This window comes from Antarctobacter sp. (assembly GCF_965277915.1).
Taxonomy (GTDB): Bacteria; Pseudomonadota; Alphaproteobacteria; order Rhodobacterales; family Rhodobacteraceae; genus Antarctobacter.
This window is the reverse complement of sequence record NZ_OZ255849.1, coordinates 3,375,545-3,430,423: the sequence shown is the minus strand read 5'-3', so window position 1 is coordinate 3,430,423 and position 54,879 is coordinate 3,375,545. Positions and strand designations below refer to the sequence as shown.

General features: G+C 65.8%; 53 protein-coding genes (2 of these 53 only partly in view). 18 read left to right on the top strand and 35 right to left on the bottom strand.

All coding sequences use genetic code 11. From position 1 onward, the window contains the following. The 4 genes from ACQY5B_RS17605 to ACQY5B_RS17590 form a co-directional block, all read right to left on the bottom strand. A protein-coding gene (locus tag ACQY5B_RS17605; RefSeq protein ID WP_305968881.1) for an ABC transporter substrate-binding protein crosses the window boundary here: on the bottom strand, positions 1-69 show its start. 918 nt of this gene lie to the left of the window's left edge; only the first 69 of its 987 coding nucleotides appear in the window; it begins with the start codon at positions 67-69; the stop codon falls past the left edge of the window. A 53-nt stretch (positions 70-122) separates the two neighbouring features. Continuing rightward, complete coding sequence (locus tag ACQY5B_RS17600) at positions 123-974, bottom strand: ABC transporter permease (RefSeq protein WP_420328218.1); 852 nt, start codon at positions 972-974, stop codon at positions 123-125. Beyond that, entirely contained in the window at positions 971-1,891 is a 921-nt protein-coding gene (locus ACQY5B_RS17595) for an ABC transporter permease (RefSeq protein ID WP_420328619.1), read from the bottom strand. The genes ACQY5B_RS17600 and ACQY5B_RS17595 overlap by 4 nt, the downstream gene beginning before the upstream one ends. Before the next feature lie 150 nt (positions 1,892-2,041). After that, positions 2,042-2,845, bottom strand: a complete 804-nt coding sequence (locus tag ACQY5B_RS17590) for an ABC transporter ATP-binding protein (RefSeq protein ID WP_420328621.1) — start codon at positions 2,843-2,845, stop codon at positions 2,042-2,044. 97 nt (positions 2,846-2,942) lie between these two features. Here ACQY5B_RS17590 and ACQY5B_RS17585 point away from each other — a divergent pair, with 97 nt between their 5' ends. Beyond that, entirely contained in the window at positions 2,943-3,341 is a 399-nt protein-coding gene (locus ACQY5B_RS17585) for a cupin domain-containing protein (protein ID WP_305968883.1), read from the top strand. A gap of 11 nt (positions 3,342-3,352) precedes the next feature. Here ACQY5B_RS17585 and ACQY5B_RS17580 read toward each other — a convergent pair whose 3' ends face one another. The 4 genes from ACQY5B_RS17580 to ACQY5B_RS17565 form a co-directional block, all read right to left on the bottom strand. After that, positions 3,353-3,775 (bottom strand): VOC family protein, encoded by a 423-nt coding sequence (locus ACQY5B_RS17580; protein WP_420328220.1) that lies wholly within the window; start codon positions 3,773-3,775, stop codon positions 3,353-3,355. Between the two features lie 107 nt (positions 3,776-3,882). Further along, positions 3,883-5,340 (bottom strand): dihydropyrimidinase, encoded by a 1,458-nt coding sequence (gene hydA / locus ACQY5B_RS17575; protein ID WP_420328221.1) that lies wholly within the window; start codon positions 5,338-5,340, stop codon positions 3,883-3,885. Between the two features lie 4 nt (positions 5,341-5,344). Further along, entirely contained in the window at positions 5,345-5,929 is a 585-nt protein-coding gene (locus ACQY5B_RS17570) for a hypothetical protein (RefSeq protein ID WP_420328222.1), read from the bottom strand. A 34-nt stretch (positions 5,930-5,963) separates the two neighbouring features. Then, the gene (locus ACQY5B_RS17565; RefSeq protein ID WP_305968887.1) at positions 5,964-7,214 is read right to left on the bottom strand and encodes a Zn-dependent hydrolase; all 1,251 of its coding nucleotides are present in this window, start codon (positions 7,212-7,214) and stop codon (positions 5,964-5,966) included. A 148-nt stretch (positions 7,215-7,362) separates the two neighbouring features. On the opposite strand from ACQY5B_RS17565, the gene ACQY5B_RS17560 reads away from it, so the two are divergent. Then, on the top strand, positions 7,363-7,998 hold the full coding sequence (locus ACQY5B_RS17560) for a TetR family transcriptional regulator C-terminal domain-containing protein (RefSeq protein ID WP_420328224.1): 636 nt from the start codon (positions 7,363-7,365) through the stop codon (positions 7,996-7,998). Here ACQY5B_RS17560 and ACQY5B_RS17555 read toward each other — a convergent pair. The 4 genes from ACQY5B_RS17555 to ACQY5B_RS17540 form a co-directional block, all read right to left on the bottom strand. After that, a complete protein-coding gene (locus ACQY5B_RS17555) occupies positions 7,995-8,297 on the bottom strand; it encodes a hypothetical protein (protein ID WP_420328225.1) in 303 nt (100 codons plus the stop codon). The genes ACQY5B_RS17560 and ACQY5B_RS17555 overlap by 4 nt on opposite strands. Positions 8,298-8,478: 181 nt before the next feature. Further along, the gene (preA, locus tag ACQY5B_RS17550; protein WP_305968890.1) at positions 8,479-9,783 is read right to left on the bottom strand and encodes an NAD-dependent dihydropyrimidine dehydrogenase subunit PreA; all 1,305 of its coding nucleotides are present in this window, start codon (positions 9,781-9,783) and stop codon (positions 8,479-8,481) included. Between the two features lie 38 nt (positions 9,784-9,821). Then, complete coding sequence (locus ACQY5B_RS17545) at positions 9,822-11,156, bottom strand: NAD(P)-dependent oxidoreductase (protein ID WP_420328227.1); 1,335 nt, start codon at positions 11,154-11,156, stop codon at positions 9,822-9,824. A 174-nt stretch (positions 11,157-11,330) separates the two neighbouring features. Beyond that, positions 11,331-11,999, bottom strand: a complete 669-nt coding sequence (locus tag ACQY5B_RS17540; protein WP_305968892.1) for an OmpA family protein — start codon at positions 11,997-11,999, stop codon at positions 11,331-11,333. A 316-nt stretch (positions 12,000-12,315) separates the two neighbouring features. Here ACQY5B_RS17540 and ACQY5B_RS17535 point away from each other — a divergent pair, with 316 nt between their 5' ends. Next, complete coding sequence (locus tag ACQY5B_RS17535; protein WP_420328229.1) at positions 12,316-13,524, top strand: trypsin-like serine peptidase; 1,209 nt, start codon at positions 12,316-12,318, stop codon at positions 13,522-13,524. Further along, positions 13,524-15,035, top strand: a complete 1,512-nt coding sequence (locus ACQY5B_RS17530) for an SH3 domain-containing protein (protein ID WP_420328230.1) — start codon at positions 13,524-13,526, stop codon at positions 15,033-15,035. Before ACQY5B_RS17535 ends, ACQY5B_RS17530 begins: the two co-directional genes overlap by 1 nt. 93 nt (positions 15,036-15,128) lie before the next feature. Here ACQY5B_RS17530 and ACQY5B_RS17525 read toward each other — a convergent pair whose 3' ends face one another. The 6 genes from ACQY5B_RS17525 to ACQY5B_RS17500 are packed head-to-tail and all read right to left on the bottom strand — an operon-like array spanning position 15,129 to position 19,907. Next, on the bottom strand, positions 15,129-15,818 hold the full coding sequence (locus tag ACQY5B_RS17525) for an ABC transporter ATP-binding protein (RefSeq protein WP_420328231.1): 690 nt from the start codon (positions 15,816-15,818) through the stop codon (positions 15,129-15,131). Further along, entirely contained in the window at positions 15,815-16,564 is a 750-nt protein-coding gene (locus ACQY5B_RS17520) for an ABC transporter ATP-binding protein (protein ID WP_420328232.1), read from the bottom strand. The genes ACQY5B_RS17525 and ACQY5B_RS17520 overlap by 4 nt, the downstream gene beginning before the upstream one ends. Beyond that, a complete protein-coding gene (locus ACQY5B_RS17515) occupies positions 16,557-17,540 on the bottom strand; it encodes a branched-chain amino acid ABC transporter permease (protein WP_420328233.1) in 984 nt (327 codons plus the stop codon). Before ACQY5B_RS17515 ends, ACQY5B_RS17520 begins: the two co-directional genes overlap by 8 nt. Beyond that, entirely contained in the window at positions 17,537-18,457 is a 921-nt protein-coding gene (locus ACQY5B_RS17510) for a branched-chain amino acid ABC transporter permease (protein WP_420328235.1), read from the bottom strand. The genes ACQY5B_RS17515 and ACQY5B_RS17510 overlap by 4 nt, the downstream gene beginning before the upstream one ends. Positions 18,458-18,510: 53 nt before the next feature. After that, the gene (locus ACQY5B_RS17505; protein ID WP_420328236.1) at positions 18,511-19,647 is read right to left on the bottom strand and encodes an ABC transporter substrate-binding protein; all 1,137 of its coding nucleotides are present in this window, start codon (positions 19,645-19,647) and stop codon (positions 18,511-18,513) included. A gap of 23 nt (positions 19,648-19,670) precedes the next feature. After that, positions 19,671-19,907 (bottom strand): Lrp/AsnC ligand binding domain-containing protein, encoded by a 237-nt coding sequence (locus tag ACQY5B_RS17500; protein ID WP_043136551.1) that lies wholly within the window; start codon positions 19,905-19,907, stop codon positions 19,671-19,673. A gap of 130 nt (positions 19,908-20,037) precedes the next feature. Between ACQY5B_RS17500 and ACQY5B_RS17495 the strand changes: the two genes are divergently transcribed. The 3 genes from ACQY5B_RS17495 to tsaA all read left to right on the top strand — a co-directional run bounded on the left by ACQY5B_RS17495 (position 20,038) and on the right by tsaA (position 23,130). Further along, positions 20,038-20,823, top strand: coding sequence for an SDR family NAD(P)-dependent oxidoreductase (locus ACQY5B_RS17495; RefSeq protein WP_305968900.1), 786 nt, complete (start codon positions 20,038-20,040; stop codon positions 20,821-20,823). A 10-nt stretch (positions 20,824-20,833) separates the two neighbouring features. Continuing rightward, a complete protein-coding gene (locus ACQY5B_RS17490; RefSeq protein WP_420328238.1) occupies positions 20,834-21,688 on the top strand; it encodes an SMP-30/gluconolactonase/LRE family protein in 855 nt (284 codons plus the stop codon). A gap of 944 nt (positions 21,689-22,632) precedes the next feature. Then, positions 22,633-23,130 carry a tRNA (N6-threonylcarbamoyladenosine(37)-N6)-methyltransferase TrmO gene (tsaA, locus tag ACQY5B_RS17485; RefSeq protein ID WP_305968902.1) on the top strand — a complete coding sequence of 166 codons (498 nt, stop codon included), beginning with the start codon at positions 22,633-22,635 and terminating at the stop codon, positions 23,128-23,130. Here tsaA and ACQY5B_RS17480 read toward each other — a convergent pair. Beyond that, complete coding sequence (locus ACQY5B_RS17480) at positions 23,122-24,633, bottom strand: malonate--CoA ligase (RefSeq protein ID WP_420328240.1); 1,512 nt, start codon at positions 24,631-24,633, stop codon at positions 23,122-23,124. The genes tsaA and ACQY5B_RS17480 overlap by 9 nt on opposite strands. A gap of 64 nt (positions 24,634-24,697) precedes the next feature. Beyond that, entirely contained in the window at positions 24,698-27,307 is a 2,610-nt protein-coding gene (locus ACQY5B_RS17475; protein WP_420328242.1) for an ATP-binding protein, read from the bottom strand. Here ACQY5B_RS17475 and ACQY5B_RS17470 point away from each other — a divergent pair, their 5' ends adjacent. After that, the gene (locus ACQY5B_RS17470; RefSeq protein WP_420328244.1) at positions 27,308-27,472 is read left to right on the top strand and encodes a hypothetical protein; all 165 of its coding nucleotides are present in this window, start codon (positions 27,308-27,310) and stop codon (positions 27,470-27,472) included. A gap of 123 nt (positions 27,473-27,595) precedes the next feature. Then, positions 27,596-28,198 (top strand): response regulator, encoded by a 603-nt coding sequence (locus ACQY5B_RS17465; RefSeq protein WP_305968905.1) that lies wholly within the window; start codon positions 27,596-27,598, stop codon positions 28,196-28,198. 20 nt (positions 28,199-28,218) lie between these two features. Here ACQY5B_RS17465 and ACQY5B_RS17460 read toward each other — a convergent pair whose 3' ends face one another. The 3 genes from ACQY5B_RS17460 to ileS all read right to left on the bottom strand — a co-directional run bounded on the left by ACQY5B_RS17460 (position 28,219) and on the right by ileS (position 32,066). After that, complete coding sequence (locus ACQY5B_RS17460; protein WP_420328245.1) at positions 28,219-28,458, bottom strand: DUF3253 domain-containing protein; 240 nt, start codon at positions 28,456-28,458, stop codon at positions 28,219-28,221. Further along, on the bottom strand, positions 28,445-28,936 hold the full coding sequence (locus ACQY5B_RS17455) for a histidine phosphatase family protein (RefSeq protein WP_420328247.1): 492 nt from the start codon (positions 28,934-28,936) through the stop codon (positions 28,445-28,447). The genes ACQY5B_RS17460 and ACQY5B_RS17455 overlap by 14 nt, the downstream gene beginning before the upstream one ends. Before the next feature lie 145 nt (positions 28,937-29,081). Continuing rightward, positions 29,082-32,066, bottom strand: coding sequence for an isoleucine--tRNA ligase (ileS, locus tag ACQY5B_RS17450; RefSeq protein ID WP_420328248.1), 2,985 nt, complete (start codon positions 32,064-32,066; stop codon positions 29,082-29,084). A gap of 199 nt (positions 32,067-32,265) precedes the next feature. Here ileS and ACQY5B_RS17445 point away from each other — a divergent pair, with 199 nt between their 5' ends. The 3 genes from ACQY5B_RS17445 to ACQY5B_RS17435 all read left to right on the top strand — a co-directional run bounded on the left by ACQY5B_RS17445 (position 32,266) and on the right by ACQY5B_RS17435 (position 34,179). Then, complete coding sequence (locus tag ACQY5B_RS17445; protein WP_420328250.1) at positions 32,266-32,427, top strand: hypothetical protein; 162 nt, start codon at positions 32,266-32,268, stop codon at positions 32,425-32,427. Between the two features lie 48 nt (positions 32,428-32,475). Further along, complete coding sequence (locus ACQY5B_RS17440; RefSeq protein WP_305968909.1) at positions 32,476-32,826, top strand: hypothetical protein; 351 nt, start codon at positions 32,476-32,478, stop codon at positions 32,824-32,826. Between the two features lie 159 nt (positions 32,827-32,985). Next, a complete protein-coding gene (locus ACQY5B_RS17435) occupies positions 32,986-34,179 on the top strand; it encodes an FAD-dependent oxidoreductase (protein WP_420328251.1) in 1,194 nt (397 codons plus the stop codon). Here ACQY5B_RS17435 and ACQY5B_RS17430 read toward each other — a convergent pair. From ACQY5B_RS17430 to ACQY5B_RS17405, 6 genes are all read right to left on the bottom strand, one after another. Next, a complete protein-coding gene (locus ACQY5B_RS17430) occupies positions 34,088-34,486 on the bottom strand; it encodes a CBU_0592 family membrane protein (RefSeq protein ID WP_420328252.1) in 399 nt (132 codons plus the stop codon). The two genes, ACQY5B_RS17435 and ACQY5B_RS17430, sit on opposite strands and share 92 nt — an antisense overlap. Before the next feature lie 102 nt (positions 34,487-34,588). After that, on the bottom strand, positions 34,589-35,296 hold the full coding sequence (locus tag ACQY5B_RS17425; protein ID WP_420328622.1) for a VIT1/CCC1 transporter family protein: 708 nt from the start codon (positions 35,294-35,296) through the stop codon (positions 34,589-34,591). Positions 35,297-35,379: 83 nt separating this feature from the next. After that, a complete protein-coding gene (locus ACQY5B_RS17420) occupies positions 35,380-38,148 on the bottom strand; it encodes a DUF2339 domain-containing protein (protein ID WP_420328253.1) in 2,769 nt (922 codons plus the stop codon). 96 nt (positions 38,149-38,244) lie between these two features. Then, on the bottom strand, positions 38,245-39,255 hold the full coding sequence (locus ACQY5B_RS17415) for a YcjF family protein (protein WP_420328254.1): 1,011 nt from the start codon (positions 39,253-39,255) through the stop codon (positions 38,245-38,247). Further along, the gene (locus ACQY5B_RS17410; RefSeq protein WP_420328256.1) at positions 39,252-39,725 is read right to left on the bottom strand and encodes a GNAT family N-acetyltransferase; all 474 of its coding nucleotides are present in this window, start codon (positions 39,723-39,725) and stop codon (positions 39,252-39,254) included. The genes ACQY5B_RS17415 and ACQY5B_RS17410 overlap by 4 nt, the downstream gene beginning before the upstream one ends. After that, positions 39,722-41,137, bottom strand: coding sequence for a YcjX family GTP-binding protein (locus ACQY5B_RS17405; protein WP_420328257.1), 1,416 nt, complete (start codon positions 41,135-41,137; stop codon positions 39,722-39,724). The genes ACQY5B_RS17410 and ACQY5B_RS17405 overlap by 4 nt, the downstream gene beginning before the upstream one ends. A 198-nt stretch (positions 41,138-41,335) precedes the next feature. Here ACQY5B_RS17405 and truA point away from each other — a divergent pair, with 198 nt between their 5' ends. Next, positions 41,336-42,103 (top strand): tRNA pseudouridine(38-40) synthase TruA, encoded by a 768-nt coding sequence (truA, locus tag ACQY5B_RS17400; protein WP_420328259.1) that lies wholly within the window; start codon positions 41,336-41,338, stop codon positions 42,101-42,103. A 54-nt stretch (positions 42,104-42,157) separates the two neighbouring features. On the opposite strand, the gene ACQY5B_RS17395 is transcribed toward truA, so the two are convergent. The 3 genes from ACQY5B_RS17395 to ACQY5B_RS17385 all read right to left on the bottom strand — a co-directional run bounded on the left by ACQY5B_RS17395 (position 42,158) and on the right by ACQY5B_RS17385 (position 45,187). Next, positions 42,158-42,955, bottom strand: coding sequence for a phytanoyl-CoA dioxygenase family protein (locus ACQY5B_RS17395; protein WP_420328260.1), 798 nt, complete (start codon positions 42,953-42,955; stop codon positions 42,158-42,160). Positions 42,956-43,019: 64 nt separating this feature from the next. Next, positions 43,020-43,541: a hypothetical protein gene (locus ACQY5B_RS17390; RefSeq protein WP_420328261.1), complete on the bottom strand. Its 522-nt coding sequence runs from the start codon at positions 43,539-43,541 to the stop codon at positions 43,020-43,022. Next, a complete protein-coding gene (locus ACQY5B_RS17385) occupies positions 43,538-45,187 on the bottom strand; it encodes a hypothetical protein (RefSeq protein WP_420328263.1) in 1,650 nt (549 codons plus the stop codon). The genes ACQY5B_RS17390 and ACQY5B_RS17385 overlap by 4 nt, the downstream gene beginning before the upstream one ends. A 101-nt stretch (positions 45,188-45,288) precedes the next feature. On the opposite strand from ACQY5B_RS17385, the gene ACQY5B_RS17380 reads away from it, so the two are divergent. Next, positions 45,289-46,431: an amidohydrolase gene (locus tag ACQY5B_RS17380; protein ID WP_420328265.1), complete on the top strand. Its 1,143-nt coding sequence runs from the start codon at positions 45,289-45,291 to the stop codon at positions 46,429-46,431. Between the two features lie 56 nt (positions 46,432-46,487). Then, positions 46,488-46,928 carry a riboflavin biosynthesis intermediates N-glycosidase gene (ybiA, locus tag ACQY5B_RS17375; protein WP_420328267.1) on the top strand — a complete coding sequence of 147 codons (441 nt, stop codon included), beginning with the start codon at positions 46,488-46,490 and terminating at the stop codon, positions 46,926-46,928. Between the two features lie 2 nt (positions 46,929-46,930). Here the strand turns inward: ybiA and ACQY5B_RS17370 are convergent, their stop codons facing one another. Together ACQY5B_RS17370 and ACQY5B_RS17365 are read right to left on the bottom strand one after the other, a co-directional pair. Further along, positions 46,931-47,968: a zinc-dependent alcohol dehydrogenase family protein gene (locus ACQY5B_RS17370; RefSeq protein ID WP_420328268.1), complete on the bottom strand. Its 1,038-nt coding sequence runs from the start codon at positions 47,966-47,968 to the stop codon at positions 46,931-46,933. Positions 47,969-47,989: 21 nt separating this feature from the next. Beyond that, entirely contained in the window at positions 47,990-48,970 is a 981-nt protein-coding gene (locus ACQY5B_RS17365) for a membrane dipeptidase (RefSeq protein WP_420328270.1), read from the bottom strand. Positions 48,971-49,139: 169 nt separating this feature from the next. Here ACQY5B_RS17365 and ACQY5B_RS17360 point away from each other — a divergent pair, with 169 nt between their 5' ends. The 3 genes from ACQY5B_RS17360 to argF all read left to right on the top strand — a co-directional run bounded on the left by ACQY5B_RS17360 (position 49,140) and on the right by argF (position 52,489). Then, the gene (locus tag ACQY5B_RS17360) at positions 49,140-50,090 is read left to right on the top strand and encodes an acyl-CoA desaturase (protein WP_420328271.1); all 951 of its coding nucleotides are present in this window, start codon (positions 49,140-49,142) and stop codon (positions 50,088-50,090) included. A 217-nt stretch (positions 50,091-50,307) separates the two neighbouring features. Further along, on the top strand, positions 50,308-51,489 hold the full coding sequence (locus ACQY5B_RS17355; protein ID WP_420328273.1) for an aspartate aminotransferase family protein: 1,182 nt from the start codon (positions 50,308-50,310) through the stop codon (positions 51,487-51,489). 73 nt (positions 51,490-51,562) lie between these two features. Next, on the top strand, positions 51,563-52,489 hold the full coding sequence (argF, locus tag ACQY5B_RS17350) for an ornithine carbamoyltransferase (RefSeq protein WP_420328274.1): 927 nt from the start codon (positions 51,563-51,565) through the stop codon (positions 52,487-52,489). Between the two features lie 69 nt (positions 52,490-52,558). Here the strand turns inward: argF and hrpB are convergent, their stop codons facing one another. Then, on the bottom strand, positions 52,559-54,879 hold the 3' portion of the coding sequence (hrpB, locus tag ACQY5B_RS17345; RefSeq protein ID WP_420328276.1) for an ATP-dependent helicase HrpB. 139 nt of this gene lie beyond the right edge of the window; only the last 2,321 of its 2,460 coding nucleotides appear in the window; its start codon lies off the right edge, out of view; the stop codon is at positions 52,559-52,561.

Below are 54,879 nucleotides of genomic sequence, written 5' to 3'. Positions count from 1 at the left end.
CTCGTCCGCCGCCAGCGCGGGGCTGGCCAGCCCCAGGGCCGCAACGGCGGCGATCCATGTCTGTTTCATCTTCAGTACCTCCTTGGTGCCTAGTGTCGTGTGGCCGGTTTTGTCCGGTCCGGTTATCGGCCGCCCCGGTGCGAGGCGTGCCAGAATGTCATGCGGCGTTCGGCCAGGGCCACCAGCCCGTAGAACAGCGTCCCCGAGAGCGCCGACACGAGGATGGCCGACCAGACCATGCCAAGGTCAAGCTGGCCGATGCTGGTCGAGATGCGAAAGCCCAGCCCCAGCGTCGGGCTGCCGAAGAACTCGGCAACGATGGCCCCGATCAGCGCCAGCGTCGAGCAGATCTTGAGCCCGTTGAAGACAAAGGGCAGGGCAGCGGGCAGGCGCAGCGTCCACAGCGTCTGCCCCCAGGTCGCGGCATAGGTCCGCATCAGGTCGCGCTGCATCGAGGTGGTCTCGGACAGGCCGGCGACCGTGTTCACCAGCATCGGGAAATAGACCATCAGAACGACCACCGCCGCCTTGGACTGCCAGCCAAAGCCGAACCACATGACCAGGATCGGCGCCGTTCCGACGATGGGCAGGGCCGCCATGAAGTTGCCCAGCGGCAAGAGCCCCCGGCGCAGATAGTCCGAACGATCCACCAGCAGCGCGGTCAGAAAGGCCGCGCCGCAGCCGATGATGTATCCCGACAGGGCGCCCTTCAGGATCGTCTGCACGAAATCGCCCCAGAGAAGGCCGAGGTTCTCGGCAAAGCTGGCGGCGATTTGCGAGGGCGGCGGCAGGATCACGGTCGAGACCTGCATGCCCCGCACGATCAGTTCCCACATGCCCAGGATGGTCAGGCCAAAGATCAACGGCACCGCAAGGCGCACCGCGCCCGTGTCCCGTGCCGGCCCGTTCGCCAGCATCACGTTCAGCCCGAAACCCACGGCCCAGAGCACAAGTGCGAAAATCACCAAGGTCATGGCATCATCCCCATCCGGCGCAGCGTGCGCCGTTCGATCGCGCCGATGGCCCAGACCAGCAGGGCCGCCAGCGCCGCCGCCACCAAGAGCGCGGCCCAGATCTGCGACGTCTGTCCGTAGTAGCTGCCCGCCAGCATCCGCGCGCCAAGCCCGCCTTTCTGCACCGGCAGTTCCCCGACGATGGCGCCGACGAGGCTCGCCGCTATGGCGATCTTGAGCGAGGCAAAGAGATAGGGGATCGACGAGGGCAGGCGCAGTTTCGTCAGCACAGAAGAGGTCGGCGCGTTATAGGTGCGCATCAGGTCCATCTGCATGGCGTCGGGGCTGCGCAGCCCCTTAACCATGCCGACGACCACCGGGAAAAAGGACAGATAGGCCGAGATCACCGCCTTGGGGATCAGCCCCTGCACCCCGATGGAATAGAGCACCACGATGATCATCGGCGCCAGCGCCACGATCGGGATGGTCTGGCTGACGATGGCCCAGGGCATGACGCTCATGTCCATGACGCGGGAATGCACGATCCCCACCGCCAGGCCCACGCCCAGCAGGGCGCCGATCAGGAACCCCAGGAAAGTGGCGTTCAGCGTCACCAGCGCGTGGTAGATCAGGCTGCGGTTCGACAGCGTCCCCGACCGCATGATCCCGCGCCGCCCGTTCAGCTCTTCGTCGATGGTCGAGTCGTACAGTTCCACCAGCACCTGGTGCGGCGCAGGCAGTTTCGGCCGGTCCGAGCTCCAGCTTTGCCCGAGGGCATGGGTGTTGCGAAAGACCAGTGCCCAGTTGCCCATGTCGCGCCTGTCCACCGCGGAGGGTGGAGAGACCTCGACGCCGGCGCGCTCCGCCGCTGTCAGCACTTCCTTGACGTTCATCGGCACGACGGCGACATACCAGATCGCCAGCACGGCCAGCACCATCCCCAGCACAGGCGGCAAACGCAGCCAGCGGGGCCAGCCTCCTACACTGGTTGCGGTCTTCGGATCACTTGCCTCAGCCATGCGTTCCCTCCCTGCACGGGGCGTGGTGGTCCCGGCTCAGGTCCGGGGCGGGGATGCGCCGCGTGACACTCATTCCTCGTACCCCGCGCGCAGCCCCTCGCGCACGCGATGCGCGATCTCGATGAATTCCGGCGTGTCGCGGATGTCCAGCGGGCGTTCCTTGGGCAGGGGGCTTTCGATCACGTCGGTGATCCGGCCCGGGCGCGGGCTCATCACCACGATATGCGTCGAAAGGTAGACCGCCTCGGGGATCGAGTGGGTCACGAAGCCGATGGTCTTTTCGGTCTTGTCCCAGAGCTTCAGCAGTTCCTCGTTCAGCCGGTCACGCACGATTTCATCGAGGGCGCCAAAGGGTTCGTCCATCAAGAGGATGTCCGCGTCAAAGGCCAGCGCCCTTGCAATAGACGCACGTTGCTGCATCCCTCCGGACAGTTGCCAGGGGAATTTCTTTTCAAAACCCGACAACTCCACAAGCTCCAGCACCCGTGCCACGCGCTCGGCCTGTTCGGCCCTGGAATAGCCCATGATCTCCAGCGGCAGCGCCACGTTGCGCCCGATGGTGCGCCAGGGATACAGGCCCGCCGCCTGGAAGACATAACCATAGGCCCGTGCCCGGCGCGCCTCGTCCGGGGTCATGCCATTCACCGTCAGGCTGCCGCCGGTGGGATGTTCCAGCGCCGCGATGCAACGCAGGAAGGTCGTCTTGCCACAGCCCGAGGGGCCGATGAAGCTGACGAAACTGCCCTTTGCGATGTCCAGGCTGACGTCCTTCAGTGCATGCACCGGCCCGTCATTCGTCTGAAAGGTCAGGTCGAGGTGGTCGGCCCGGATGACGGGCGCGGCGGTGGCGGTTCCCGCCTCCGGCCAGTTCATGATTTCTTCATCGCTCAACACGCGTGATCCTTGTTTGGCGAAGCGGCGGGGCCGCTGTAGGCTGGACTTTCAGGATGTTGGATACCGGGGCTCTACCATGACCGACTGCAAAAAGCTGCGCCCGGGGGGCACATATGACGGCAAGCAGGGCTTTTCCTATTTCGAGGGTATCGCGAAAGAGACCGTCGGCGCGCAGGGGCTTTGCATGCACCTGCTGACCGTTCCGCCGGGCGGACGGGCCAGGGCGCATAAACATGCGACCCATGAAACCGCGATCTACGTCATTTCCGGCAGGGCGAAAATGTACTGGGGCGAGCGGCTGGAACATTGCATGGAGACGGGGCCGGGCGACATGATCTACATACCGGCGGACATGCCGCATCTGCCCCTGAATGACGGCGACGAACCCGCCGTCGCGGTGATCGCCCGCACCGACCCTCATGAACAGGAATCCGTGGTCCTGCTGCCCGAACTGGAGGCATTGGTTCCGGCCTGACGCGGTCACGTTCATTCCGGCATCTCCCAAAGCGCCGGGTCGGCGAATTCCACGCTGTTGCCCGCCGGATCGCGGACATAGACGGATCGCGGCCCATGCGGCCAGTTGAAATCGCTCTCGATGGCGATGCCGTTATCCGTCAACAGCGACACCATCGCGTCAAGCTCTGACCCCGGAACGGCGAAACACAAGTGCCCCGGCCCCCGCGCCCCATGCGGCGGCACGGGCAGGGCGTCCGGTTTCGGCGGTTCCTCGGTGGCCTCGGCGATGAAGGCCAGCACGACCGATGTTCCGCAGCGAAAGAAGACGTGCCGCCCCTCGACCCGGATGAACTTTTCCAGTCCCAGGATGCCGCCGTAGAACCCCTCGGCGGCGTCGAGGTCATCGACGTAGATGGCGGCTTCGAGGACGCCGGAGAGGGTAGGGGCGGTCATGGCGCCCCCAATGCGTCACGATCCGGGCGCCGCGCCGCCAGGCGCTTCGAAGGCGCCAGGACACCCGTGCGAACGGGTGTCCCCCCTGTTCCGCCTCGCACCAAGCCTTACACCCCGCTCGCCGGGATGCCCGTGCGTTTCACCGGGCGCGGCGCGGTCAGTTCCTTCCACTTCGACAGGGCCTTGTTGGTCGGCGTGCCCGGTGTCCGCTTGACGAACTCACCATGCCCCTCGCGCGACCGCAGCTCGCCGTCGTGCACCGCCACATGGCCCCGCGTCAGGGTGAACCGCGGCAGGCCCTTGACCTGCTTGCCCTCGAAGACGTTGTAATCGATCGAAGACACCTGGCTGGCGGCGGTGATGGTCTTTTCCTTCTCCGGGTCCCAGACCACGATATCCGCGTCCGACCCCACCCGGATCGCCCCCTTGCGCGGGTAGCAGTTCAGGATCTTGGCGATATTGGTCGAGGTCATGGCGACGAATTCCTCGGGCGTCAGCCGCCCGGTGCCCACCCCATGCGTCCAGAGCATCGGCATCCGGTCCTCAAGTCCGCCGGTGCCATTGGGGATCTTGGTGAAATCTCCCACGCCATAGCGTTTCTGATCGGTGGTGAAGGCGCAGTGATCCGTCGCCACGACCGAGAGAGAGCCGGACATCAGCCCGTTCCACAGGCTTTCCTGGTGTTTCTGGTTGCGGAACGGGGGCGACATGACGCGCCGCGCCGCATGGTCCCAGTCCTTGTTGAAATACTCGCTTTCGTCCAGCGTCAGGTGCTGGATCAGCGGCTCGCCCCAGACACGTTTGCCCTGCTGGCGCGCGCGCCGGATCGCCTCGTGTGCCTCTTCGCAGGAGACATGCACGATATACAGGGGAACGCCCGCCATGTCGGCGATCATGATCGCGCGGTTGGCCGCCTCGCCCTCGACCTGCGGCGGGCGCGAATAGGCGTGCGCCTCCGGCCCGGTGTTGCCCTCGGCAAGCAGTTTTTGCGACAGGTCCGCCACCACGTCGCCGTTCTCGGCATGGACAAGCGCGATCCCGCCCAGCTCGCCGACACGCTGGAAGCTGGCGAACATCTCGTCGTCCTGCACCATCAGCGCGCCCTTGTAGGCCATGAAGTGCTTGAAGGTGGTGATGCCGCGATCCTCGACCACCGTCTTCATCTCGTTGAAGATCTGTTCCCCCCACCAGGTCACCGCCATGTGGTAGGAATAGTCGCAATGGGCGCGACCGGCCTTGTTGTCCCACATCTGCAACGCATCCAGCAGACCCTGACCATCGGGCGAGGGCAGGGCGAAATCCACCACCATCGTCGTCCCGCCCGCCAGCGCCGCGCGGGTGCCGCTGTCGAAATCGTCCGAGGAATAGGTGCCCATGAAGGGCATCTCGAGGTGCGTATGCGGGTCGATCCCGCCCGGCATGACGTAACAGCCGGTGGCGTCGAGTTCCTCGTCGCCCTTCAGGTTCTCGCCGATCTCGGTGATGATGCCGTTCTCGACCAGCACGTCGCCCTTGTAGCTGAGATCCGCCGTGACGATGGTGCCGTTCTTGATGACTGTGGTCATTGGCTCAACTCCCCTTGCAGTCTTGAAACATTATGGTTGCAGTCGGGTTGTCCCCGGCGATCGATGCGTGAGTCACCAATACACTGCACTCTTGTCCGTCCGTTAGTGTCCAGGTTCCGGATTGGCCCTGTGGAAGAGACTTCATCTGGGTCCCCAGCGTGGTGTCGATCCGGTTCTGGTTTACGACGACAAAGACCGCCGTCACACCAGTTTCGCAGTTCACCCTGACGTTGTCTTGCGGCGTTATGGTGTCGGCCTTGCCGTTCGGCAGGCAACCGGCATCGTCCACAAGGACCAGGTCGAATGGCAAAAGCCTGTCGATCTCGTCGTAGTCCCGTGCCGCGACAGCCGCGGAGAGGGAATCCAGCTTCTCCCGCGTGTCCTCGGTGTAGAGGGCCGTGACTGTCGGATCCACGATCACCTGGTTCAGCTTGCTCAGTGCATCTTCGGCAGAGGAAAGCCGGGCGCGACCGTCTACGACGCCTTCTTCGTAGCGGGCGCTGCCCGTCATGGCCTGACCCAATGCAAAACCCGCGGCAAGGCACCCGATCGCGGACGCAATGTTGCCGAAGGTCAGCAGCCGGGACATGACGCAACCTCTGTCGGGGTCTGCACCGCAGCTGTCACTCCACGATCTCCGCCGTCTCGACCACCGCGTGGAACAGCACGTCCGCCCCGGCCTTGGCCCAGTCCTTGCTGATCTCCTCGGCCTCGTTGTGTGACAGCCCGTCGACGCAGGGGCACATCACCATGGCCGTCGGCGCCACCCGGTTGATCCAGCAGGCGTCATGCCCGGCGCCGGAGATGATGTTCATATGGCTGTACCCCAGCCGCTCCGCCGCGCCCCGGATCGCCGAGACACAGCCCTCGTCAAAGGCCACCGGGTCGAACCCGCCGACCTTCTCGAATGCCACCTCAAGGCCCATGTGCTTGCAGATTTCCTCTGCCGCCGCTTTCAGCCGCGCCTCCATGTCCTTGATCACCGCCAGTTCGGGCGAGCGGAAATCGACGGTGAAGACCGCCTTGCCCGGGATCACGTTGCGCGAGTTCGGGTAGACGTCGATATGGCCCGCCGCGCCCACCGCGTGCGGCGCATGGCTCAGCGCGATTTCCTCGACCTTCTCGAGGATGCGCGCCATGGCAAGGCCCGCGTTCTTGCGCATCGGCATCGGGGTCGAGCCGGTGTGCGCGTCCTTGCCCGTCACCGTCACCTGCGTCCACGACAGACCCTGGCCATGGGTGACAACGCCCACGTCGATGCCCTCGGCCTCGAGGATCGGCCCCTGTTCGATGTGCAGCTCAAAGAAGGCATGCATCTTGCGCGCGCCCACTTCCTCGTCGCCTTTCCAGCCGATCCGCACCAGTTCGTCGCCAAAGGACTTGCCCTCGGCATCCTCGCGCGCATAGGCCCAGTCCTGCTCATGCACCCCGGCAAAGACGCCCGAGGACAGCATGGCCGGGGCAAAGCGCGTGCCTTCCTCGTTGGTCCAGTTGGTCACGACGATTGGGTGTTTGGTCTTGATGTCCAGGTCGTTCAGGGTCCGGATCAGTTCCAGCCCGCCCAGCACGCCCAGCACGCCGTCGTACTTGCCGCCCGTCGGCTGGGTGTCGAGGTGAGAGCCCACATAGACCGGCAGCGCGTCCGGGTCGGTCCCCTCGCGCCGGGCGAACATGTTGCCCATCGTGTCCAGCCCCATCGTGCAGCCGGCCTCTTCGCACCAGCGCTGGAACAGGGCGCGCCCCTCGGCATCCGCGTCGGTCAGGGTCTGGCGGTTGTTGCCGCCCGCGACGCCGGGGCCGATCTTGGCCATCTCCATCAGGCTGTCCCACAGCCGGTCGGCATTGATGGTCATGTTTGCAGCAGGTGCGGCCATGTCGTATCTCCCGTGAAATTCCCCGTCTCTCGCGGGTGTTCCGATTTGACCAACCGGTCAAATCAACGCTACCAGAGGGATGGAGTCAGTCAAGCGTCCTGCCGTCAAATCCGGCAGATGCTGGTAAAAAGGGCAGGGGCGCGTGGCCATGATCGGAAAATCGGCATCGGGGAAAAACGGAAAGGCCGCGCCTCAGACACGCATCCAGAAGGCCAAGCGCGAGGCGATCCTCGAGGCCGGTCTGACGGTCTTTTCCGAGGCCGGGTTCCGCGGCGCCACGCTGGATCGAATCGCCAGCGAGGCGGGCCTGTCGAAACCCAACCTGCTTTACTACTACCCTTCCAAGGAGGCGATCTACGAGGCGCTCCTGCGCGGGCTGCTGGAAACCTGGCTGGACCCGTTGCAGGCCATCGACCCAAAGGGAGAGCCGGTCGAGGAACTGCTTGGCTACGTCCGCCGGAAATTGCAGATGTCGCGGGATTTTCCCCGCGAAAGCCGGCTCTTCGCCAACGAGATCGTGCAAGGCGCACCGCGTATCATGCCCGTGCTCGAGGGCGAGTTGCGGGGCATGGTCGACAATCTGTCGACGGTGATCGACGGCTGGATCGCCGAGGGACGGCTGGCGCCGGTCGACCCGCGCCACCTGATGTTCTCTGTCTGGTCGCTGACCCAGCATTACGCGGATTTCGACGTGCAGGTGCGCGCCGTGCTGAACGCGGATGATCCCTTTCCGGGGGCCGAAACGCATCTCGACGTGCTGTTCCGGCGCCTGCTGACGCCCTAGCGGTCGTCGCGCTCGGGCCTGCGGCGCGCCCAGGTCAGGTAGCGGTCCGTCAGCTGGTGTTCGCAGACCTTGAACACCAGCCAGCAGAACAGCGACAGCGCCCCCCAGATCGCCAGTTCGCCCACCTGCCACAGCGCGCCGTGGCGGATCGCTTCCCATCCGAACTTCTTGAGAAAGGCGAGGCTGGCCATGGCCTGTGAAAACAGGTTCACGGTTACGAAGGCAAAGGTCACTGCCGCCCCGCCGGCCAGCAGGAACACGGCAAACCCCGGCCAGCGGGTGAGATTGAACAGCGCCATGATCCGCCTCCCATGCGCAGAATGGCAAGCCGCGTGGCGCCGGGCAAGCCCCCGGCGCGACCGGCCCCCGGATGTGCAAAGCGCCGGAACGGCCATCCCGCCCCGGCGCTTCCCTTGCTTCCTTGTCACATGCCCCGACGGGGGCCGTGCCGCAGGCGATGGGGGCAGGGCCCCTCCCGCCTCACTCTGCCGCTTTGGCCATCGGGTTGTTCGGATGCGTGGTCCAGTTGGCATAGTCGTCCGACACGGTCTTGCCGGTGCGCGGGTCGGTGCTGCCGGCTTCCATCCGTTCCATCGTGATGCAATCCTCGACGGGGCAGACGTCGATGCACAGATTGCAGGCCACGCATTCCGCATCGTTGACCTCGAAGACCCGGCCTTCCTTCATCCAGATCGCCTGGTGGCTGGTGTCCTCGCAGGCGGCATAGCAGCGGCCGCACTTGATGCAGGCGTCCTGGTCGATCTTGGCCTTGGTGACATAGTTCAGGTTCAGATACTGCCAGTCGGTGACATTGGGCACCGCCTTGCCGATGAATTCGGAGGTCGAGCGATAGCCCTTCTCGTCCATCCACTGGCTCAGCCCGCGCTTCATCTCCTCGACGATCTTGAAGCCATAGGTCATCGCCGCCGTGCAGACCTGCACGTTGCCGCAGCCCAGCACCATGAACTCGGCCGCGTCGCGCCAGGTCGTCACGCCGCCGATGCCGCTGATCGGCAGGCCGTGGGTGTCGGCATTGCGGGCGATCTCCGAGACCATCGACAGGGCGATGGGTTTGACTGCCGGGCCGCAATAGCCGCCGTGGCTGCCCTTGCCGTCGATGGTCGGTTCGGGCGCGAAATTGTCGAGATCGACCGAGGTGATCGAATTGATCGTGTTGATCAGGCTCACCGCGTCGGCGCCGCCGTTCTTCGCCGCCGTGGCGGGTTTGCGGATGTCGGTGATATTGGGCGTCAGCTTCACGATCACCGGCTTGTCGTAGTACTGCTTGCACCAGCGGGTGACCATCTCGATGTATTCCGGCACCTGGCCCACGGCGCTGCCCATGCCGCGTTCGGACATGCCGTGCGGACAGCCGAAGTTCAGCTCGATCCCGTCACAGCCGGTCTCCGCCACGCGCGGCAGGATCGCCTTCCAGCTGGCCTCGTCGCAGGGCACCATGATCGAGGCGATCAGCGCGCGATCGGGGTAGTCCGCCTTGACCCGCGCCATTTCCTCGAGATTGGTTTCCAGGGGCCGGTCGGTGATCAACTCGATGTTGTTGATGCCCAGCACGCGCCGGTCGGCGCCGTGGATCACGCCATAGCGCGGCCCGTTCACATTGACCACGGGCGGTCCTTCGGCGCCCAGGGTCTTCCAGACGACACCGCCCCAGCCCGCCTCAAAGGCGCGGCGGACGTTGTATTCCTTGTCGGTCGGCGGCGCCGAGGCCAGCCAGAAGGGGTTGGGCGAGGTGATGCCCAGGAAGTCGGTTGTCAGATCAGCCATGTCTCGTCTCCCGTTGGGGGTGAGGCGTCGGGCGGGGTTTACCCTGCCGTCGCCATCAGCGTCGCGTGAATGTCCTCTGCGGCGTCGCGGCCCTCGGCCACGGCGACCACGGTCAGGTCCTCGCCGGGCGTGCAGTCGCCCCCGGCCCAGACCCCCGCGACAGAGGTGCGGCCTGTCTCCGTCACCTTGAGCTTGCGGCCGTCCAGGTCCAGCCCCTCGACCGGCGCCAGGGTCTGGCCGATGGCCCGGAACACCTGGTCGGCAGGCAGGCGCATGGTTTCGCCCGTGCCCCGCAGCTTGCCGTCCACCAGTGCGGTGTATTCCAGCTCGATCTCGCGCACCGCGCCGTTGCCGTGCATGGCCACCGGCATCACGTTGAACATCAGCCGCACGCCCTTTGACGCCGCCAGATCCTGTTCAAAGCCGCTGGCCGGCATCTCTTCCCGCGACCGGCGATAGGCCAGCGTCACGTTCTCGGCGCCCAGCAGTTTCGACTGCACGGCGGCGTCCACGGCGGTCATGCCGCCGCCGATCACCACCACGTTGCGGCCCACCGGCAGGGCGGCCAGATCCTCGCTTTGCCGCAGGTCGGCGATAAAACGCACGGCGTCCTCGACCCCGGCCTTTTCGCCCCCCTCGAGTTCCAGCAGGTTCACCCCGGCCAGGCCGACCCCCAGGAACACCGCGTCGAAGTTCTCGCGCAGGCCGTCCAGGGTCACCTCGACCCCCAGCGTGCTGCCGTATTCGATGGTGATCCCGCCGATGCCCATCAGCCAGTCGACCTCGCGCGCCGCAAAGCCGTCCACCGTCTTGTAGGCGGCGATGCCGTATTCGTTCAGCCCGCCGGGGCGGGGGCGCGCCTCGTAGATCGTGACGGCATGGCCCTTCATCGCCAGGCGATGCGCACAGGCCAGACCCGCCGGGCCGGCGCCGACCACTGCCACGCGCTTGCCGGTTTCGGCCGCGCGGTCAAAGGGATGGCCCTGCCGCGCCATCAGCGCATCGGTGGAATAGCGTTGCAGGCGCCCGATCTCGACCGGCTTGCCCTCGGCGGTCTCGCGCACGCAGGCCTCTTCGCAAAGCGTTTCGGTCGGGCAGACCCGGGCGCACATGCCGCCCAGGATGTTCTGTTCAAAGATCGTCTTCGCCGCCGCTTCCGGCTGGCCGGTGGCGATCTGCCGGATGAACAGCGGGATGTCGATCTCGGTCGGGCAGGCGGTCACGCAGGGCGCATCGTGGCAGAAATAGCAGCGGTCCGCTGCCACCGCCGCCTCGTGCGGGTCGTAAGGCGCGTGAAGATCCTCGAAGTTCCGAGCCAACTGATCCTGGCTGAGGCGCCCGGACTGGATGCCGGGGGTCTGCGGGCTGGTCATGGCCTCTCCCTGTTTTCATGTTCTTGTGGAATCAGCCTGCCACAGGTCGGAATTTTATCAAACGGTAAAATTCTGTCGGGGCCAAAAACCGGCCCCATTTGCCGGTCTTTGCCCATGCGCGCAGCAAAAAGGGGGCTGATGGGCCCCCTTGTCGTCGGCAAACTGTCCGGCTGGTCAGGCGCCGGGCACCAGGACCAGCTGCACGCGCCGGTTTTCGGCCGCGTCGGGACGGCGGGTGTTCTTGAGATAGTCAAACCCCACGCCCACTGCCTCGATCTGGCCGGTGCCCAGGCTCATGGTGCCTTGCACGAAGCGCGCGACCGAATTCGCGCGGCGCTGTGACAGCGCCTTGTTGTATTCTGCACTGCCCACCGCGTCCGTATGGCCGATGAAGATCAGCTTGCTGTCCTTCAGCCGCGGATCGCTGAGCGCATTGGCCAGGGTCGACAGTTTCGCCATCGCCTGCGGGGTCAGCGCGTCCGATCCATAGTCAAACAGCACTTCCAGGTCGATGGTCGGCAGCGGTTCGGGTTTCTTTGTGCGGTCTTCCACGGCGATGGTCCCGCCGATCCGGGCCTGCGTCTCCGAGGCGGGCGGCTTGGGCTGGCGCTTGACCACGCCCAGGTTGACCACGTCGTCCAGCGTGAACTTTGACCCGCCGCTGAATTCGGAGTTCTCGCAGGCAGAAGGGTCGACAAGGCAATCGCGCATCTCGGCGGCGTCGGCATCGGGCTTGGGCGCATCACCCAGCGAAAAACTGTCCAGCGTCACGGTCGACTGGGCGAGGGCCGCGGAGGGAAGGACCAGCGCGGCGGCAAGAAGGGGAAACATTGTCTTGGTCATGGCAATATCCAGCGTTGGTCGAAAGGAAAGCACAGCGGGGCGCACGATTGCCCATTGTCGCCGGCGGTTCAAGGCGGTGGCCGCAACCCGGGCGTCAAAGCCGCGTCCCATTCTGCCGATGCGCGCAAGGGCCGGCGCGGGCCGGGCGCGACGGCCAATTGGCGGAAAGGAAAAGGAACGGTGCATCGTGGCCCCCTGAAAGTTATTGCGACAGGATAGACGAAATCGCTTTCGTTTTCACTTACCGCATTTTTTCCAAGCGCGCAGGTAGGGATTTGCTATGGTTGCCGCGGATTTGTCTGACCAGAGGATTGCCATGCCCCTCTTTGCCCGCCTCCCGGCCTTGGCCGCCACGCTTGTCGCCCTGCCTGCCGCGCTTTGCGCGGATGACGGTATCGTCAAGGAACTGGCCATCGAGGGCTACAACAACGAGGCGATCTACACCTACTCTCCAAGCGCGGATTTCCGGAAACTGGGCCGCGGCGTCGGCAAGTTGCAGATCCGGACAGACGCGGGCGAAAACCCCTGCACCGCCTTCCTGGTGGATGCCACCCATATCATGACCAACTACCATTGCATTCCCGGCGTGCTGGAAGACCCGCGCATCGGCGCCACCGAAATCACCTCGGTCACCTGGATCGCCGGTTTCGTCGAACCGGGCCGGGACGAGGAAACCGCCCGTTTCGCCGTCAACCCGGTCCCGGTCGAAAGCTCGGCGGAACTGGATTATTCCGTGCTCGAGGTGACGGGCGTGCCGATCGACCGCTTTCCGCCGCTGCCGCTCTCCTCGGCCCCGCCGGTCGAGGGGATGCCCTTCTGGATCATCGGCCACCCGATGGGCAAGTCCCAGCACATCAGCCGCGAAGGCTGCCGCGCCGCGCGCCCGCCGCTGGAAAAGGCGCCCGAATCCCAATCGGGCCAGCGGGTGCGCCATACCTGCGATACGCTGGGCGGCAATTCCGGCTCTCCGATCATCGACAGTTCCGCCCGCCAGGTGATCGCGCTGCACAATTCCGGCAACCGCAACGTGGGCATCAACTACGGCATCCCGATGGCCGAGATCATCGGCCAGTCGAAGGTTCTGAAACCGGGGCCCTTGCCCGCACCCAAACCCCAGCCGATGCTCATGTCGGCCTTTCCCGGCAGCCTCGGGGTGGGCGGGGAACTGTCCCTGGTGGCCGATATGCCATCGGACTGCACGCCGGCCTTCGTCGACATCTCGCCCAGCCTGCAACTGACACCGATCCCGCTGGAAATCTTCGAAAAAGTCGATCTTGGGCCCGGCCAGACCCGCTATCAGGTCACCCCCACCAGCCAATATGCTGTCGTCGTGCAGGAGCAGGACGAAAAAGGCGAACATCGCATCGGATACCTGTGCAGCAGCAGCGGTGTCAGCGACGCGGCAGAGCTGAAATCGGCGCTGCGGCTTGTGCTGGCGGACCTCAACAAGGGACAGCTTTCGGGCAAGGTCACACTCGATGGCGGCACCGTCGACTATGCCTTCAAGAGCTACGTGATCGAGTGATGGGCGTGATCCGCGCGGTCCTCGCCGCGGCGCTGGCCTTTGTTGGCGGCGTGGCCCAGGCGGCGGAGATTTCACTGCGCGATGACCTGCGCCCAAGGCTGGCCCAGCTCTGGCCGATCTACGGAGAGGACACCAATGCAGGCCGCAACAGCCCCGTCCTGTTGCCCGCCGGATCCGTGAACCATCCCTATTACGGCGGGCTTCGGATCATCTCCGTTTCCGGTGTGATCGAACCCGGCGATGCCGAACGGCTGGCCGCGCTGATCGGCCCCGAGGACTCGGTCACCTCCTTTGCCGTCGTCCTTGACAGCCCGGGCGGCAACTTTCTCGAAGGCGTGGCGATGGGCGAAACCCTGCGCCTGTACCGTCAGGGCAACGGCGATCCCGCGCTGAACGGTGTTGTCGTGCTGGCCGAAAGCGAATGCATGTCCGCCTGCGCCGTGGCCTTTGCGCTGGCGGCCCTGCCGCGCGATTCCGGCCGGTCGGTGCGCTATGTCGAACAGGGCGCGCGGCTGGGCTTTCACATGCCGTTTGTCCCGCTGGACCAGCAGGCCCGGCAGACGGAAATCGCCGCAGCGATGGACCTGACCTACCAGATCATGTCGGAGTACATCCAATTGATCGGCAACGGCATCGCGCCTTCGGCCTTGGTGCAGAACGCACTGCACTATCGCCGGCCGAATGATTTCTTCCTGCTGCGCGGCGGGTTGGTGACGCGCTTCATGGATTTTGTTCCCGTCGCCGGACCCAAGGGCGGCACGCCGCTTGCGCTGGCGGGGCTGACCCAGCGCGACGCGTTCAACATGTGCCAGTACCTGACTTACTCAAAGGGCCGGGACATGATCGCCGCCGGGTACGAGTTCTGGCCGGTCGAAATTGGCAGCGAGTTTCCCGATGACACACCGCTGCGGACCCTGTTCGACAGATACGGCGACCGCCGGCTGGCCAACGATGGATGCAGCATCGAGTGGCAAGAGGGCGACACATTGGGCATCACGCCCTTCGGCGACTGTGGCCGCCAATCCACTGGCGGCGGCTGGTGTGCCGCGCTGCGCGACGACTATGGCTACACCCAGCACGGCGACACCCTGCCACGCGCCACCGGCGCCCTGCTTGCGGACAGCCTCGGCTGTCACGGCGGGCAGCTGACCACACGCTACTACCGCTGGGACGCGGGCAACCGGTTCTTCGAAGAGGAAGACCCGGAGGCCTACAGTTGGGTCGGTGAGCTTTATGATGCGCCCGAGGCGCCGATCCTGCCGATGGACTGGTCCGGTGCGCGGCTAGGGTCCAACGTCAACATCCGCACCGCGCCCGGCGGCGACCGGCTTGCCCGCTGGTCCGAGGGAACGCCGGTCGATGTGCTAAATTGCGCCCTTTCGGCGGACGGGCAGGGGGTCTGGTACCAAGTCCGGAACGGCGGGCAGACCGGCTGGGCCAGCGCGCGCTACATCGACGTGCCGGCGCTGGCGGGATGGGATCTGATGATCCGCCCGGTCGGTTTCGAATAGGGCGCCACGAGGCGGGTTAACGAACCCTCACCGCTTTGTACAAAATGCCGGAATCGCCGTACGTTTTGTACAAAACGTACAAACGTCAGGGGCTCAGACGCCCAGGTAACGCTGCGCCAGATCGGCGCTCAGATCGTCCAGAACCCCGGTCCAGGCGGTGCGCCCCCTGTTCAGGATCACCGCCCGGTCGGACACCTGTGTCAGTTCCTTCAGGCTCTTGTCGATGATCAGGATGGCCATGCCTGTTTCGCGTTTGAGCTGTTCCACTGCGTCCCAGATTTCCTGCCGGATCAAGGGCGCCAGCCCCTCTGTCGCCTCGTCCAGGATCAACAGGCGCGGGTTCGTCATCAGCGCCCGCCCGATCGCCAGCATCTGCTGCTCACCCCCCGACAAAGAGCGCGCGACCTGCGTCTTGCGCTCGCTCAGGCGCGGAAACAAGGTGCCCACCTTGCCCATGTCCCAGGGGCCGGGGCGGGCGGCGGCGGTCAGGTTCTCCTGCACCGTCAGGTCCGCGAAACAGCGCCGCCCCTCGGGCACCAGCCCGATCCCCAGTCGCGCGGCGCGATGTGCCGGAAGGCGGCGCAAGTCCTTGCCGTCAAAGAAAATATGCCCCTCGGCGCGCAGCAGGCGGCAGATACATTTCACCGTTGTCGTCTTGCCCATGCCGTTGCGCCCCATCAGCGCAACGACCTCGCCCGAGGCGACCTGAAGGTCGACGCCGAACAGCGCCTGGCTGGCGCCATAGGTGGCTTTCAGCCCTTCGACCTGCAAGAGCGCGCTCATGTCTCCTCTCCCAGATAGGCGTCGCGCACGGCCTTGTCGCGGCGTATGTCGTCAACCGTGCCGCTGGCGATCACCCGGCCATAGACCAGCACGCTGACCCGGTCGGCGAGCGCAAAGACCGCGTCCATGTCATGCTCGACCAGCAGGATCGGTGCCTGTGCCCGCAGCCCGTCCAGAAAGTCGGTCAGCTGTGCCGATCCCTCGGTGCCCAGGCCCGCCATCGGCTCGTCCATGACAAAGGCGCGGGGGGCCAGCGTCAGCGCCACCGCCACCTCCAGTTTTCGCCGCTCTCCGTGCGACAGCTCTGCGGTGCGCATCGCCGCTTGCCCGGCCAGCCCGACCCGCTCCAGCGCGGCCTCGGCACGGTCGCGGATCGCCCGGTCGCGCAGCGCCGGGCGGAACATGCCAAAGGGGCGTCCCTGCGCACCAAGCGCCCCCAGCGCGACGTTCTGGAGAACCGTGTCCTCCATCGCCAACTGACTGATCTGAAAGGTTCTTGCCAGACCGGCGCGGGCGCGGGCCTGTACCGGCAGGCCGGTAACGTCACGGCCACCCAGCACCACCTGCCCGGCATCCGGGGCCAGCGCGCCGCTGATCTGCGCGATCAGCGTCGACTTTCCGGCCCCGTTCGGCCCGATGATGGCATGGATCTCTCCGGTGCGCAGCGAGATCGAGACATCATCCGTCGCCTGCAGCGCGCCGAAGGCCTTGCGCAGGCCCTTGGTTTCCAGAACCGCCTCAGCCATGCGCCCGCGCCTTTCCGGCGATCAGCCCGATGACACCGCCGCGTCCGAACAGCACGATGCCCAGCAACAGCAGGCCGAACCAGATGTGCCAGTAGTCCGACCAGCCGCCGATATAATGTTCCAGTACCACGAAGAGGCAGGCGCCGACGACCGGGCCAAACAGACGCGCGGTGCCGCCGATGATGATGAAGACGATGAACTCTCCGGACAGTTGCCAACTGAACATGGTGGGCGAGACAAATCGGTTGAGGTCCGCAAACAGCGCGCCCGCCAGCCCGGTGATCGCGCCCGAGATCGTGAAGGCCACAAGGCGCAGGCGGAACGGGTCCAGCCCAACGGCGCGCACCCTCTCGGGCACCTGTCGCGCCGCGTTGAGCGCGAGTCCGAAGCGTGAGCGTGCCAATGCGCCGTTGAACCCCAGCGCCAGCACCAGTGCCGCAAGGCAGAGGCCGTAGAACTGGATCGGCACCAGCGTGTTGAGGCCCGGGAAGCCATTGCGGACATAGATCGACATGCCGTCCTCGCCGCCGTAGGCCGACCAGGAGATGGCGAAATAGTAGAACATCTGTCCGAAGGCGAGCGTGATCATGATGAAGTAGACACCGCTGGTTCGCAGCGACAGCAGGCCGATGACCAGGGCCGCCAGTGCAGAGGCGACCACCGCGGCGAGCCAGATCAACGGCATCGACTTGGTGCCCTCTATCAGGAAAGGCGCCTCCATCAGCGGCATGTAGTTCTGCGCGTGAAAGGCGAGAATGCCCATCGCGTAGCCGCCGATCCCGAAAAACACCGCGTGCCCCAGGCTGACCAGTCCGCCGATCCCCAATGCCATGTTCAGCCCCACCGCCGCCAGCGACAGGATCACGGCGCGGGTGGCCAGAGTGATGGTAAAGGGCTCATCCGCCAAGTGCGCGTAAAGCGGCAGTGCGACGAGCCCCGCCAGGATGGCGAGGTTGAACAGGGTTTCGCGGGTCATGCGCGTGCTCCGAACAGGCCCGTCGGGCGCCAGATCAGGACAACCGCCATCAGGATGTAGATCGCCATCGAGGAGAGCGAGGCGCCGGTCTGCGTGGCGGCGGCGGGCGCCATGAACAGCTTGAACAGTTCCGGCAGGAAGACCGAGCCCAGCGTGTCCGTCAGCCCCACCAGCAGTGCGCCCACAAGTGCGCCCTTGATCGAGCCGATCCCGCCAATCACGATGGTGACAAAGGCCAGGATGAGAACCGGTTCGCCCATGCCCACCTGCACCGACTGGATTGCGCCCACCAGCGCGCCTGCAAGTCCCGCCAACGCCGCGCCGAGCGCAAAGATGAAGGTATAGAGCCGGTCGATATCGACTCCCAGCGCGGCAATCATCTCTCGGTCGTTCTCGCCCGCGCGGATCTGCACGCCGATCCGGGTGCGCGCGATCAGCCAGAAGAGGCCCACCGCCACGGCAAGACCCGCAAGGATCAGTGTCAGCCGATACAGCGGATACTGGATGCCGCCGGGCAGGGTCACGGGGCCGGATAGCGCTTCCGGCACGTCGAGGTAGAGCGGGAAGGAACCAAAGACCCAGCGCGTGCCTTCGGAAAAAATCAGGATCAGCGCGAAGGTGGCCAGCACCTGGTCAAGGTGGTCGCGGTCGTAGAGGCGCCGGATCACCACCAGTTCGATCAATGCCCCCGCCGCCGCCGCGCCCGCAAGCGCCGCCACCAGTCCCAGCGCGAAGGACCCGGTTGCGGCCGCCGCCGCGGCCGCGCAGAACGCGCCGACCATGTAGAGCGAGCCATGCGCCAGGTTGATCAGCCCCATGACGCCGAAGATCAGCGTCAGACCGGCCGCCATGAGGAAAAGCATGATGCCGGATTGCAGACCGTTCAGGATCTGCTCGAGGATCAGGGTGGTTGTCATGGGGAATGTCGTTGGGTCGGACGCCCCGGGACGGCCCGGGGCGTACAGGTGTGTTACATCTTGCAGTCGTCGACGTAGGCGTTTGCGCGGTTTTCCATAGCGGTGGCGACGATCTTGTTGGTAAAGATGTCGCCTTCCTTGATGACCTCGCGGACGTAGATGTTCTGGATCGGGTGGTTGTTGGCCGCGAAGGAGAATTCACCCCGCACGCTGTCAAACTCTGCCGCCTTGAGCGCCGCGCCGAAACCGGCCTCGTCCGAGATCTTGGCCTTGTCCAGCGCCGAAAGCATCAGGTTGGCGGTGTCATAGCCCTGCGCCGCGTAGATCGACGGCAACCGGTCGTATTTCGCCTCGAATGCCTCGACGAAGGTGGCGTTGGCGGCGTTGTCCAGGTCCTTGGACCAGGTCGAAGAGTTCTTGACCCCCAGTGCCGCGTCCCCCACGGCCTGCAGGATGCCCTGGTCAAAGCTGAAGGCCGGGCCGACCAGCGGCAGGTCCACGCCGGAATCCGCGTATTGCTTGAGGAAAGAGATGCCCATGCCGCCGGGCAGGAAGAAAAAGACCGAATCCGCGCCGCTGGCCCGGATCTGCGCGATCTCGGCGGCATAGTCGGTCTGGCCCAGCTTGGTATAGACCTCGCCCGCCAGGTCACCTTCGTAGAAGCGCTTGAAGCCGGTCAGGCTGTCCTGGCCCGCGGGGTAGTTGGGCGCGAGGATGAAGGTGTTCTTGAACCCGGCCTGCGTGGCATAGGCGCCCGCGCCTTCGTGCAGGTTGTCGTTCTGGTAGGAGACCGAGAAATACTTGGCATTGCAGCCCCGCCCGGCCAGCTGCGCCGGGGCGGCGTTGGTCGACAGGTAGAACTTGCCCTGCGCCGTTGCCGAAGGCACCACCGCCATCGCGAGGTTGGACCAGACGATGCCGGTGAGCAGGTCGACCTTTTCCGACTGGATCATCTTGTCGGCAAGTTGCACGGCCACGTCGGGTTTGCGCTGGTCGTCCTCGATGACCACCTCGACATCGGTCCGTCCCGACTGTTCGATGGCCAGCATGAAGCCGTCGCGCGTGTCGATGCCAAGGCTTGCACCACCGCCGGACAGCGTGGTGATCATGCCCACCTTGACCTCGGCCGCGGCCGGCAGGGCAAGGGCGGCGCACAGCAGCCCGCCCGTCGTCAATGTCTTGAGACTCATGGAATTCTCCCGGTTGTCAGATGTCAGAACGCGCGGAACGTCAGCGTCGTCAGCGTGCGTTCGATCCCGTCGATGTCCAGCAGGTTGTCGTTGATGAATTTGCCCGTGTCCTCTTCCTTGGGGATGTAGATCTTGAGGAGCAGGTCATACTCGCCGCTGGTCGAGTAGAGCTCGGAATGGATTTCGCGCAGGGCGATGTCGCCGGCCACGCGATAGGCGGTGCCGGGGCGGCATCGGATCTGGACGAATACGCAGTTCATGGAACCCTCCTTTCCGGTCGTGCGCAGACTAGACCCGATATCGCGCCATGATTCCAGCCCTTTGACAGGCTCTTGCGCGGAACGGTCTGCGCGGCGACAGTGACAGGGATGTCTGCAGGGGAGAAAGCCAGTGACCGAACAACTTGCAGGGGATGCGGTGTTCCCGGACCTGCGCGGCACCTCGGTCTTCATCACCGGCGGCGGCGCGGGGATCGGGGCCGCGCTGACGGAGGCTTTTCTCGAACAGGGCGCCCGGGTGGCCTTTTGCCAGCGCTCGGACGTGACGGTATTCTGCGACCGGATGGAAACCCGGCACGGCAACCGCCCGCTGTTCTTGCAATGCGATGTCACCGACGAACCCGCGCTGCGCGCCGCGATGGCCGAGGCGGCGCGGCAACACGGCCCGATCACGGTGCTGGTCAACAACGCGGCCAATGACACCCGCCACGATACGCTCGAGATCAGCTCTGCCGAATGGGATGACCTGATCGCGGTCAATCTGAAAAGCTATTTCCTGACAACACAGATCGCCGTGCCAGGTATGATGGAGGCGGGCGGCGGGGCCATCGTCAATTTCAGCTCGATCAGCTACATGCTGGGCATGGCAGAGATGACGGCCTATACCACCGCCAACGGCGGGATCACCGCCATGACACGCGGCCACGCGCGCGAATTCGGTCGCGACGGCATCCGCGTCAACGCGGTGGCGCCGGGGTGGGTCCTGACGGAACGCCAGCTGCGGCTCTGGGCCTCGCCCGAGGCCCTGGACGACTTTCTGACCAAGCAGTGTCTTGGCCGTCATCTGGAACCGGCGGATCTTGCCGGCCCCGTGCTTTTCCTGGCTTCCAAGGCCAGCGCAATGATTACCGGACAATGCCTTGCCGTCGACGGCGGGGTTGTCACCACCGCCGCCTGAAGGATCAAAGATGCCGCAACCCGCCACGCTTTCCGCCACCCGATGCATTCTTGGCGAAGGGGCGCTGTGGCACCCGGATCGCGGCAGTTTCCTGTGGTTCGATATCCTGGGGCACCGGCTTTACGAACAAGACGGGCAAACGGAACGACATTGGCAGTTCGATCGCGCGGTTTCGGCGGCCGGTATCGTGGAGGTTTCGCGCCTGCTGATCGCCTCCGAGCGGGACCTGTTCCTGTTCGACCTGGACAGCGCCTCGGAAACCCGTCTCTGCGACCTCGAGGCCGACAACCCGGTGACGCGGTCCAATGATGGCCGCGCCGATCCGCAGGGCGGTTTCTGGATCGGGACGATGGGATACAAGGCCGAACCGGGAGCCGGGGCGATCTATCGGTGGTACAAGGGCGAGTTGCAGCAGCTTTTTGGCGAGATTACTATTCCCAACGCGATCTGTTTCGCCCCCGATGGCAGACACGCCTATTTCACCGATACGCCGACCCGGGTGATCCGCCGCGTCGCCTTGGACGCCGAGGGCTGGCCTGTGGGAGAGCCGGAGACCTGGCTGGACCTGCGGCCCGAGGGGCTGAACCCCGATGGCGCTGTCACCGATGCGGCAGGCAACCTGTGGAATGCGCAATGGGAGGCCAGCCGCGTTGCCAGTTACGCGCCGGACGGGCGGTTCCTGCGCAGTTTCGCCCTGCCCACTACGCAGACGACCTGCCCGGCCTTCGGGGGGGCGGATTTCGACCGTTTGATGGTCACCTCTGCCGCCGAAGGCCGCCCGGAGGAGGACGGGGCGGCAGGGAACACCTTTGTTTTCAAGACGGATGCACGGGGCAGGGCGGAACCGCGCGTTGTTCTGGCGTAAGGTGCGCATCTTCCGCGCACCTCAATCCCTTCACCGTGCAACCAATACAGCCGTCAATCCTTATCCAGTTCCATTTCAATGTGGAAACAAAGCTTCAGGAAAACCTGTAATTTTTCTCTTCCTGGTGGTTCTTGCAATGACATGACCGGCAAAGCGCTATGGCCGTAAACACGCGTTCACCGCTACAGATATCAGAACAAAACTCGTCACCGCAGACGTCCAGCGCGGCGCCCACCCGCATCAACTCCATTGCCGTTACACCGCAATGAAAACACTCCACAAAGTCGATTGCGCTATCCAGTTCTTCCTGGGTCAACCGCCCCAAGAGATCACATTTAACCTTACTCAATTTCCGCCACCTCCCGGCTTTTCTATCGTGGTTGTCCACTAATTTTAATCAATGCGGATTCGATTTGCCTTGCGGCGCCTCAAAGACAGGGAGTTTTACATCTGGTAATCGGTTTCTGTTGACAATCCTGAATTGAAATCGCCCAGGCGTTCCCTTGGCGGTACACGTTTAATTTGTTCAATCTGTGGTTGCCACGCGTGTGATTCCATTTGCTCAATTCCTGTCCTCGCTTGGGTGCCGGAATTGAGGCAAGTCAAGCCGGGCGCTCAATCTGTCAATAATGGCCATGGGCCAGCGTTCTGATCCAAGCTTTCGAAGGATTGCGGCTTGCTACTTGCAGAAGTGGTCAAATCGAACCGCGAGCGAATTGTGACAGACATGGCCGTTTGCCCCGGCCGAACTGGATGCAGATCGAATGCGCTTGGCAGACCGGCGGGACCTGCAGGCGGTTTCCACTGACACACCACGACATGCCGAAAAGCCGTCCCTGCAATCCCTTGAGTCCATGGTTTCCTAGGCTGTCCACGCGCGTAAACCCCGCCTGCGGCCAAAAATCCACTGGTCCAAAGCGGACGACACGGGCACTCTATCCCCCATGTCCACATCCACCCATCGCGACCAGCTGCGTCCCGGGGAAACCCTTGCGCAGTTTCCCCCTGCCACCGACGCGGGTCTGCGGTTCATCGGCTGGATCGAGACGCCTTTCAGGGTGCGCGCCGATTGCCCCCGGCAAGGCGATCCCGAGCAGGGGCCGGACTGTACCGTGATCCTTGATGCGGTCTACTCACCCGCACTGGACGGGATCGAACAGTTTGAATTCATCGAAGTGCTGTACTGGCTGCACGAGGCGCGGCGCGATCTGCTGACGCAAAGCCCAAAGGCCGACGGGCGGACACGCGGCACTTTTTCACTGCGCAGCCCGCTACGCCCCAATCCCATCGGCACCAGTATCGTCCGGCTGATCGCACGCGATGGCGCAGCCCTCACGGTGCGCGGGCTGGATTGCCTGAACAACACGCCGCTTCTGGATATCAAGCCGTACCGGTGCTCCTTTGCGGTTCAGGCGCGGGCAAAGCCCGGTGTCTCAACCTGAAAACAGCCCCCCGAAACGCTCGCGCAGGGCCGCCTTCTGCACCTTGCCCATCGTGTTGCGCGGCAGGGCGTCGACGACTTCCATGTGCCGGGGATGCTTGAACCGCGCCAGCTTTGCCGTCACCTCGCCGCGGACGGCGTCGAGGTCGGGTGTGGCGCCCGGTTCGGGCACGATGACTGCCACCGGGGTCTCTCCGAAATCCGGATGCGGCACGCCGACCACGGCGCTTTCCAGCACGCCCGGTTGGTCATCCAGTAGTTCCTCGATCTCCTTGGGGTAGATGTTGAACCCGCCAGAGATGATCAGGTCCTTGCCGCGTCCGACGATGGTGACGTAACCGTCCTCGCTCATCTGGGCGAGGTCGCCGGTGATGAAAAAGCCGTTCTCGCGCAATTCCGCCGCGGTCTTTTCCGGCATCTGCCAGTAGCCCTGAAAGACGTTCGGGCCGCGCACCTCCAGCATCCCGATCTCGCCGCGCGGCAGTTCGGCGCCCGCTTCGTCGCAGACCTTGGCCTCCACCCCCGGCAGCGGCAGGCCGACGGTGCCGGCGCGGCGGTCGCCGTCGTAGGGGTTGGACGTGCTCATGTTGGTTTCGGTCATGCCGTAGCGTTCAAGGATGCGGTGCCCGCTGCGTGCCTCGAACTGGCGATGCGTTTCGGCAAGCAGGGGCGCCGAGCCGGAGATGAACAGCCGCATGTTCCCCGCCACCTCGACCCCGAAACGCGGGTTGTCCAGCAGGCGGGTGTAGAAGGTCGGCACGCCCATCAGGCTGGTCGCCTTGGGCATCCAGTCGATCAGAGCGTCGGGGTCCAGTTTCGGGAAGAACACCATCGCGCCGCCCGCCGCCAACATCACGTTGGTTGCCACGAACAGCCCGTGGGTGTGGAAGATCGGCAGCGCGTGCAACAGCACGTCGTCCTTGGTGAATCGCCAGAGGTCGACCAGCGTCAGCGCGTTGGACAGAAGGTTGTCCTGGCTCAGCATCGCGCCCTTGGAGCGGCCCGTGGTGCCCGAGGTGTAGAGAAAGGCGGCGATGTCACCACTTGTGCGCGGTTCGACGGCGGCTTCTTCGGGGGCTGCGTCTGCCCGTTCGGCCAACGTGCCCGTCCCGTCCGGACCCAGCGTCTCGCACTGGGCGCCGCAGCGCGCGGCGACCTCGCCCAGAAGGCGGGCATCGGCCGGGTCGCAGACCAGCACCCGGGCGCCCGAGTTCTCGACGAAATAGGCGATCTCGTCGCCCGTGTAGCCGGTGTTCAGCGGCAGAAAGACCACCCCGGCCTGGATGCAGCCAAAGACCAGCGCCAGCGCGTCGGCGCATTTTTCCACCTGCAGGGCCAGCCTGTCGCCGGGTGCAAGGCCAAGATCGCGCAGCGCCCCGGCGAACTGGGCCACGCGCGCGGTGAACCCGGCATAGCTGATCTGCCCACCGTCCGGGAGGTGCAGAAAGACAGAGCTGTTCGCGGTCTGATGACCGAGGAGCGTGTCGTATAGCGGGTTGGACATGGGGCTCTCCTGCTGGGCTGGTCCGTCGTGTTTAAACGCAGCTTGCACAGGGGGTAAAGCGCGCTCACTGCGGGTGGTCGATCGGCTGCAAGAGGGCCGAAAGCGCATCCCGGGTCGTCTGCCAGCATTCGGCCAGATCGGCCTGGTGCGCGCCCAGTTCCAGTGTGTTCCCGGCCTTGGCCGCCTGTTCGATCTCCTGCAAAAGCGCCCCTAGCCGGGCCGCGCCTATCATACCGGCGGAACCGGCCATGCGGTGGGCCTCTGCCGCCAACGTGGCCTGCCCCCCGGCGCCGGCCTTGGCGAGGTCGGGCATGGAATGCTGGAAATCGGTCATTTCGAACAGGAATCTCTCGTGCAGGTGCCGCAGACGCGACGGGGCCAGTCCCTGGCGCATTTCCTCGAGGTGTGCCTCGTCGATCACGGCGGTCCGGTCACCCGGCGCGGGTGAGGTCAGCGGTGCAGGCCGGACTGGCGCTCCTTCTGTCAGGACCTCGGTCAGGACATTGCGGATCGCGTCCAGCGTCAACGGCTTGATCAGGACCGCCTGCATTCCGGCGGCATAAAAGGCATCGACCTCTTGTGGCAGGGCGTGGGCGGTGGTGGCGACCACCGGTGTCGCCGCGTTGAGCCCATCGGCGCGCCGCAATGCGCGCGCCACGTCGATCCCGTCCATTCCGGGCATCGAGATATCCATCATGATCACGTCGAAACGCCGGGACGCCAGGATCTCGAGCGCCGTCTCGCCGCTAATCGCGGTCTCGACCCGGTGGCCGTCGCGCTCCAGCAGGTCGCGCCCCACCAGCCGGTTGATCTCGTTGTCCTCGACCAGCAGGACATCGCAGGCCGGGGGAGGTGCGGTTGGTTCCCTGCTGGGCGGCTCGGGCATGGGTTTCTCTTCCGGCGGGGCCAGCGGCACCCGCAGCCAGAAGACGCTGCCATCACCCGGTTCGCTTTCCGCGCCCAGTTCGCCCCCCAGGACCGAGGCCAGTCGCAGCGAGATACCCAGCCCCAGCCCGGTGCCCGAGGTGCTGCGTCCATAGGTGCTGTCGATGGTGACGAAGTCCTCGAAGATCCGGTCGATGTCCTCTTCGGCGATGCCGATCCCGGTGTCCGTCACGCGCAACTCGACCGCTTCCAGCCCGGCCGCACAATCCGCTTCCAGCGTGACGCGCCCGTTCCAGGTGAACTTGATCGCGTTTCCGACGAGGTTCAGCAGGATCTGGCGCAGCCGGTCAGGATCGCCGTAGACCCGGTGCAGTTCGGGGTTGGGCGGGACCAGGATCAACCTGTTGCCGCGGGCGCTTGCGTGCTGGCTCTGGTTGTCGACGATGTCCTCCAGCAGCGTTACAAGGTCGAACCCGGTCTTGCGCAGGGTCATCTTGCCCGCATCCAACCGCGAGATGTCCAGCACGTCGTTCACATGGCCCAGCAGAATGCGCCCGGAATCGCGCACGATCCGCAAGTATCGCTGGTGCCGCGCATCCAGCGACCGATCGTCGACCAGTTCCAGCGTGCCCAGCATCCCGTTCAGCGGCGTGCGCATTTCGTGGCTCATGACGGCCAGCAGCTCGGCCTTCTGCCTTTCGCCCGCAATGGCGCGGTCTCGGGCGCGCTTCAGCTCGGCCTCGTTGCGCACCCGATCCGAGATGTCGCGCAGGAAGGCAACGTAGATTTCGCCCTTGGGGCTTTGGACCCGGGCCAGGGACAGGTCGACGGGAAAGACCGTGCCGTCGCTGCGGCGCGCATCCAGCCGCACAATCCCCTTGCCGATCACGCGCGCGTCGCCGTCTCGGCGGAACCGGGCCATCCCGCGCCGATGCGCGGCGCGGTAGTGATCCGGTACGATCAGGTCGGCCATGTCCGCGCCCAGAGCCTGGTTGCGGTCATAGCCGAAGATGCGCTCGGCGGCGCCGTTGTAGTCGAGGATGCGCCCACCTGCGTCGGAGACAACGACCGCGTCCAGCGACGTGGACAGGATGGTCTCGATCCGCTCGCGGGTTTCGCGGTTGGCGCGGGCCTCGGCCTCGCTCTTGCGGGCCAGTCGGAACAGCATCAGGGCCAGCACCGCCAGGAGGATCACAAGGGCCACGGTCAGAAGGCCGACGCGCACCATGCTCCGGCTCAGGCTGTCGCGCTGTTCAAATCCCTGTTGCGAAAAGAACTCGACCCCGGCGAGGCTGGTATCGCGCACGATACTGCGCACCGATCGCGTGTCTTCGGCCAGTCCGGGCAGGGCGGCTTCCAAGGCTGCGTCCGGCCCGTCGATCAAGGGGAGCCACTTGCCGCGGAAGGCCCGGATTTCCTCGATCCGTTCAGGCATCACGCCGATCTGCATCAGGGTTTCGAACCGGTGGCTCTCGGTCAGCGTCTCGATCCGGCTGTAGAAGATGTCATAGCGCAAGCGGACTTCGCTCAGGGAACCATCGCTCGTGGCGGCGCGCAGGGCGGCGATTTCCAGCGCCATCAATTCGACTTCGGCCTGGCCGAGGGTCCATTGCATGTTGTCCGCCGCCGAGGAGGCCAGCCGCCGTGTCTGTTTCTGCAGGTCCAGGACCAGCACCGCGATGGACAAAATGATCATCACGAGGACGATCCCCGTCACCCAGTTCGGCAGGCCGGATGTCCAGGCGGGTCCGTCGCGGCCCCGGGCGGTGCCTTCGGTTCCCTGTGTCATGTGGCGCAGCCGCCCGAGGAAGAGCGCGGGTGGCTGTATCTTTGCGTGATCGAGGCATGGGTGGCTCGGATCATCCGGATCTCCTGGCTGGCCAACGGCCCTGCCCAGAAAAACGGGGCAGAAGGGCGGATGCAAGAGGCCAAAGCTGGTCAGGCGGCCACCTGACCGGAACTGGGGTTTGTATTAGATATCGTTTTCTGTATCTTTCAGGGTTCCTGAGACGCCGCGCCGAGCTATATTACACGGGCGCGTATATCCGCCATTGGCACAGATGGGACGAGTTGAAAGATGAGAATTCTGGTTGCGGACGACCACGACTTGGTGCGGGATACGATTGCGGCTTACCTGGATGGCGCGGATGTCGAAGAAGTCTGTACCGTTGCCACGCTGCAGGACGCGGTTTCGCTCGCCAGGTCGAGCGGCAGCTTTGATCTCGTCCTTCTGGATTACAACATGCCGGGCATGAATGGACTTGAGGGGCTGGAGCGCATGCGCGCCGCGAACGAGGGACGCCCCGTGGCAATCCTGTCCGGCAGCGCCACGCGCGACGTGGCCACGGCGGCGTTGAAAGAGGGGGCACAAGGGTTCATCCCCAAGACCCTCAGCGCCCGGTCGCTGCTGACGGCAGCCCGGTTCATGGCCGCAGGAGAGGTCTACACCCCGATCGAATTCCTGAAATCCTCTGGCAAGGGCGAGGATGACATTCTAACCCGCAGGGAACAGCAGGTTCTGCAAGGCATCTGCGAAGGCAAGTCCAACAAGGAAATCGCCCGCGATCTCGAACTGCAGGAGGTCACGGTCAAGCTTCACGTCAAGACGCTCTCGCGCAAGCTGGAGGCGCGCAACCGGACACATGCCGCCATGATCGGGCGGGACCGGGGACTGATCTGAACACCGGGCCCGCGTTCGTTCTAGTCCCGGCGCAGGGCCAAGCGGATCGGGCCGGCGGCGACCATTGGGTCTACGGGACGTCCCTTCTGCGTGGCAGTCAGCGGCAGCGTCGCAGCGACCCGGCGCACCCTTGCCATCAGCGGGCGCCAGTCGTGGGCCAGCGTCCTTGCCACGTCTGACGGGCAAAGGCTCTTGCCGGGCCCGCGTGCTCGGGCCAGATCCATCAGGGCAGAGGCGATCTCTGCGTCAGTTGGGTCCATAGCGGCGCCGTTCTATCGTCACGCGCCCCTGTGGATCCGCCCGGACGATATGCAGGTCGCCGTACTCGATCGGCATGGGGGCGGACAGGTTCAGGTCTTCCCAGATCGTTGCGATATTGCCCTTGTTCCCGATCCAGATCAGCGTTTTCCCGGCACCGCTCTGCACCAGGCCGGCGGTCGGCGCTTCCTGTGGCAGGCGGTTAACGGCCAGCCCGCGCGCGCCCGCCAGGGGCGCGGCGGTGTCGAGGTTGCGCTTTATGCCGGGGCTGAAGATCAGGTCGATGTCGAAATCCTTGACCGCCTCGACCAACGCCCGCGCGCGTTCGTGGCCCCGGGCATTCAGGTCCTCGCCGTCTCGGTCGGCGTGGCGGGTGACGATTAGCGTGGAGTTGGGGGCAAGCGTCAGATTCTGGCTCGGCATCATGCCACAGGCAGGGACAAGCGCGGCGGTGGCCAGCAGGAAGAAACGGCGGTTCATGGCAACCCTCGTCTGGTTTTCGGTCAGGTTAACGCCACGTCATTTTTTGGGCAACGTCCGATGGCGGCCCCTTTGGCAACCATGAAAAAGCCCGAAGTCCGGCAGGGACTTCGGGCCTCTTCGCATCCGCGATGCGCGCCGTGGCTCAGCCGAGGGCGGCGTCGCAGCGTTTGCAGGTGGCGGGGTGGGCATGGTGGCCCACGTCGGGCAGGATCTTCCAGCAACGCTGGCACTTCTCGCCCTCGGCCTTTTCAAAGACCACGCCGACGCCTTCGACCTCGGGCATCCGGTAGGCCTCGTTGGGCATCGGATCTCCGGTCAGGAAGATGTCCGAGGTGATGCAGACGTCCTCGAAGGCGACCGACTTCAGCGCCGCCAGCATGTCGGGCTCACGCACATGCACCACCGGGGCCGCCTCCAGCGAGGCGCCGATCACCTTGTCGGTCCGCTGCACCTCAAGCGCGGCGGTAACGACGCGGCGGGCGCGGCGCACCATCTGCCACTTGGCGGCAAGAGGTTCGTCCAGCCAGTCCTTGGGCGTCTCGGGGATGTCCTGCAAGTGGATCGAACTGTCGTCACCCGGGAACCGTTCCAGCCAGACCTCTTCCATGGTGAACACCAGGATCGGCGCCAGCCAGGTGGTCAGACGGTGGAACAGCAGGTCCATGACCGTCCGCGCGGCGCGGCGGCGCGCGGTGTCGCCGTCGCAGTACAGCGCGTCCTTGCGGATGTCGAAGTAGAAGGCCGACAGTTCCACGGTGCAGAAGTTGAACAGCTGCTGGTAGACGCCTTGGAAATCATAGGCGGCATAGCCTGCGCGCACCACATGATCCAACTCCGCAAGACGGTGCAGGATGTAGCGTTCCAGTTCCGGCATGTCCTTGGCGTCGACGCGCTGGTCCTCGGTGAAATGCGTCACGGCGCCCAGCATGTAGCGCAGGGTGTTGCGCAACCGGCGATAGCCGTCCGCGGTGCCCTTGAGGATTTCCGGGCCGATGCGCAGGTCGGCGGTGTAATCGGCCTGCGCCACCCAGAGCCGCAGGATATCGGCGCCGTATTGCTTGGTCACATCCTCGGGCGCCACGGTGTTGCCGAGCGACTTGGACATCTTGTTGCCCTTCTCGTCCAGCGTGAAACCATGGGTCAGCACGCCGCGATAGGGCGCGCGGCCCAGCGTGCCACAGGCCTGCAACATCGAGGAATGGAACCAGCCGCGGTGCTGGTCGGTGCCTTCAAGGTACAGATCGGCGATGCCGTCCTCGGACCCGTCCGGGCGGTCACGCAGCACGAAGGCATGGGTCGAGCCGCTGTCGAACCAGACGTCGAGGATGTCGAACACCTGTTCCCACTCGCTGGGGTCATAGTCATTCCCCAGAAAGCGTTCCTTGGCGCCGGGCTTGTACCAGGCATCCGCGCCCTCGGCCTCGAAGGCCTCCAGGATGCGGGCGTTCACGGCCTCGTCGCGCAGCAGGAAATCCGCATCCGTCGGCATCGCGGCGCGTTTCACGAAGCAGGTCAGGGGGACACCCCAGGCGCGCTGCCGCGAAAGGACCCAGTCGGGCCGCGCCTCGATCATCGAATACAGCCGGTTGCGCCCGGTCTGCGGCGTCCATGTCACCAACTTGTCGATGCTGGTCAGGGCGCGTTCGCGGATCGTCTTGCCATAGTCGTCCTGCCCGTCGCCGACCTCGCGGTCGATGGCGGCGAACCATTGCGGCGTGTTGCGGTAGATCACCGGAGCCTTGGACCGCCAGCTATGCGGATAGCTGTGTGTCATCCGCCCGCGTGCGATCAACCCGCCGACCTCGACCAACTTGTCGATCACGGCGGTGTTTGCCTTGCCTTCCTTGCCTTTGGCGGTGATGACCTCCAGCCCCTTGAACAGCGGTACATGAGACAGGAATTCGCCCGCCTCGCCGATGTTGTGGGTCATCCGGTCCATCCAGCCGCGCTTGACGAAGGCATCATAGTCCTCCTGGCCGTGGCTGGGCGCCGTGTGGACAAAGCCCGTGCCGGCCTCGTCGGTGACATGGTCGCCGTCGATCACCGGAACGTCGTAGTCCCAGAAGCCTTCGCCGCCCTCGACGCCGCGGAAGGGATGCGCAAGGGTCAACCCGGCCAGTTCATCGGCAGAAACATCGCGCACACGCGTCCATTGGCCGTCCGAAAGGCGCGCCTTTGTAAGCACTTCCTCGGCCAGCGCATCGGCCAGCAAGTATTTGTCGCCGACCTTGACCCAGCATTCCTCGGGCGTGCCCGTGACCTCGTAGAGACCGTAAGAGATCTCGGGATTGTAGGCGACGGCCTTGTTCGAGGGGATGGTCCAGGGGGTTGTGGTCCAGATGACGACGCGGACCCCTGCTAGATCGGGGCCTCCGACCCGCGCTACTTTGGCCGCCTCATTCGATTCCGTATCTCGATGCGTGATTGGGAAATGACCGGTATGGACAACTTCAAACGGCACCCAGATCGTGTGCGACTTGTGGTCGTGGTATTCCACCTCGGCCTCGGCCAGGGCGGTCTTTTCCACCGGCGACCACATCACCGGTTTGGACCCCTGGTAGAGCGTTCCGTTCATCAGGAATTTCTGAAACTCTTCCGCGATCACGCGTTCGGCGTGGAAATTCATCGTCAGGTAGGGATCGGCCCAGTTGCCGGTCACGCCCAGACGCTTGAACTCCTCGCGCTGGATGTCGATCCATCCCTCGGCGAACTTGCGGCATTCCTGGCGAAAGTCGACCACGTCGACCTCGTCCTTGTTCTGGCCCTTTTCGCGGTACTTCTGCTCGATCTTCCATTCGATCGGCAGGCCGTGGCAGTCCCAGCCGGGCACATAACGTGCGTCGCGGCCCATCATCTGCTGCGAGCGGACGATGAAATCCTTCAGCACCTTGTTAAGGGCGTGGCCGATGTGCAGGTTGCCGTTGGCGTAGGGCGGGCCGTCGTGCAGGGTAAAGGCCGGGCGGCCCTCCTTTTCGCGCAGGCGGTCATAGACGCCGATTTTCTCCCAGCGGGCCAGCCAGTCGGGTTCGCGCTTGGGCAGGCCGGCGCGCATGGGGAAATCGGTCTTCGGCAGGGACAGCGTGGCCTTGTAGTCGGGCACTGTCGTTTCGGTCGTGTCGGCGCACATTTGTGGCGTCCTTTGAATCACTGGTGTCGGTCAGGATGTTGGGGCGGCGCGACGTCTCATACGCCTTGTCCCGGCGGCTCGTATCCTCAGAGCGCCGGGCATGTAATTCGAATGATGAACACATGATACGTCATCTTGCGGGCCTTATAGGCCCGCCGCGCGGGCGCGTAAAGTGGGCAGGGGTCGGCGGGAACCTGCGATGCCGCTTTGCAGCATGGGCGGGAAATGGCTGTCGGATGACAGCCTTGGGTTGATTCCGCCGGAACCCGCCGAGTCGAAACTGCCGTTTCGGCAGGCCTTTTCCGATCCACGCAGCGCGCGGGCCCGACGGCTGTTCCGGGCGCTTTTCATCTCCATCTGAAAGACAGGCGCCGGGCACTCCGGCGCGCGAGGAGGAAAGGAAGGCCAGATGACACATCAAACGACAGACCCGTACCTGCGACAACACGAAGCCCGGTACGCTCCCGAAGAGCGCATCGACGAGCGCCTTGCCAGCTCGCGCCGCTCAGGCGGCTCGGCACTGGGCATCGCCGTGGCGCTGATCGTTGCCATCGGCATCGTGGCATTGATCGCCTTCGGCCCCGGCGCGACCACCGAGCCGGTCGCACCTGCCGAAGCGCCCGCCGCGGTGGATCCGAACACGACCGGCGATCCCGCAACCGGGCCCTCGGCCGTGGACCCGGCCCCGGGCAGCGTCCCGCCCGAAGCGGACACCGACGGTCCGAGCGCGCCGATCGCACCGGCGGTTCCCGCCGAGTGACCGGCCTCGGACAAGGTCACAAACCGGGGCAGGTCTGACCGGCCCCGGTCTTTTTTGCCTCAAACGGTGCAGATCACTGCAGATTCGGGCCGCCTGCGGCAGTGCGCCGCTTGCGCTACCACGCCTCTCCGGCTTTCCCTATCCGGTGGGAGGGGCGGCATGTCCAGAAAACTCGACATCGCGATCGCCGGGGCCGGAATGGGCGGGCTGGCGGCGGCCACGGCGCTGAGGCAGTCCGGCCACGACGTGACGGTCTTCGACCAGTTCGAGGCGCCCGCGCCGGTGGGCTCGGGGCTGGTGATGCAGCCCGTGGGGCTGGATGTGTTGGAACACCTCGGCGCGTTGCCTGCCGCGATGGCGCAGGGCAACCGCATCCACCGCATGTTCGGCCACGAGGCCAGCAACGGCCTGCCGGTGCTGGACGTGGCCTATGACGCCCCGGGTGTGCCCCGGTTTGGCCTGGCGATTCACCGGGCCGCTCTGTTCCAGGCGCTGTTCGACACCGCCTTGGCGTCTGGCGCCCGTTTGGAACCCGGCCACCGGGTCACCGGTGAAAAGGACGGCATGCTTTTGTTCGACACGGGCAGTGCAGGTCCTTTCGATCTCATCGTGGATGCCACGGGGGCTGGCTCTCCACTGTCGCCGATGCGCGCGCGACCGCTGGGCTATGGCGCGCTCTGGGCGACGGTGAACTGGCCGGACAAGACCGAATTGCCGCGCAACGAATTGCGGCAGGCCTATCGCCGCGCCGACCGGATGATGGGCGTCCTGCCGCTGGGGGCCGTTCCGGAGCAGGAGGGATTTCGCAGCGCGATCTTCTGGTCATTGCCCTCCGACAGTCATGCCGCCTGGCAGGAGCGAGGGCTGGAGGCCTGGCGCGCCGAGGCCGTGGCGCTCTGGCCAGATTTCGCGCCCTTCATCGGCCAGATCACCGATCCGGACCAGATGACGATGGCGCGCTACGCGCATGGCACCCTCCGGCGCCCCTTTCGCGAGGGCGTCGTGCATATCGGTGATGCGGCCCATCGCGCCAGCCCGCAGCTGGGGCAGGGCGCGAACATGGCGCTGCTGGATGCCTGGGCCCTGGCGCAGGCGCTTAAACTGGCGCATGACGATCTGCCGCTTGCCGCGCTGACCTATGCCCGGGCTCGGCGCTGGCACGTCCGCAGTTACCAGCTGATGAGCCGGCTGTTCACGCCCCAATACCAGGGCGACAGCCGCCTTCTGCCCATCCTGCGCGACCGGGTGTTGTACCCGATGTCTACGCTGAAACCGATTCAGAGTATCCTGACGCGGCTTGTCTGCGGGGACCTTCTGCCTCCGTTCGGTTCGCTTGTGCCGCCCGAGGCATGACGCGCCTTGCCAGCGCGGCCTCTGCCCTGCGGTCGGAGGCCCTGCGCAGGAGGCGCAGCACAATGGCCGCAATGCCGATGCAAATCCAGAACGCCTGAATCAGGGCCGAGGCCAGGTTGAATTCATGGCTGAGGCCGATCAGCACAAGCGATGCGGCAGCCGTATTGCCGACGAAATAGGATAGGCAATCCCCGGTCACCACTCGAAAGCTGAGCGCCGCGTAGACACCGACGTAGAGGAAGAAACCGCAGAGGCCGATGGCAAGAAAGATGCCCTCTGGCTCTGCGGTGGACAGGAAATCGATCATTGGAAAAGGATCCGGGCAAATGGGAATGGGCGGAAACAACACCGCCATCCTGTGCCGGGTTCACGTTTGGCGCGAGTGCGGTAAACCCGACTTTCCCGTGGACTATCCGAACAAGGACCCCACCCAATAGGCGATCCCCGCCGCCACCCCGCCGATGGCGAGTGTCTCCAGTCCCGATCGCCACCACGGCGCCAGGGACCAGATGCTCTTCAGCGATCCGATGGCAAAGAAGGTCACCAGGGTCAGCACACTGGCCACGGTGAAACCATGCGCCAGCCCGATCAGGAAGGGCAACAGCGGCACGGCGCCGGCCACCAGGAAGGCGCCGAATGTTACCAGCGCAGCCCGCATGGGGTGGGGGTCGACGGACCCGATGCCGTATTCGCCTTCCAGCATCGTTTCGATCCAGATCTTGCGGTTCTGCGCAATCTGCGCGACCGCCTCGTCCAGAGTCGTTCCGGACAGGCCCTTTTGCCGCAGGATCTCGCGCAGTTCGCGCCGCTCACCATCGGGATAGAGACGGATATGGCGTTCCTCGACCTGGCGCAGGCGCAACTTGTTGTCGCGGTCGGCCTTGGTGGCCGAGTAATTTCCGGCCGCCATCGAAAACCCGTCCGCCAGCACGTTGGCCAGCCCAAGCGCCACGATCACGAAGGGCGACAGGCCGGCGCCCGCCACGCCGGCGACGATGGCAAAGGTTGTTACACAGCCGTCTATGGCGCCATAGACCGCATCGCTCAGGTCGCCACGGCCTGGCGGATGAGCCAGCCGCTCTGCGATTTCGGTTTCGGAATGGCCATGTTCCGGCAGTTCCATGAGCCCGCTCTCCCTTGTCCCGTCCTTCTTGGTTGGCGCCGCTGGAACCTGCGGTCAAGGGCGCGGGCGTCGCACCCTCAGGCTTCGGGTGCCGCCGTGGCGCGGGTTTGTGCCCAGCGGTTGACCCAGGCCAGCCCCGCCAGCGACAGGCCTAGGAGGAGGAAGGAAAAGACGCGCACCAGCCCCGCCAGTCCCGAAATGTCGATCAGAAAGACCTTGGCCACCGCCACTGCGATCACGGCGATCCCGGCCCGGCGCAACCCGTCAGAGCTGCGTGCCAGCGACTGGTAGAACAGCCCGGCCCCGGCCAGCAGCAGGGCGACGGTATAGCTGTACAACTCGCCGTCGGTGATACCGTTGGCCGTGTGCATCAATGTGCCGCCTTGCCAGGCGTGGCGGATCACAAGCCCCAGCCAAAAGAGCGCCAAGAGAGCACCGGGCGCGCCGATCACCACGCGCAGCCAGCGCCGCAGGTGGGTCAGCCGAAGCGCGCCGACCAACAGGGCCGCCGCCGGCAGCAGGTAGGCCGGGATCAGCGTGTTCACCCCGATCGGGCCGTGCACAACCTGTTCCTCGATAAGCGGATTGCCGAGAGTGACCCCCAGCGAGACCCAGATCAGCGCCACCAGGCCAAAGACGACAGCCAGACCGGCGCGTAGCCAGCGCAGCACGCCGCCCGCTTTCAGGCGTTCCAGCTGGGCCAGCGCGGTGCCGGTCCAAATCGTTGCATACAGGCCAAGCGCCCAGTGCGCCTCTTTCGGGACATGGCCCACGTAGGCTTCGATGGCGTGGTAAAGCGTCAGGCTGACCGTCATGCCGCCCACCGACCAGGCGGCGCTTTCCAGAAAGACCTGTGCGCGGGGTCTTGGCCGGGGCTGGCCCAGCATCAACGCGCCCAGCAGGGCGGCAAGGGTTCCGCCATAGGCGCCCAGCATCTCGACCGCCGGCGCCTCCAGCGCCCAGTCGAGCCCCGGCTGGATCAACAGCCGATAACCCAACGCCAGCACGCCCATCGCGACAAAGCCGGTCATCTGCGGCAGGTCGAACCGTCGGTCCAGCGCGGTCGCGCTGACCACCACCGCCGCCAGTGCCAGCGTCAGCGCGGCATCGGTCAGCAGGATGGTCAGGGCAAAGGCGATGCAGGCCAGGGCCGAGACCGTGGCCAAGGCCGGCCGCAGGCGGTCCGTTGTGTCGGCGCGGGCAAACCGGGCGGCCTTGGCCACCATCAGCCCGGCCAGAGCCAGCGCATGCAGTGCCCAGGGCCAGGTGCCGATCATCATCGCCGGGTGCCAGCCGAATTCCAGCGCCAAGCCAGCAAGCGGCGCAATCAGAGCCGCTGCTGCTGCCCAGGTGGCATGGCCTCCGGATTGCAGGCTGCGCCAGGCCGCGGCCAGCCCGGGCAGGACTGCTGCCAGCAGGATCAGCGTGAAATCCATCAGCATCCGCTGTTCGGTCAGGTCCTGCCCGGCTATGAATCGAGCCGTCAGCACGTCCTGCGCCGGGGCATTCAGATCCGGCAGGCCGATCAGCGCCAGCAGGGTCAGCACCGGCAGCGCCGCCAGTTCCTGCAATGCGGGCGCGCCGCGTGACCACAGCGCCAATGCCACGGCAAGGCCGGAGGCAAGCGCCAGCGACAGCCACCAGGTCAGTGCGCTTTCAGGGGCGGCATACCCGAGGATCGCGCAAGAGGCGGCCAGTGTGCCCAGGGCCAGGATCAGCGGAAAACCGGGACGCCCGCGTGCCCCTGTCTCCAGCACCGATTGTACAAGGCCCGGTCCCTGATGGTCGGGCGCCAGTCCGCGTGAGGGGATCAGCAGTACCATGATCACCAGCGCGACGCCAAAGGCTCCCAGGCCTGCCATCATTGTCTCGCCGCCCGACGCGGCCAGCAGCAGCCCGGCGCCAATTGCCAGAACCACCGACAGCACGCTGACCCAGGCCCAGCGGCGCAGGGTGTCAATGCCAAGTCCCATGCCCGCGAGCAGGCCGAAATAGACCAGGAACCACTCTGGCGCGTTGCTTTGCCCGCCGACGACAAAGGGGGCGCCCATGCCGCCGATCAGCCCGATGGCTGCCAGCAGAGGGCCGTGCCGCCAACCCAGAACCAGCCCGAACAGTGCGACACCGAACAGCGCCGCCAAGGCGGATTCCGGCCCGACGAGGTCATACAGAAGACGTGCCGCAAGGACGCCCCCCATCAGAGAGACGAGGCCTGCCCCCGACAACACCGAGGGCAGGTAGATGGTCGAGCTGCTTTCGTCGTCGCCGAACCGTCGGCGGATCGTCTCGCCTCCGCCGATCAGGGCCGCGCCGAACACAAGCGCCGCGATCACGCGGGCGGTCGGTGTCAACAGCCCGATCTCGATGCCGTATTGGACCAGGAAGACCCCGGCCAGCGACAGAGACACGGCGGCAATGGCGTAGAACCAGTTTTCCTGCAGCCAGCGCCCCAGCCGGTCAAAGGCCGACGGCGCCGCAGGGGCCGGGGCGGAGGGACGGGGCGCTTCGGTCCGGGGCGGCGTAGTCCGGGGCGCGAGAGACCTTGACGCGTCGGCCTGATTCGAAGGCGCCTTGGGCGCCTCTCCGGGCGCGGGCGACAGGTTGGCCGGCTCTGGTGCAGTGGATCGGGCGGCGTCCCGCGGTACAGTGGCGGTCACGGCGACGGGCCTTGGCCCCTCTCTGGGGACAGGCCGGGTGGTTTGCGCAAGGCTGCGTTCGAGATCCTGCAGGCGGGCTTGCAAGGCGCGTACTTCGCGGCGCGTACGAACCTGCATGATGACCATGACGATCACCACGATGGGCAGGGCCAGAAGGCCCAATCCCAGAATGACGAGTAGCGCTTCCATCCGTCGAGGGTCTCCGATGGCTTCGGTCGCGCAGTCTAGGACGGCGGGCTGGCACTGCACAGGTCCGGAATGCCGGACCCCGGGCGCGGCGCTGGATCAGCCTTTGTTCTGCATCACCAGCCCGCTGAGAGATGTGCGGATGATCGCCCGGACAGAGGGGCGTTTGCCCTTGCCAAAGGGCAGCGGGCGGCAGACCTCCATCGCCGCGACGCCGACGCGGGCCGTCAGGGCACCGTTGACCATGCCCTCGCCAAAGCGCCGCGACAGCTTGCCCAGCAGGCCGCCGCCCAGGATCGGCTCCAGCATGTCGTCGCCCACCGCCACGGCCCCCGTGGCGACGAGGTGGGACATCACCGCCCGTGTCAGCCGCCAGCTGCCCAGCGTGCCCGAACGCCCGCCATAGATTTCGGCGATGCGGCGGATCATCCGCAGGTTGGCGGTCAGCGCTGCCACCACGTCGGCCAGCGCCAGCGGCACCAGCGCCGTCACCGTCGCCACCTGTCGCGCCGCCGCCTCGACCTCGCGCCGGGCGGCGGCATCCAGTGGCGCCAGCAGCGAATCCTCGGCATGAGTCAGCAATCCCGAGGCGTCGAAAATCTCGTCCCGCCGGGACTTCAGCCTGTCCCGGCCCCAGCGCGTGTCCTCGCGCCCCTTGTAGAGCGTCACCAAATCGTCGGTCAGCTTGCGCGCGCCGGCAAGGTCCTCGTCGGCCAGGGCGGTTTCGGCGGCGTGGTGCAGCGCGTCGATCCGGGCGAGCCGCGAGAAGGCCGCGATTTCCTTGATGATGATCATCAGGCAGACAAGGCCGAAGGCGGCAACAAGCGCCGTCACGGCCCAGCCCAGCAGTGCGTTGCTGGCGATCAGGTCGGTTACAAAGCGCCAGGCCGCGATCGAGACCAGCGTGCCCACCAGCGCCAGCAGCAGCCGCCAGAACCAACGTGCCAGCGGCGAGGGATCACGGGTGGCCAGCGCCGCGACGGTGGTCATCGCGGTGCCCTCTGGCGGGGGCAGGTGCGGTTCGGGGACGGGCGGCGCCTCGGAAGGGCTGGGCGCGGTTGCGTCGTCTTCGAGGTCGATCAGGACGGGACCCTTGGGGGGCTGGCTCATGTCACGGGCTCCTTGATGGCACCCGCATCGCGGCGCCATAGGTAGTGGATATCGGGCAGGCCTTCCTCGTTTTCGCCAGCGGTGCGACCGGTCTCGGCAAAACCGTGGCGCAGGTAGAACCGTTGCGCACCCGCGTTCTGCTGAAAGGTCCAGAGTTCCAGCCGATCGGTCCGGGCCTTGGCGTTGTTCAGCAAGGCGCTGCCCAGCCGCCGACCCTGCGCCCAGCCCGCCACGAAAAGCGCGTGGATCTCGCTTCCTTCGCGGGCGAGGAAGCCCGCCACCTCCGGCCCCAGTTCCGCCACCGTGACCCACCCCCGGTCGATCAGCGTCCCGGCGTGCGCGATATCCTGCGCGGCCGAATGCAGGCGCGGCTTCCATGCGCGCGCCTCCACCGCCTCGGTGATCATCGCGCCCAGCCGTCCGGCATCGCCCGGGTCCGCGGCGCGCAGGGTGATCGTCGCGGTCGTCACAGCCGGTCCCCGATGAGGAATTGCGCCGCGCGGTCCAGCCGGATGTGCGGCGGGCCTTCACCGGGTTTCAGGGTCAGCGGCGCGGGTGCGAAATTCATCACCGAGTAATCCTGATCGAGCCAGTTTTCCGCCCCGTTGCGGGCGCTGCCCAGCAGATGCGCAGGGTCCTCCGGCAATTCGCCGGGGTAGAAAGCGGCCTGTTTGCCGCTGTCCATCAGGGTGCCGCGCACGCAGGGCAGCTCGTTGCCCTGGTGGGTCATCATCTGTTCGGTCGTGGCGCGCAGGGCTGCAATGGACATGGCCTGCGTTTCTGCCCCGGCAAAGCGCGCCCGGTCGCGCGCCTCGCGGGTCAGGGCCTCCATGATGCCGGTCAGGCGGCCATGTTGCAGGTGGTGGAGGTGATCGGCCTTGGTGGCGGCGAACAGGATCTTTTCCACCCGCTTGCCCATCAGAAGATTGGTCAGGAAGGCATTGGTTCCGGGGCGGAAGGCGGTCAGGATCTCGGCCAGGGTGCGGCGCAGATCCTCCATCGCGCGCGGCCCGGCGTGAATCGCGCCGAGCGCGTCCACCAGCACGATCTGGCGGTCGATGCGGCTGAAGTGGTCGCGGAAGAAGGGTTTGACGACACGCGCCTTGTAACTGTCATAGCGTCGTTCGAATTCGCGGTAGAGCGAGCGGCGCGGGGCGCCATCGATCGGTGGCAGCGGCGCAAAGGTCAGCACGGGCGAGCCTTCCAGTTCGCCCGGCAGCAGGAAGCGCCCCGGCGAACAGTCGGAAAACCCGGCGCCGCGGGCGCTGTGCAGGCTCTGTGTGTAGGCCTCTGAAAGCGCGCGGGCGCGGGTCTCGTCGAGTTCCGCGCTGGCGTCCTCCGACCGGAGCCGGTCCAGCGTTTCCGGCCCGCCGGGACGCAGCTTCAGCCGTTCCAGCATGTCCTGCGACCACTCGGTATAGGATTTCTCCATCAGCGAAAGGTCCAGCAACCATTCACCGGGGTAATCCACGATATCGATATGCAGCGTGCGCGGCCCCTGCAGGCCCGACAGCAGCCCGGCGGGACGGATTTTCAGCGACAGGCGCAGTTCGGACACGGCGCGGGTGCTGTCCGGCCACTGTGGCGTCCGGGCGGTCAGGGCGCCCAGATGGGTTTCATAGTCGAAGCGCGGCAGCGTGTCGTCGGGTTGGGGCTGGAGAAAGGCCGAAAGGATGCGTTGTTCGCTTTCGGCCACCAGCTGAGACATGCGGGCGCGGTCCATCAGGTTCGCCACCAGCGAGGTGATGAAGACGGTCTTGCCGGCCCGCGACAACCCGGTGACGCCCAGCCGCAGGGTCGGCTCGAAAAAGGTTTCCGACAGGGTGCCGGTGACATTCTCGACGCTGCGGGTGAGCGTGTCGGCGATGGCGCCAATGACCATGAGTTCCGGGCCTTTCCCTTCGGTTCGGATGCGAACTTAGTCATTGCCGCGGTGCGGGGCCAGAGGCGGGCGGGGGGAATGTGGGCAATGTTGCGCCCCGCGCGCGGCACGCCTCCCACCCGCCCATCCCCGTCTTGCCGCGCGCGGGACAGCCCGGCGGGATTGCCCTTGGCCCGGCGTGCGGCTAGGAGGCGCGTCATGCCCAGGTATGCGCTCTTGGTGGAATATGACGGCCGTCCCTTTGCGGGTTGGCAGCGGCAGGCGGATCAGCCTTCGGTTCAGGCGGCCATCGAGGCCGCGCTGGCCCGGCTGGAGCCGCGTGACCATACCATCGCTGCGGCCGGGCGAACCGATGCAGGGGTTCATGCGCGCGGTCAGGTGGCCCATTGCGACATGGACAAGACCTGGGACCCGTTTCGCCTGTCCGAAGCGCTGAACTTTCACCTCAAGCCCTCACCGGTGGCAATCCGCGCCGCAGCGGCGGTTTCCGACGAGTGGCACGCACGGTTTTCGGCGGTCGAGCGGCGCTACCTGTTCCGGCTGTTGATGCGGCGGGCGCCTGCCACGCTGGAGGCCGGACAGGTCTGGCGCGTCAACCACGAACTGGACGTCGAGGCGATGCGCGACGGCGCGGCCTACCTGCTGGGTCAGCACGACTTCACCACATTCCGGTCGGTCATGTGCCAGGCGAAATCGCCGGTCAAGACGATGGATGAAATCACCATCAGGCGGGTCGAGGGGCTGGCCGGACCCGAAGTGCATTTCTTCCTGCGCGCCCGGAGTTTCCTGCACAACCAGGTGCGCTCTATCGTTGGCACGCTGGAACGGGTCGGCGCCGGTGCCTGGGCGCCGGAGGACGTGAGGACCGCGCTTGAGGCGCAGTCGCGCGCTGCCTGCGGGCCCGTTTGCCCGCCGGACGGACTGAGCCTGATGGGCGTCGGCTATCCGGACGATCCTTTCGCCTGAGACGGCCCGCGGCCCTGCGAATTGTGGGCCCAAAAGGCACCCGTCGGAGCGGGATCAGCGGTGGAACAGGACCGGGAACCAATCCTCGCGCAGACGCTGGCCCTCTGCCATGTCGTGACCGGGAAAGGACGGCGAGGTGGGGCCGGGGCGCGTGACATAACGCGCGTCATCCCCCACCAGCCGCAGCGAAAAGGCACGGCGCCGTGTCGGGCTGTCATTGCCGCGCGCACCGTGCAGGATGGCAAAGTTGAAGGCCACGGCGTCACCCGGCTCCAGCGCCCATTCGAGAACCTCCATGCCCTCGGCGTCCGGATCCGGCACCGGCATGTAGGCATCCGCGTCGGGATAGAAATCCTCTTCGGACAGCCAGCGCGTCGGCAGCACGGGCTTTTCCCAGAGGTGCGATCCGGCGACGCAGCGCAGAGTGGCCTCGCGCACCGGGTCCAGCGGGCTCCAGAAACTGACTGTCTGGCGGCCCTGGACAAAGTAATACGGGCCGTCCTGGTGCCAGGGCGTGGGCTTTGACGTGCCCGGTTCCTTGACCAGAACATGATCGTGGAACAGCTGCGCGCTGTCCGACCGCATCAGGTCGGCGGCCACCTCGGCCACGGGAGAGCTGCGGATGACCTCTTCGAACTCGGGGATGCGCTGCCAGTTGCAGTAGTCATCAAAGAAACGCCCGGCCTCACCTTCCTTGAGGTTTTCAGCCGCGTAGGGCCCCGGCTCTGCCATGTTGCGGGCCACACCGGCGCGCAGGGATTCGACCTGGTCGGCCCAGAGACCCCGCACAACCACCACGCCGTTGCGCTGGTAATCGTCGATGTCGGCCTGGGTCAGCAATGGGTGGGGCATGGGACTCTCCTGAATTTGGGCGGAGAGAAGCACGGGGCGCCGGTGTGGGCAAGCGGCGCCCGGGTCAGTCGTTGTCGATGTCACCCGCGCCTGCGCCGGCACTGCGCGAACTGTCCGATGCCGGGACATATGTCCGCGCCGCGAGGGAGGACAGCCGGTTCATCAAAGGCGGCTCCACCGCGATGCGCGGCGGCAGGGCTGCGGCCCCGTCCCGGTCGGGATCGGTTTCCAAAAGCAACCGGGGCAATCCGTCCTCGCTTTGTCCCAGCTCGGCTTGCGCGATGTGCAGTCCGGCCAGCCGGGCATAGGCCGGAGCCAGCGCCTCGTCCCCTGATTGCAGGGTGAGGGTGATCCGTGGGCCGGCAAGATCGACGGCGCGCCGGATGTCCTCGACCAGCAGCGGAAGGCGCAGGATCGGGCTGTCGCCGGGATCGGACAGCGCGTCCAGCAAGGCCTGCGGCTCTCCGCCGCCGGCAAGGAACTGCACCGCAGCGGCGCCAAAGACCTGGGCCTGGTGCGGCGGGAAGCCGGCGCCGCGCGCGGCCTTTTGCGCGAGGGCGGCTATTTCATTGGCGGAATAGCTCATGCGCCCAACCCCGCAAGCCACCAGTCATCGGCCCGCGCAGTCCCCAGGTCCTCTGGCAGCGGGGCTCCCTGGGCAAGGGTGATGCGGGTCCAGCGGTCGGATTTCGGATCGAACTTGGTGGCGCCGAAAAAGGCCAGCTTGCAGCGCAGCATGTCGATCGGCAGACAGCTTTCGGCGATCAGGTTGTCCCGGATTTCGGCATAGGGATGCGCGACCAGACAGGCGACCCGGGCGAGGGCCAGTTCATGTTCGGGCCGTGCGGAGCGAAAGGCGCGCAGGTCCGTGACGCCGTCCAGCGCACGCCAAAGCGCTTGTACGCGCCGCCCAATGTCCAGCGGGCTTTCACGTTCTGCCCCGGGGTCGTCGAAACGATCGCCCAGCCGGGGTTCCAGCTTTTCTTCGGAAACGTACCAGAAGCGGCGTTGCTGTGCGGCCTCGTTGAAATCCAACTGCAGCGCCCAGTCGAAATGCGTTTCGATGGTCGCGCGCAGGGATCGGGCGTCCTCGAATCCATTTGCCGGCGGGGCCAGCGGGTCGGTCATGGCCGATGCGAGGTCGTCGACGATGTCTCCGAACGGTTCCAGCGCCAGCGCGACACACAGTTCCTGTGTATCGACCGAGAATGCCTCGGACCGGCGGATAAGCGCGTCGATGGGCGCGTCGTCCGGCAGGTCCTCGACAAAGCCGCGCAGTGCCGGCCATTCGGTCCGGATCCGGTCGATCCGCGCCTGATGGTCCGGGTTCGGCACCTGCCATTCATCAAGGTGCGCGGCGACACGGTCGCACAGATCGGTCAGCCGGGAGCGATTTGCCGGGTCCAGCGCGGGCAGGGCGCGGACCCTTGCCAGCGCGGTTTCGCGTGCCTGCATCCAGTTGTTCAGCAGAACGGGATGCGACACCAGGAAGGGGGCCATGCCCAGCCCGGTTGAATTGCCGATGCCAAGGTGGCGTTTTAGGGCCGGATAAAGGGCCGCGCCGCCAAGATGTTCGACAAGATCGTGGGTAAAGCTCCGGATGAGCCAGACCGTCAGCATCTCGGCGGCAAAGGCACCCTCGATCCCGGGGCGGTCCGCGATCAGGCCCCGGTCGGCGATGCCGAACTTGCCATTTCCGTAGACCGCCGTTGTCCGCATCAGATAGCCGACCCGGTTGACCAAGTCCGCATCCGGTTGCTGGCCTTTACGCAGGCGCTCGACCACATGGGCAAAGAGCCGCAGGGACTTGTTCGCGCGCGACAGCACGAGGTCTCTTTCCGTGTAGCGGGCGGCCTCCTGTTGCGGGGCGGCGGCGCAGATGCGGGCGATTTCCTCGGCGTCGGGGATGCCGTCGTAAAGGACATAGGCCGTGTCCCAGGCCGTTGCGATCACGCGGTCAGTGCGCATCTCGTCGGGGAGGTGGGTCGAGACGGCGACAAGGCTGTAGTCGTACCCGCCCAATGCAATGGTATAGACCGCATGGCCGAAACCATCTGCGCCGATGTTCCAGACCGGGCGCCGCAGCCTGGCGCCTTCGGCGGCCAGGCGCCGGGTCAGAACCCGCAGAAAGCTCAACCGGGTTGGAAAGCTGGCGCCCATGCGGTGCAGGCGCATGACCTGTGACGGCGGGCGCAGACCGGTCCGGGGCGAGGGGCAGGCGAGATCCTTCATGTGGTGACTGTGCCAGCTAGATCGCAAGCTGGGAAGGGCCTGCCGGGCTTGCGTCAGGGCCCTGCACCGTGAAAGGCTGCGCTATCGGCAAGGGGGATGGCATGTCGGCAGCGGATGCGATCGACGCGAACATCGTGCAACGGGCGCGGGCCTTGCGCCATGCACTGCACCGGGCGCCGGAATTGTCCGGGGCCGAACATGCCACTGCCCTGCGCATCGCCGCAGAGATGCGGACCCTGGGTGCGTCCGAGGTCATTACCGGGCTGGGGAGAACCGGCGTGGCGGCGGTCTTTGGCAAAGGGGAAGGCGGGCTTTTGATCCGGTGCGAACTGGACGCCCTGCCGATCGAGGAAACGGGCACGCCCGAATGGCGGTCGGAACAGCCCGGTGTGGCGCATCTTTGCGGGCACGATGGCCACATGGCGATCCTGCACGCGGTGGCGCAGGCCCTGTCGCGAAACCCGCCCACGGGTCGGGTGATCCTGTTGTTCCAGCCGGCCGAAGAAACCGGCGCGGGCGCGCGCGCCGTGCTGGCGGACCCGCGCTTTGCGACGCTGGGCGCGCGGATGGCGGTTTCCTTGCACAATCTGCCCGGTTTGCCGCTGGGCGTTGTGGCCCTGCGAGAGGGGTCGGTCAACTGTGCCTCGCGCGGGTTGCGCGTGCGTTTGAACGGGCGAACCGCCCATGCCTCGCAGCCTGAGACGGGCCAGTCGCCGGGCGTGGCGCTGGCCGCCCTGATCCCGGGACTGGCGGGGCTCGGCCGGGATCTGCCGACCGACGACCCGGGGTTCCGGCTGGCCACCGTGACACATGCCCGGCTGGGTGTCCCGGCCTTTGGCGTAGCCCCGGGAGAAGCCGATCTTTACGTCACCCTGCGGACCCTGTTGGATGACCAGATGGCCGATCTCGAGGCCGAGGCACGCGGCATGATCGCCGGAGCGGCACGGGGCTTTGACACTGAAATCACGGTGCACGAGGCCTTTGGCCATTGCGTGAACGCGCCCGAGGCGGTGACCCTGCTGGAACGCGCGGTCGAAGGGCTGCCGCGCAGGGACGCCGCCGTGCCCATGCGCGCCTCGGAGGATTTCGGGCTGTTCGGCAGCAGGATGCCCTCTGCCATGTTCTTCCTTGGTGCCGGAGAGGAGGCGCCGGCGCTGCACAATCCGGACTATGATTTCCCGGACGAGCTGATCGGGATCGGCGCGTCTGTGTTTCTGCGCGCCATCGACGCGCAGGCCGGCTGAGGGCACGTCGGGAATACCGGACTGGCGGCGCGACCGCTTTCGGGCTCTCTGGGGCCATGACCGACACCATCTATTTCTACGCCCAGACCGACCCATACGGAGAGTTCTCGAACTTCGCGCCCTATGGCGTGGACAAGGAGGGCCTGTGGTGGCGCACGGTCGAGCATTATTTCCAGGCGATGAAGTTTCACGACATGGCCCACCGTGAACGCATCCGCCTGTGCTCGCGCCCGAAGCAGGCCAAGGCGCTGGGCATGTCCCGCGAGATCCCGCTGCGTGATGACTGGGAAGAGGTCAAGGACGGGATCATGCTCGAGGCCGTGCGGGACAAGTTCACCCTGCATCGGGGGCCGCGTGACCTGTTGCTGTCCACCCGAGATGCGCTGATCGTGGAGAACGCGCCAATGGATGCCTACTGGGGATGCGGGCCGGACGGGCAGGGGCTGAACCGGCTGGGTGAGATCCTGATGCAGGTGCGCGAGGAATTGCGTGGCTGAGGTCAGAACCGGGTGATGACCGTCGTGCCGCGCGCCTGAAAGCTGTCCATCGCCATCAGCGCTGGCACCGCCTCTTCCAGGCTGATCCGCTCTCCGATCAGCTGGTCAGGCGACAGCGCACCGCTGGCGATCATGTCCAGCATCGCACCGTAGCGATGCGCCTGCATGCCGTGGCTGCCGAGGATTTCCAGTTCCCAGCCGATCACGCGATCCATCGGCAGGGGCGGGCGGCTCTGGTCGGCCAGCAGCAAGCCGACCTGCACATGTCGGCCGCGCTTGCGCAGGCACAGGATCGAGTTGGCGCAGGTGTCGCGGTGGCCGAGTGCATCTATCGAAAGATGCGCGCCGCCGCGCGTCAGGTCGCGCACGGCCTCCGGGACGTTCCCGGCGCGCGCGTCCACGACGGCCGTGGCGCCCACGCCGCGCGCCATGTCCAGCTTGTTCGCGTCGATGTCCACCGCCAGGACCCGCGCGCCCATCGCCCGCGCGATCATGATGGCAGAGAGGCCCACGCCACCGCAGCCATGTACGGCGACCCATTCGCCGCCAGAGACCCGTCCCTGGTCGACCACGGCGCGGAAACTGGTGGCAAATCGGCAACCCAAGCTGGCCGCAGTGTCGAACGCCATGTCCGGCGGTAACCCGATGAGGTTCAGGTCGGCCTGCGGCAGGGCGACGTATTCGGCATGGCTGCCCCAATGGGTGAAGCCGGGCTGAAACTGGTTGTCGCAGACCTGTTGGTGCCCCGCGTGACATTCCGGGCAGTTGCCACAGGAGCAGATGAAGGGGACCGTCACCCGGTCGCCCTCTGACCAGTGCGTGACGCCGTCGCCAACCGCCGCGATATTGCCGGCCAATTCATGTCCGGGCACATGCGGCAGCTCGATGTCGGGGTCGTGCCCCATCCATCCGTGCCAATCGCTGCGGCAGAGGCCCGTCGCCTCGACCTTCAGCACGACGCCACCCGGTACGGGCGCGGGATCGGGCAGGGTGGTGATCCTCGGCGGCGCGCCGAAGGCTTCATAGAGCATGGCTTTCATTGGGTGTCCTTTCAGGCCCGGTCAGGCGGGACCAAAGCTCATCTCGTAGAACCGCAGCCAGTTGCCGCCCAGGAGGCCGTCCGTTTCGGCCCGCGAAAAGCCAATCTCGCGCAGCCCGTCGCGAATGTTGTCCCAGTCGCGGTTGTTCTGGAACCAGTCCGGCATCGGCGGGAACCCGGGCGCGGCGGCCGAGCCTTCGCCATAGTCGATGTTCTTGGTCCAGCGCCCCACGCGCATCCATTCGACGACGCTGTCCGGCTGGTCCTGACACAGGTCGCTGCCCATGCCGAGGTTGTCTGCCCCGTAGCGATCAGCGGCCTCTGCAACCATCTCGCAGAACCCGGTGAGGGAGCAATTCGTGCCGCCCGCCAAGTGATGCGGATAGAGCGAAAAGCCCAGCATCCCGCCGGAGTTGGTCAGGGCGCGCAGGACCTCGTCCGACTTGTTGCGCAGGGCGGGGTGCCACCAGTCGGGGTTGGCATGGGTGATGGCAATGGGGCGGGTCGAATGGTCGATTGCCTCCAGCGTCGAACGCTCTGCCGAATGGCTCATGTCGATGACCAACCCGACGCGGTTCATCTCTGCCACCACGGCGCGGCCCATGCGGGTCAGGCCTGTGTCGTCTTCCTCGTAGCAGCCGGACGCTAGCAGAGACTGGTTGTTGTAGGTCAGCTGCATGAAGCGCACGCCCAGCTGGTGTGCAATCTCGACAAGGCCGATGTCATCCTCGATGGGCGAGGGATTCTGAAACCCGAAAAAGACGGCGGTGCGGCCGGTCTCCTGAGCCTCGCGGACATGCGCCGCCTCTGTCCCGCGCATGATCAGATCGGGATAGCGTTCGAACCAGCGGTTCCAGCGTTCGAGGTTCAGCACCATCTCGCGAAAGCTTTCGTGGTAGGCGATGGTGACATGGATCGCGTCCACGCCGCCCGCGCGCAATTGGCGAAAGACCTTTTCGGAAAAGTTGCAGTATTGCAGGTTGTCGATAAGCGGTGCTGTCATGACGAAGACGCTAGCCCTGCGCGCTGTTTCACGCAATGCTGTCAACAGTGCCCCTTGGCTGCCTGTTCGTCCCGATGATCCGGAAGGGCCCGCGGCGGAATCCCTGACTTGTGCTGAAGGCAGGCTCTGGCCGATCCTTCGGCAACCGTGGCAGAAGGTGCAGGGCGCAATGTTCCAGGCAGCGCAAGACATGGACGCGGGTGCAAGCCCGGCCCCTACGATGGGTGTCCTGTCCAGTGAACGGGTGAGGGCCGTGCCGGGCACTGACCCCTGCACCGGGCGCATCCACTGGGCCCCGGCAAAGTCCATCTGGTGGTTTGTGCATGCGCTTGGCGGTGTTCTGGCGATTACGGATTTTCCGTCCTGGGGTGGTCTGGCAGTATTCCTGCTGCTGACGGGGATCACCATTTGCGCGGGTCATTCCGTCGGCATGCACCGCCTGCTGATCCATCGCAGTTTCGAGACCTCCAAGCCCTTGGAGTATCTACTTGTCTGGTTGGGTGTCCTTGTCAGCATGGCGGGGCCCTTTGGCATGATCCGCGCCCATGACATGCGCGACTGGCACCAGCGACAGGCCAACTGCCCACCGCATCCGTCGCACGGCGCCGGGCCGCTGAAAGACGCTTGGTGGCAGATGCACTGCGAATTCCGCCTCGACCATCCGCCGGTCTTCGAGATCGAGCCAGAGATCGCGCTGGACCCGGTCTATCGCTGGATGGAACGGATGTGGTGGGCGCAGCAACTGCCCGTTGCGCTGGTGCTGTTTGTCTTTGGCGGCTGGGGCTGGGTTTTCTGGGGCGTGTCGCTGCGGATCTTAGTCTCGCTGACCGGGCACTGGGCCATCGGACACGCGGCCCACAAGGGTGGCCAGCAGGACTGGACCATCGATGGGCTGCCGGTGCAGGGATACAACCTGCCGGGCTTTGGCCCAATCACCTTTGGGGAGAACTGGCACGGCAATCACCATGCCTTTCCGCATTCCGCACGGCTGGGCGTCCTTCCGGGACAGTCGGATCCGGGCTTTCGTTTGATCCAGGCGCTGGCCTGGCTGGGGCTGGCCCGCGGCATCCGCCTGCCGCACAGCGCCCCGCGGCGCGCCGGTCTGCGGCGGCTAGACTGAGACGCCCGTGTTTTAACGCTTTTCTTTCGCCCGTTATCCGTCTATCTGCGCGGCATGATGCACGCGACCCGAACCCGACGAGCCTGAGCTCATCGTTTCCGCGCCCCCGACCGGGCGTGATGTCCTGCGTCATATCTCCCTTCAAAACATGGCCCTTCTTGACTTGGCCCCCCGGCCTTGCCACCAATCGGGCTTCCACACTTTCGAGGACTGCGACATGATCCCCTCCGTTCTGCCCACCTACAACCGCGCGCCCCTGCATTTCGTGAAGGGCGAGGGCTGCTGGCTGACAGAGGAAGACGGGCGCCGATTCCTGGACCTGGGCAGCGGCATCGCCGTCAACGCGCTGGGCCATGCGAACCCCGAGCTGGTCAAGGCGCTGACCGACCAGGCGGGCCAGCTCTGGCATGTCTCTAACCTCTACGAGATTCCCAACCAGCAGGCGCTGGCCGACAAGCTGGTGGAAACCAGTTTTGCCGATACGGTCTTTTTCACCAATTCCGGAACCGAGTCCTGCGAACTGGCGGTCAAGATGGCGCGGAAGTACTGGTACGAGAAAGGCCAGCCGGACAAGACCACGATCCTGACCTTCGAGGGCTGTTTCCACGGGCGCTCCTCCGCGGCCATCGCGGCCTCCGGTTCGGAGAAGATGGTCAAGGGGTTCGGCCCGGTGCTGGGCGGGTTCAAGACCCTGCCCTGGGGCGATCACGACGCGCTGCACGCCGCCATCGACGAGACCGTGGGCGCGATCCTGATCGAGCCGGTGCAGGGCGAGGGCGGCATTCGCACCCTGCCTGACCAGTGCCTGAAAGGCCTGCGTGCGCTGTGCGACGAAAAGGGCATCCTGCTGATCCTCGACGAGGTGCAATGCGGTGTCGGACGGACCGGACGGCTGTTCGCGCATGAATGGGCGGGCGTGGAACCGGACATCATGATGGTCGCAAAGGGCATCGGTGGAGGCTTTCCGCTGGGTGCCGTGCTGGCCAAGGAAGAGGCAGCCTGCGGCATGACCGCGGGCACGCATGGCTCGACCTATGGCGGCAACCCGCTGGGCTGTGCCGTGGGCAAGACCGTGATGGACATCGTGTCCGATCCCGAATTCCTGGAGGGGGTCCGCGCCCGCGCGGGCCTCTTGCGGCAAAAACTCGAAGGCCTGGTCGCGGCGCATCCGGATGTCTTTGAGGGGGTGCGCGGCAATGGTCTGATGCTGGGGCTGAAGTGCAAGCTGCCGAACGTGGATGTGGTCAAGGCGGGTTATGATGCCGAGGTCATCACCGTCCCGGCCGCGGACAATATCGTGCGCCTGCTACCGCCGCTGAACATCACCGAACATGAGATTGGCGAGGCGTTCAAGCGGCTGGATGCTGCTGCCTCCGCCGTAACGAAGGTCTCTGCCTGAAACCGGCCCCGGGCCGAAAAGGGACATCGGGGGTGGCACCCGTCGCGCCCCGAATTGCAAGAAGAACAACGACATGAACCATTTCCTGGATATCCACAAAACCGACAAGGCCGCCTTGCGGTCGATCATCGATCAGGCCAAATCGATGAAATCCGCCCGTGACGGGCGGCCAAAGGCGGCCCCCGACGACGACCAGCCGCTGGCGGGCCGCATGGTGGCGCTGATCTTCGAGAAGCCCTCGACCCGGACGCGCGTCTCGTTTGACGTGGGCGTGCGCCAGATGGGCGGACAGAGCATGGTCCTTTCGGGCAGCGAGATGCAGCTGGGCCACGGCGAGACCATCGCCGACACCGCCCGCGTGCTGTCGCGCTATGTCGACCTCATCATGATCCGGACCTTTGATGAATCCGTGCTGGAAGAGATGGCGGAATACGCCAGCGTGCCCGTCATCAACGGCCTGACCGACCGCACACATCCCTGTCAGATCATGGCTGACATCCAGACCTTTGAGGAACACCGCGGCCCGATCGCGGGCAAGAAGGTGGTCTGGTGCGGCGATGGCAACAACGTCTGTGCTTCGTTCCTGCACGCGGCCGGCCAGTTCGGATTCGACCTGACCTTTTCCGGCCCGGTTCAATTGGACCCTGAGATGGAGTTCGTCGGCTGGGCGCGCAACGAGGGTGCCACAGTCACCATCGAGCGCGACCCGATGCGTGCGGTCGAAGGCGCGGACCTTATCGTCGCGGATACATGGGTGTCGATGCACGACGCTCAGAGTGCAAAGGAACGGCGCCACAACATGCTGCGCCCCTACCAGGTGAACGCCAAGCTGATGGAAGCGGCCAAGCCTGACGCCCTGTTCATGCATTGCCTGCCCGCGCATCGCGAAGAGGAGGTGACCTCGGAGGTCATGGACGGGCCGCATTCGGTGATCTGGGACGAGGCCGAAAACCGGCTGCACGCGCAGAAGGCCATCATGCGCTACTGCCTGGGGGCCTGAAGGCGGACTGCCAGGCGCCCCGACTGCCGCGCCTGCGCGCGTCAGCGGCCCACCCGCCAGCCACGCCTGTTACGTGCCGCGCGGTTTTGCCCGCAGCGTGGGGTCGGCCTGCGTCGGATCCTCGGGCCAGGGGTGCCGGGGATAGCGCGCGCGCATGTCCTTGCGGACGTCGGCATAGGACCCGGACCAGAAGCCGGGCAGGTCCATCGTGGTCTGCACCGGACGCTGGGCGGGTGACAGGAGGGTGATCCGCAGCGGGGTACGTCCCACCATCGGATGTGTCGTCTGGCCAAAGAGTTCCTGCAGGCGCAACTGGATCTCCGGGTGTTCGCCGGAATAGTCGATTGGCACTTTGCGGCCGAGCGGCGTGGTGAAATGCGCCGGGATGGCTGCGTCCAGTGCCTGCGTTTGGATCCAGTCCAGTCGGGCGCGAAGGGCTGGCAACAGGTCAAAGCGTTTCCAGTCAGCGGCGGTGCGGACGCCGCCGAGGTAGGGCAGGAGCCAGTCTTCGAGCGTCTCCATGAGCGCCTCGGGGGACATGTCGGGCAGGTCCTGCCCGGCCTCGCGAGCCAAAGCGACGCGGGCTGTGAACCTTCGGGCGGCATCCGACAGGGTGATCCCCAGGTCGCGCACACCGTCCAGCATGGCGCGGGCCACGGCCTCTTCGGGGGCGTCTTTCCAGATGCGATCATCCAGAGCGATGGCCCCCAGCCGTTCCTGCTGGCGGGCAATGACGCGGCGGTTGCGCTTGGACCATTCGCAGAGGTCCTGCCAGGCGATCCGGTCGGCAAAGAGCGCGCGAACCTCGGCCAGGGAAATCGCGATGGCCTGGCGGATGCGCGCCTCGCGCGGGTTGCCGTCCGTGTCGGTGACGACGATCAGGCGCTCGCCGGCCAGCGGGTCATGGTCCTCCATGACCGCGCCCTTGCCGCCGGACAACTGGAAGCGGGCGGCCTCTCCTTTGCGGCGCAGCCCGATGCGGTCGGGATAGGCCAGGGCCGCCAGTTCCGCATCGCTGAAATCCTGTTCCATTTCAGGGGTTTTGTTGCGCTTTCTTATGCTTTGCGACAGGCGTTTCGCCTCTGCACGGATGCGTTCCAGGGCGCCACGGTTGATCTGCTCGGGCCTTCGCTCGGAAAATCCGCGTGGATCGCGCAGCGCATCAAGGCGTAGGGCAAGGTCTGTGGATGCCGATGTGAGTGGATCGCGATCGGACAAGAGTGCAGCCAGATTGGCGGATTTCTGCCCGCCAAGAGTCACCATATGTGCAAGCCTTGGGTGAAGTGGCAATGTGGATAAGATCCTGCCGTGCGCGGTAATCCGGTTCTCGTTGTCCAGCGCGCCGAGGAGTCTGAGCAGGGCTTGCGCTTCGGCAAAGGCGCCATCAGGCGGAGGCGTCAGAAAGGGCATGTCCGTGGGATCTGCGCCCCAGAGCGCGATTTCCAGCGCAAGTCCCGCCAGGTCAGCGGCCTCGATTTCTGCGGGAGGATAGGGGTTTAGCCCGCCTTCCTCACCTTTGGTCCAGAGTCGGTAGGCCATCCCGGGCGCGACACGGCCCGCACGACCGGCGCGCTGCGTCGCCTCGGCACGGGTGACGCGTTCGGTGACCAGCCGGGACATGCCTGAGCCTGGATCGAAGCGCGCGCGGCGCGCCTTGCCGCCGTCGACGACCACGCGAATGTCCTCGATCGTCAACGAGGTTTCGGCAATCGAGGTCGCCAACACCAGCTTGCGGCCGGAGGATTCCGGGCGGATGGCGGCCCGTTGCGCGGCGAGGCCCATCGCGCCGAAGAGCGGCCGCAGATGCGTGTCCTTGGGCAGACGTGATTTCAGCAATGCCTCGGTCCGGCGGATTTCGCCCTCGCCGGGCAGGAAGGCGAGGATACCGCCCTCTGTCTCGTCGTGGGCCTTAAGGATCAGGTCGGCCATTGCCTGGTCGAATCTTTGCCGCTTGGCCAGGGGCTGGGGCAGCCAGCGGGTATCGACCGGAAAGCTGCGGCCCTCGGAGGTCACGACTGGCGCTTGCATCAGGTCGGCCACGGGCTGCGCGTCCAGCGTGGCGGACATGGCGAGCAGGATCAGGTCATCGCGCAGTGCATCGGCGATCTCGAGGCAGAGCGCCAGGCCCAGGTCGGCGTTCAGGGACCTTTCGTGGAATTCGTCGAACAACACGGCGCCGATGCCGGTCATTTCCGAGTCGGACTGGATCATGCGGGTGAGGATGCCCTCGGTGACAACCTCGATCCGGGTCGCTTTCGAAGCTTTCGACTCGCCCCGGATGCGGTAGCCGACGGTTTGGCCGGGTTCTTCGCCCAGTTGTTCCGCCAGTCGTTGAGCGGCGGCGCGCGCGGCAAGACGGCGGGGTTCGAGCATGACGATCTTGCCGGATG

Excerpts from the sequence above, each read along its gene's own strand:
- truA (WP_420328259.1), top strand. The coding sequence starts at position 41,336 with ATGCCCAGGTATGCGCTCTTGGTGGAATATGACGGCCGTCCCTTTGCG.
- ACQY5B_RS17490 (WP_420328238.1), top strand. The coding sequence starts at position 20,834 with ATGCCGCAACCCGCCACGCTTTCCGCCACCCGATGCATTCTTGGCGAA.
- preA (WP_305968890.1), bottom strand. The coding sequence starts at position 9,783 with ATGGCTGATCTGACAACCGACTTCCTGGGCATCACCTCGCCCAACCCC.
- ACQY5B_RS17360 (WP_420328271.1), top strand. The coding sequence starts at position 49,140 with ATGTTCCAGGCAGCGCAAGACATGGACGCGGGTGCAAGCCCGGCCCCT.
- hydA (WP_420328221.1), bottom strand. The coding sequence starts at position 5,340 with ATGACCACAGTCATCAAGAACGGCACCATCGTCACGGCGGATCTCAGC.
- ACQY5B_RS17515 (WP_420328233.1), bottom strand. The coding sequence starts at position 17,540 with ATGACCCGCGAAACCCTGTTCAACCTCGCCATCCTGGCGGGGCTCGTC.
- ACQY5B_RS17370 (WP_420328268.1), bottom strand. The coding sequence starts at position 47,968 with ATGAAAGCCATGCTCTATGAAGCCTTCGGCGCGCCGCCGAGGATCACC.
- ACQY5B_RS17465 (WP_305968905.1), top strand. The coding sequence starts at position 27,596 with ATGAGAATTCTGGTTGCGGACGACCACGACTTGGTGCGGGATACGATT.
- ACQY5B_RS17535 (WP_420328229.1), top strand. The coding sequence starts at position 12,316 with ATGCCCCTCTTTGCCCGCCTCCCGGCCTTGGCCGCCACGCTTGTCGCC.
- ACQY5B_RS17385 (WP_420328263.1), bottom strand. The coding sequence starts at position 45,187 with ATGAAGGATCTCGCCTGCCCCTCGCCCCGGACCGGTCTGCGCCCGCCG.
- ACQY5B_RS17590 (WP_420328621.1), bottom strand. The coding sequence starts at position 2,845 with ATGAACTGGCCGGAGGCGGGAACCGCCACCGCCGCGCCCGTCATCCGG.
- tsaA (WP_305968902.1), top strand. The coding sequence starts at position 22,633 with ATGTCCACATCCACCCATCGCGACCAGCTGCGTCCCGGGGAAACCCTT.
- ileS (WP_420328248.1), bottom strand. The coding sequence starts at position 32,066 with ATGTGCGCCGACACGACCGAAACGACAGTGCCCGACTACAAGGCCACG.
- ACQY5B_RS17530 (WP_420328230.1), top strand. The coding sequence starts at position 13,524 with ATGGGCGTGATCCGCGCGGTCCTCGCCGCGGCGCTGGCCTTTGTTGGC.
- ACQY5B_RS17600 (WP_420328218.1), bottom strand. The coding sequence starts at position 974 with ATGACCTTGGTGATTTTCGCACTTGTGCTCTGGGCCGTGGGTTTCGGG.
- ACQY5B_RS17420 (WP_420328253.1), bottom strand. The coding sequence starts at position 38,148 with ATGGAAGCGCTACTCGTCATTCTGGGATTGGGCCTTCTGGCCCTGCCC.
- ACQY5B_RS17380 (WP_420328265.1), top strand. The coding sequence starts at position 45,289 with ATGTCGGCAGCGGATGCGATCGACGCGAACATCGTGCAACGGGCGCGG.
- ACQY5B_RS17595 (WP_420328619.1), bottom strand. The coding sequence starts at position 1,891 with ATGGTGCTGGCCGTGCTGGCGATCTGGTATGTCGCCGTCGTGCCGATG.
- ACQY5B_RS17445 (WP_420328250.1), top strand. The coding sequence starts at position 32,266 with ATGCCGCTTTGCAGCATGGGCGGGAAATGGCTGTCGGATGACAGCCTT.
- ACQY5B_RS17585 (WP_305968883.1), top strand. The coding sequence starts at position 2,943 with ATGACCGACTGCAAAAAGCTGCGCCCGGGGGGCACATATGACGGCAAG.
- ACQY5B_RS17440 (WP_305968909.1), top strand. The coding sequence starts at position 32,476 with ATGACACATCAAACGACAGACCCGTACCTGCGACAACACGAAGCCCGG.
- ACQY5B_RS17415 (WP_420328254.1), bottom strand. The coding sequence starts at position 39,255 with ATGAGCCAGCCCCCCAAGGGTCCCGTCCTGATCGACCTCGAAGACGAC.
- ACQY5B_RS17455 (WP_420328247.1), bottom strand. The coding sequence starts at position 28,936 with ATGAACCGCCGTTTCTTCCTGCTGGCCACCGCCGCGCTTGTCCCTGCC.
- ACQY5B_RS17500 (WP_043136551.1), bottom strand. The coding sequence starts at position 19,907 with ATGAACTGCGTATTCGTCCAGATCCGATGCCGCCCCGGCACCGCCTAT.
- ACQY5B_RS17480 (WP_420328240.1), bottom strand. The coding sequence starts at position 24,633 with ATGTCCAACCCGCTATACGACACGCTCCTCGGTCATCAGACCGCGAAC.
- ACQY5B_RS17435 (WP_420328251.1), top strand. The coding sequence starts at position 32,986 with ATGTCCAGAAAACTCGACATCGCGATCGCCGGGGCCGGAATGGGCGGG.
- ACQY5B_RS17395 (WP_420328260.1), bottom strand. The coding sequence starts at position 42,955 with ATGCCCCACCCATTGCTGACCCAGGCCGACATCGACGATTACCAGCGC.
- ACQY5B_RS17570 (WP_420328222.1), bottom strand. The coding sequence starts at position 5,929 with ATGTCCCGGCTGCTGACCTTCGGCAACATTGCGTCCGCGATCGGGTGC.
- ACQY5B_RS17405 (WP_420328257.1), bottom strand. The coding sequence starts at position 41,137 with ATGGTCATTGGCGCCATCGCCGACACGCTCACCCGCAGCGTCGAGAAT.
- ybiA (WP_420328267.1), top strand. The coding sequence starts at position 46,488 with ATGACCGACACCATCTATTTCTACGCCCAGACCGACCCATACGGAGAG.
- ACQY5B_RS17365 (WP_420328270.1), bottom strand. The coding sequence starts at position 48,970 with ATGACAGCACCGCTTATCGACAACCTGCAATACTGCAACTTTTCCGAA.
- ACQY5B_RS17545 (WP_420328227.1), bottom strand. The coding sequence starts at position 11,156 with ATGACCAGCCCGCAGACCCCCGGCATCCAGTCCGGGCGCCTCAGCCAG.
- ACQY5B_RS17520 (WP_420328232.1), bottom strand. The coding sequence starts at position 16,564 with ATGGCTGAGGCGGTTCTGGAAACCAAGGGCCTGCGCAAGGCCTTCGGC.
- ACQY5B_RS17355 (WP_420328273.1), top strand. The coding sequence starts at position 50,308 with ATGATCCCCTCCGTTCTGCCCACCTACAACCGCGCGCCCCTGCATTTC.
- ACQY5B_RS17555 (WP_420328225.1), bottom strand. The coding sequence starts at position 8,297 with ATGGCGCTGTTCAATCTCACCCGCTGGCCGGGGTTTGCCGTGTTCCTG.
- ACQY5B_RS17565 (WP_305968887.1), bottom strand. The coding sequence starts at position 7,214 with ATGGCCGCACCTGCTGCAAACATGACCATCAATGCCGACCGGCTGTGG.
- ACQY5B_RS17390 (WP_420328261.1), bottom strand. The coding sequence starts at position 43,541 with ATGAGCTATTCCGCCAATGAAATAGCCGCCCTCGCGCAAAAGGCCGCG.
- ACQY5B_RS17475 (WP_420328242.1), bottom strand. The coding sequence starts at position 27,307 with ATGACACAGGGAACCGAAGGCACCGCCCGGGGCCGCGACGGACCCGCC.
- argF (WP_420328274.1), top strand. The coding sequence starts at position 51,563 with ATGAACCATTTCCTGGATATCCACAAAACCGACAAGGCCGCCTTGCGG.
- ACQY5B_RS17510 (WP_420328235.1), bottom strand. The coding sequence starts at position 18,457 with ATGACAACCACCCTGATCCTCGAGCAGATCCTGAACGGTCTGCAATCC.
- ACQY5B_RS17540 (WP_305968892.1), bottom strand. The coding sequence starts at position 11,999 with ATGACCAAGACAATGTTTCCCCTTCTTGCCGCCGCGCTGGTCCTTCCC.
- ACQY5B_RS17430 (WP_420328252.1), bottom strand. The coding sequence starts at position 34,486 with ATGATCGATTTCCTGTCCACCGCAGAGCCAGAGGGCATCTTTCTTGCC.
- ACQY5B_RS17580 (WP_420328220.1), bottom strand. The coding sequence starts at position 3,775 with ATGACCGCCCCTACCCTCTCCGGCGTCCTCGAAGCCGCCATCTACGTC.
- ACQY5B_RS17505 (WP_420328236.1), bottom strand. The coding sequence starts at position 19,647 with ATGAGTCTCAAGACATTGACGACGGGCGGGCTGCTGTGCGCCGCCCTT.
- ACQY5B_RS17525 (WP_420328231.1), bottom strand. The coding sequence starts at position 15,818 with ATGAGCGCGCTCTTGCAGGTCGAAGGGCTGAAAGCCACCTATGGCGCC.
- ACQY5B_RS17460 (WP_420328245.1), bottom strand. The coding sequence starts at position 28,458 with ATGGACCCAACTGACGCAGAGATCGCCTCTGCCCTGATGGATCTGGCC.
- ACQY5B_RS17560 (WP_420328224.1), top strand. The coding sequence starts at position 7,363 with ATGATCGGAAAATCGGCATCGGGGAAAAACGGAAAGGCCGCGCCTCAG.